We start from the raw sequence: 53,218 nt of genomic DNA on the forward strand, positions 1-53,218 counted from the left end.
GGTGCTCGACAAGCTCGGCAGCGACCGCCTCATTCTCGTGACCGCCCACCGCCGCGAAAACCTCGGCCAGCCGATGCGCAACATGTTCAAAGCGATCAAACGCATCGTCACCGAGCACGACGACGTCCAGGTGATCTACCCCGTCCACCTGAATCCCGTCGTCCGCGAGCTCGCCGATGAGATCCTGGGCGACGACAGTCGAATTCAGCTGATCGACCCACTCGGGGTGCAGGATTTTCATAACTTTGCCTCCCGGGCGCACATCATTCTCACCGACTCCGGCGGGGTACAGGAAGAAGCGCCTTCGCTCGGTGTCCCCGTCCTGGTGCTCCGCGATACGACCGAGCGGCCCGAAGGCATCGAGGCGGGTACACTGAAGCTGGCCGGCACCGAAGAAGAGAACATTTACAACGACGCGAAGCTCTTGTTGAACGACGACCGCGCCTACGAGGCGATGTCCAAAGCATCCAACCCTTACGGCGACGGCCGCGCTTCCGCCCGGATCATCGAAGCGATCCGCAGCTTCTACGGGTTCCGGGAAGATCGCCCGGCCCGCTTCACGATTGACGGACAACCTGAATAGCAAATCACCCGCGCGCCGGAGCCCAGCTCCGGCGCGTTTTCGATGTCAAAAACGCTACCTGTCGGAGAGGAAGAGCGTTGCCTGCGGGAGGGGGGGGGGGAAGCCGCGTGGCTCGTTCCGGCCGCGAAGCGTCCCGATCGAGAGGTGCAGGCGTCGCGTTGCGCGGCTGAAGTGGCTCAAAAGAAGCAAGGTGGCTCAAATATTCCGGCAGGCGACCCGCGGGCCGCCGCAGGCCGCCCGCTTCGCCAGCCGAACCGTCTCAAAAAAATTCAGAAGCGACCCGGTTTTCCCCGTGCGCTCCCCTCAGTCATCCCGGCTGCGCCTGCCGGAGAAGAACAGCGTTGCCTGCGGGAGGGGTAATGAAGCCGCGTGGCTCGTTCCAGCCGCAAAGCGTCCCGATCGTGAAGGGCAGGCGTCGCGTTGCGCAGCTGAAGTGGCTCAAAAGAAGCAAGGTGGCTCAAATATTCCGGCAGGCGACCCGCGGGCCGCCGCAGGCCGCCCGCTTCGTCAGCCGGACCGTCTCAAAAAACCTCAGAAGCGACCCGGTTTCTTCATGACTACCGCAGTGTTTCATAATCAGGCGAAAACAGCCCTCTCGCTTTTATAAAGCGAGAAGGCTGCGGATTTGAGATTATTTTGTGAAAGTATGATTTAAATCGATACCCACACCGCTCCATACATAACAATCATAGCTGTTTTCGACGAGGCGGACGTTATTACCATTGCGGATGAGTGTAAAAGAACACCCATATTCATCAGGAGCTGTTACAGCTCGGCTGCGGTCGTAGCTCTGAATGAAGGCACGTCGCTCGACGGACCCCACGTGGCGGTACGCTGCATGAGCCTGAAAGTAAAAAGAATCCTTTGTTTCCTGCGTGATATGGAGGTAGCCACCCAGCCAGGATGCAGCAGGTTCATAGTATCCTGCCCAGAGCGGCGCTTCTGTCACTAGCAGCTCGGTGCCATCGAGGGATACTGAAGCCTCACGGGTCTGCTGGTTCCATCCAACGGAAGCGCCGAGGCTCTCGCTGACAAAACGAAGAGGAACGAATGTTCGTCCATCAATCAGAACAGGCTGCTGGTCAAGCTGAAAACGAGCATTGTTTACGTAGGCAGTAGTCGAGCGTACGTTCAAACCGACGCGGGTGCTTCCCCGAATGATGCGGATGCTCTGTGTGCTGTGTTCATACTGTACGCTGGCATCAAGGCTCTCCATCACCTCCCGAAGTGGAATTAAAAAACGATTATTCTCCATCACAGCGGTATCAAGCTGAAGCTGGCGTGCTTCCGTTCTTTCAGCTGGTATGGAAATGACCAGCAGTAGAACAGACAATAGAAATAGTGCCGCCTGTCTCATCATGTGTTCTTCCTCCCTTTTCTAATTCTTTTGATGTGGTTCTTTCGTTTAATCTCACTTATCATATAAAACTTTTCCTGGAAAGTACATATAGAATTTCTTCGTAATACTTTCTTGGAAACAATAAAATCTCAGATTCCTGCATGACGCCTAAGCGGAACGAGCTGAACAATGACTGAAATTGTCGAACGAAATGGATGGGATTTTTTACAATAATTCAAGGAAAGTATGTATAATGATTAGGTATAATCAATGAATCAGCGAGAAAACGGGGGGAGATTCAATGAAAAAGCAGCATGTGCATCTAGTGGCCGAGGGGGAAGTGCTGGCCGAAGATATCTATGTACAGCAGCGTCTCATCTTAAAGCGGGAGGCGGTGCTGACGAAGCAGCTCCTGCGTAAACTCCGGCAGAGCGGGGTGCAGGAGGTAAAGGTGAAAGAGAAAGAAGACAAAACCGGCCGCAGGGACGGCCTGTTTATGGACTTTCTTCTCCGGGTCGGCGGAGAGCACCGATTCGGAACGGCGCTTCACTCGAAGAATCGGCTGAGTGCGGTAGAGCTGGAGCTTCTTCAGCAGCTGGAGAACGAACGGATCCACGCACTGCTGTTTCGATTGAAGAACCACCACGAGCGTGCCTACTACCATGCAATCGATACATTCGTGTTCGGCGCGCTGATGAGCGAAGACATGGACCAGAGAGACAAGGAGCCGTTCATGCTCGCCTGTCTGTTTCACGATGCCGGGACACTGCTCCTGCCTGAATCGCATCTGGAGAAAAAGATGCCGTACACGGCGGAAGAAAAAGAAACCACGCGGGGCGCCCTCAGCCGTGGCGGCGAACTGCTGGAACAGGAAAGGCTGCCAGGGGAGGCAGCCTCCCTCATCCATCGCTATCATCATGATGGGTGCCGGGACGATCCGCTGCTGCAGCGGATCGCCCTAGCCGATCAGTATTCGTCGATGACGATGAACCGGGAAGAACGCGAAGCCTTCCCGGCAGCAGAAGCTGTCTCGATGGTTTTCGCTCAGACGACCGGCATCACACAGGAGACGATGAAGCAGTTCTGCAGCATGCTCGGCATTTACCCGGTAAACAGCATCGTGCGTCTTACGGATGACAGGGAGCTCATCGTCCGCGAAGCCTACCACCGTATGCCGACGTCGCCGATTTTGACGGACCTGCTCAAAGGCGAGGACCTGCACCTGCCGTCAGACTGCTCCTTGAAAGTAGAAGAAGCGCTCTACATCCCAAAACGGGAGCGCAGCTGACGGCCGTGTCGCCGGGGAGGAAGGCTGGAAAACGGCACTTCCGGATGCGGTAGGAAGAGGACGTAACCTACAGTGGAAATCCCCCCTCGCCACAAAACAGCCTGCCGCTTCGAACGCTTGTGCGGCAGGAGCTGAACGCATCCGCTTCACAAAAAATTCATATTTAATTTTCTTCCGGATTTAACAGACATTTTTCACATAGTTATGTATAATAGGAAGCGTGTTCACAGGATGCCGTTCGAGCCTTCTGCAGAATACGTACATATAATCCCTGATGTGCGGAGGTTGTTTCCGCTTTCAGCGTGTTGACATGCCCAAAGGCGTGTTGTACGATGTTCAAGGGATTCTGGCAGGCTGCAGGTGAGGAGGCATCACCATGGGCAGGGATCCGAATCAGTCAAAGTACCGGCCGGTGATGAAAGCCTTTGCGCTCATGACCACCATTTCCTCTTATCTAATAGGGGCGGTGTTGTTTGGAGTGTTCGGAGGTATGTGGCTCGATCGATATTTTGACAGCAGCGGATTGTTTACAGCAGCAGGCGTGCTTCTCGGAGTGGGGATGGCGTTTTACGGCATCTACCGGGCGGTACAGTCTTTCATGGAGGAACAGGATGGATGAGGCCGTACAACTGGCCAGGCGGTATACAGTATACACACTGGTAATCATGTTCATTGTTTTACTGACGGGAGTTTTCCGGCAGGATTCGTTTTTTCTCGGTATGGCATTCGGAGCAGGGCTCAGCCTGTTGAATTTAGTCAGTACATACTTTCAGACGAAGCGGATCATCGCGTCGGGGAGAGACCGTAAATACCGATTCTCGTTCGGCACGGTCGGCCGTATGGTCACCGTGGTCGTGGGACTGCTGCTTGCACAGCAGTATCCAGAGTATTTTGATCTGATTGGATTGGTTATCGGCCTTGCCGTGACCTATCTTCTATTGATGATCGATCCCCTGTTCCGGCTCAAGCAGCTGCAGTAAGCCGGTTTGAATGCAGTAGAGAGAGAGGTGAAATCACGATTGGATACGCAATATCTTAAGGTGGATTTGTTTGGTGTCCCTTGGCTGACGTTTAACATTCCAAATGCGATCATGATTACTGTGGCCATGGCTATTGTCTTTTTCGTGTGCTTTTTTATGTCGCGGAAAATTCAGATGTACCCGTCAGGCGCGCAGAACGCGATGGAGTATCTCGTTCAGTTTATCAAAAACATTATCAGCAGTACGATGGACTGGGATCGGGGCAAGAACTTCCTGATGCTCGGTATTACCATCATTTTGTACGTTTTTGTCGCAAACATGCTCGGGGTTCCATTTGAGCTGGCAACAGCAGAAGAGCACTATGTATGGTGGAATTCACCAACATCCAACCCGGTGCTGACCATTTCTCTGGCTGCGTTCGTCATCATCCTGACGCATGTGTACGGGTTGAAGCTGAAAGGTCCGAAAGAGTACGGGAAGGATTACTTCCGTCCGGCCTTTTTCATGGCTCCCTTTAAAGTAGTCGAGGACTTTGCCAACACGCTGACACTCGGTATGCGACTTTATGCCAACGTCTACGCCAAAGAGGTCATCATGATGATGATCGTCGGGCTCGGCGCGGCAACCATTGGTTTCTGGACATTCGCGGCGTTTATTCCGCTTGTCGTGTTCCAGGCATTCAGTGTCTTCATCGGTACGCTGCAGGCGTTCATTTTCTGTATGCTGACGATGGTCTACATGTCTCACAAAGTGAACGAAGAGCACTAAGTATTTCTTGAATAATGGCCTCATCCGGGGCGTATTCAATATATTTCAATCAAGTTTAAACATTTAGAGGAGGATTTTCATTATGGGTCTAGTTGCTATTGCAGTAGGTATTGTAGCAGGTCTCGCAGCAATTGCGGGTGCATTCGGGGTTGCGATCGTTGTCGCTAACACACTTCAAGGTATTACTCGTCAGCCGGAGCTTCGTGGTCCGCTCCAGACAGTTATGTTCATCGGTATTCCACTAGTAGAGGCACTGCCAATCTTTGGTATCGTCATTGCCTTCCTGCTTCTCGGGAACATGTAACCGTAATAGCGTGTATAAATGGCGGAGAACCAGCATGACTCTTCGCCATTCCTTTTGTACTATGCAGAAAAAAGGAGGCGACCCCATTGTTTGATTTGTACGATATTGAATGGGTAAACGCGGCCTACCAGCTCCTGGCCTTTTTCGTTCTGCTTCTACTCCTGAAGAAATTTGCTTTTGGTCCAATCATGGACATGATGGAAAAGCGTGAGAACCACGTGGCCGAGCAGATCTCTTCTGCTGAGAAAAACCGGGAAGAAGCAGAGAAGTACTTGGAAGAACAGCGGGAAGCGATCCAGCAGGCACGCGTCGAAGCAAAGGAAATTGTGGAGAATTCAAAAAAGATGAGCGAACAGCAGGCAGCCGAGATCGTGCAGAACGCACGCGACGAGTCTGCCCGTATGAAAGAAACAGCCAAGCAGGATATCCAGAACGAAAAGGCACAGGCGATCTCTGCGCTTCGTGAGCAAGTTTCGACCCTTTCTGTGCTGGTGGCATCGAAAGTCATCGAGAAGGAACTGGATGAGCAGGATCAGGAGAAACTCATTGAGGACACGCTGAAAGAAGTAGGCGAGGATCTATGAGACGACATCCAGTAGGCTTCCGCTATGCTTCGGCCCTGTTCGAATCGGTGCAGGCCGGAGGAAAGCTGGACGAGACGCTCGATGACCTGAACATGGTGTCCCAGGCTGTACAGGAAACGAACCTTCTTGACGAAGTGTTCCAGCATCCTGATATGACGGATCGGCGTAAGAAAGAGATTCTTGACCAGGCCTTTCAGGGAAAAGTCAGTCAAATCACAGTCAACCTGCTCAAAGTACTGGTAGACAATAAGCGTGAGAGCATTTTCGAAGCGGTCAGAGAAAACTTCAAAGACCTTGTCTACGAAGCGAAAGGCATTGCAGAAGCAGAAGTGTACTCTGCCAAGCCGCTTACAGAACAGGAGAAAGCAGCCGTCAGCCAGGTATTCGCGAAGCGTTCCGGCCGGGCGGAGCTCCTGATCAACAATCAAGTCGACAAAGACGTGATCGGCGGACTCCGCGTCCGTATTGGAGATACCGTCTATGATGGCACGGTAGCAAACCACCTGGTACGCATTCATGAACGGATGAACCAGGGGACAAGCAGATAGGGGTGAACGATATGAGCATCAGAGCCGATGAGATCAGCTCGCTGCTGAAACAGCAGATTGAAGGCTATGAATCGGAAATGGAAGTCAGTGATGTCGGTACCGTCATCCGCGTAGGGGACGGGATTGCCGTAGCTCACGGTCTGGAGAATGTCATGGCCGGGGAGCTGCTCGAATTTTCAACAGGCGTCATGGGTATGGCGCAGAACCTGGAAGAAAACAGCGTTGGTATTATCATTCTCGGTGAATTCCGCCATATCCGGGAAGGCGACGAAGTCAAACGTACCGGACGCATCATGGAAGTACCGGTCGGAGAAGAACTTCTCGGACGCGTCGTCAACCCGCTCGGCGAGCCGCTCGACGGCCACGGACCGGTCAACACGACGAAAACCCGTCCGATCGAGAGCCCGGCACCAGGCGTCATGGACCGTAAATCGGTTCACGAACCGCTGCAGACCGGCGTGAAAGCGATCGACGCCCTGATCCCGATCGGCCGAGGTCAGCGTGAGCTGATCATCGGAGACCGTCAGACAGGGAAAACGTCCATCGCCATGGACACGATCATCAACCAGAAGAACGAAGACATGATTTGTATCTACGTCGCGATCGGTCAGAAGGAATCCACGGTGGCAGGCGTTGTGGAAACGCTCCGCCAGCACGGTGCCCTCGACTACACGATCGTCGTTACAGCAAGTGCGTCCCAGCCGGCGCCGCTTCTCTACCTGGCACCATATGCAGGCGTATCCATGGGTGAAGAGTTCATGTACAACGGCAAGCACGTCACGGTGATCTACGATGACCTGACGAAGCAGGCTTCTGCTTACCGTGAACTATCCCTCCTGCTCAAGCGTCCACCAGGCCGTGAAGCATTCCCAGGTGACGTCTTCTACCTGCACTCCCGTCTTCTCGAGCGTGCAGCGAAGCTGAGTGATGACAAAGGCGCAGGGTCTCTGACAGCGCTGCCGTTTATCGAAACGCAGGCAGGGGACATCGGGGCCTATATCCCGACGAACGTGATCTCGATCACGGACGGTCAGATCTTCCTGCAGTCCGATCTCTTCTTCTCCGGCGTCCGTCCGGCGGTCGATGCGGGTCTCTCCGTATCCCGAGTCGGTGGTTCCGCCCAGATAAAAGCGATGAAGAAGGTAGCCGGTACCCTCCGTCTCGACCTCGCCTCGTACCGTGAACTCGAAGCGTTCGCCCAGTTCGGGTCGGACCTCGACGCATCGACGAAGGCGAAGCTCGACCGCGGACAGCGAACGGTCGAAGTCCTCAAACAGGGCCTCAATCAGCCGCTCCCGGTGCAAAAGCAGGTATTCATTCTATTCGCGCTGACGCGAGGGTTCCTCGACGACGTGAAAGTAGAGGATGTTTCGCGCTTTGAATCAGAGCTGTTCACGTTCCTCGAGCATAACAAGAAAGACCTCCTCGATCAGATCCGCTCCACAGGCGTACTCGCCGACGAGTCGGACATGAACGGGGCTGTCGAAGAATTCAAGAAGTCGTTCCAGTCCAGCTGAGAATAAAGAAAGCGGGGGACACCCCCGCTTTACGGAGCAAAGGTGGTGAACACGTTGGCGAATCTCAAAGAGATTAAGACGCGGATAGGTTCCACGAAGAAAACAAAGCAGATTACAAAGGCAATGGAAATGGTCTCCGCTGCGAAGCTCAACCGCGCGCAGGACAAAACGGAAGCCTTTCAACCTTATAAAGATAAGATTCGTGAAGTAGTCGGCAGTATCGCCCAGGGATCGGAAGAAGTATCCCATCCGATGCTGCAGGACCGCAAAGAAATCCGCCGTACCGGCTATCTCGTCATTACATCCGACCGTGGCCTCTGCGGTGCGTATAACAGCGGTCTGCTCCGCGAAACGTACAATCTCATTCAAGAGCGCCACCAGTCCAGCGATGAGTATGGCATCGTCATCCTCGGGAAAGTCGGTCGTGACTTCTTCCAGAAGCGCGGCATGCCGATCATGCAGGAGATTACCGGCCTCGCCGATCAGCCCGAGTACAGCGAGATCAAAAACATCGCGGAAACGACGGTGCAGATGTTTACGGACGAAGTCTTCGATGAAGTGTATATTCATCACAACCACTTCGTCAGTGCCATGACCCAGCGCGTAACAGAAACCAAACTGCTGCCGCTGACAGCACTGGCTGCCGAAGCAGAAGCCGAAGCGGTATCCACGCCGGACTACATTTATGAACCCGATGCGGAAACCATTCTCGAGCGGCTCCTGCCGCACTATGCAGAGAGCCTGATTTTCGGTTCCCTGCTCGATGCCAAAGCGAGTGAGTTCGGAGCAAGAATGTCTGCGATGCGCTCTGCGACAGATAACGCAGATTCCCGCATTGATGATCTGACATTGAGTTACAACCGTGCCCGCCAGGCGGCAATCACACAGGAAATCAACGAAATTGTCGGCGGAGCCGCAGCCCAAGGCTAGAGCAATTGTGGAGGAGGAAAGACGATGAACAAAGGACGCGTCACACAGGTTACCGGTCCGGTCGTCGACGTACAGTTCGACCGCGGCCAGCTTCCTGAGATCTATAACGCCATCAAAATAGTCCAGCGTGCAGAAAAGCAGGGCGAAGTCGATATCGACCTTACGCTTGAAGTCGCGCTGCACCTCGGAGATGACACGGTCCGTACGGTTGCTATGTCGTCCACGGACGGTCTTGTCCGCGGATCAGACGTCATCGATACAGGCGGTCCGATTTCCGTGCCGGTCGGCGATGTCACGCTCAGCCGCGTATTCAACGTACTCGGCGAGACGATCGACCTGGACGAGGAAATCGACACAGCAGCGCCGAAGGATCCGATCCACCGGACAGCGCCGGCATACGACGAGCTGCAGACAACGACAGAGATCCTGGAAACAGGCATCAAAGTCGTCGACCTGCTGGCCCCGTATGTCAAAGGTGGTAAAATCGGTCTGTTCGGCGGTGCGGGTGTAGGAAAAACCGTACTGATCCAGGAACTGATCAACAACATCGCACAGGAGCACGGCGGTATTTCCGTGTTCGCCGGTGTCGGCGAGCGTACCCGGGAAGGGAACGACCTGTACTTTGAAATGAAGGACTCCGGAGTTATCGCGAAAACAGCGATGGTCTTCGGTCAGATGAACGAGCCGCCGGGAGCGCGTATGCGAGTGGCGCTGACAGGCCTCACCATGGCGGAGCACTTCCGTGATGAAAAAGGCGCCGACGTACTGCTCTTTATCGATAACATCTTCCGCTTCACCCAGGCGGGTATGGAAGTATCCGCCCTGCTCGGCCGTATGCCGTCCGCCGTTGGGTACCAGCCGACGCTTTCCACGGAAATGGGTCAGCTGCAGGAGCGGATCACTTCGACAAAGAAAGGTTCCGTTACATCGATCCAGGCAATCTACGTGCCGGCCGACGACTACACCGACCCGGCTCCGGCAACGACATTCGCCCACCTCGATGCGACAACGAACCTGGAGCGTAAGTTGTCCGAGATGGGTATCTACCCAGCCGTAGACCCGCTTGCATCCACGTCCCGTGCCCTGTCTCCGGAAATCGTCGGCGACGAGCACTACAACGTGGCACAGGAAGTCCAGCGTACGCTGCAGAAGTACAAAGAACTGCAGGACATCATTGCCATTCTCGGTATGGATGAGCTGTCCGAAGAAGACAAGCTGACGGTCAGCCGCGCGCGCCGCATTCAGTTCTTCCTGTCTCAGAACTTCCACGTTGCGGAACAGTTCACCGGGCAGAAAGGTTCTTATGTACCAGTAAAAGAAACGATCGACGGCTTCCGCCAGATCCTCGACGGCAAGTTCGACGACATTCCGGAAGATGCCTTCCGTCTCGTCGGCCGCATCGAAGAGGTCACGGACAAAGCTGAAGCCATGAAATAATCGCGATGCGGCCCGCTGCCGCAGACGCATCTGAGAAATGATTCTCCTTCCGGTACGCCCGGAAGGACGCATCCTTTCGATAAGGAGGGTGAACGGTGAGTACGTTGCAGGCAAACGTCGTCACGCCTGATGGTCAGGTGTTTGATGCCCAAGTGAACATGGTCAGCGTCCGTACCATTGACGGGGAGCTCGGGATTCTCCCGAATCACATCCCGCTCGTCACGCCGCTGGCAATCGGCGCAGCGCGTCTGAAACAGGACGGAGAAGTCAAGATGATCGCCCTCAGCGGCGGCTTCATGGAAGTCCGCTCCGACGAGGTCAACATTCTGGCCGAGTCCGCCGAGCTTCCGACCGACATCGACATTACCCGTGCCCGTGCAGCCAAAGAGCGCGCCGAGCGCCGCATGCAGGAGGCAAAACAGGAAAATGTCGACTTCCGCCGCGCGGAACTGGCACTCAAACGTGCCCTCAACCGCCTCGAGGTCGCCAAGCGCTGATACAAGACAAAGACTCCCCACCGGGAAACCGGCGGGGAGTCTTTTTTGGTCGAGGCTGGACGGGACGGTCCGGGCCTAGCTGGGCTGGCCGCCAAGTGTGGACAATTCGGCGGAATTGTGACCAAGCGACGGCCAAGTCTGGACAATTCAGCCGAATTGTGACCAAGCCGGCTCAAACTGTGGCCAAAGCAGATCCGAGCCGTAGAAAATCAGCTGACATCGAGAGCAGCCGCAGCCGGACCAAGCGTCCAAACCGAGAGATTCATGAGCCCTCCGCGCCTGCGGCTTGGTTTTGGTAGACCGAAAAGCAAGCGCAGCGCGCAGGAGTCATCCAGGGGTTGAAAGAAGAGGGTGGGTCGCCAAGTGTGGACAATTCGGCGGGATTGTGACCAAGCGGCGGCCAAGTGTGGACAATTCAGCCGAATTGTGATCAAGCCGGCTCAAACTGTGGCCAAAGCGGATCCGAGCCGCAGAAAATCAGCTGACATCGAGAGAAGCCGCAGCCGGACCAAGCGTCCAAACCGAGAGATTCATGAGCCCTCCGCGCCTGCGGCTTGGTTTTGGTAGACCGAAAAGCAAGCGCAGCGCGCAGGAGTCATCCAGGGGTTGAAAGAAGAGGGCCCGGCCCGGGCTGGCCTCCAGCCAAGTGTGGACAATTCAGCAAGATTGTGACCAAGCGGCGGCCAAGTCTGGACAATTCAGCCGAATTGTGACCAAGCCGGCTCAAACTGCGGCCAAAGCGAATCTCAAGCAACAGAAAACACCGCCTCCATAAGCTGAAGACGGTGTTCAGGACGTTAAAAGTTAAACCGATATACGTACGTACCCGCTTTTTTCACCAGGAAGGGAGCGGCCAGCCGGCGGGCTGCCCGTTGGTTTGTCAGCCTCATCCACCTTTGCAGCTGATCGCTTCGAAAAGGGAAAGGGTGAAGAAAGTGAAAATCCCGCAATGCCTCCACGTGGGCCTGCGCCTGTTTGATGCCACAGGAAGAACACTGCCACGTGCTGTAGCGTCGTCTCATGGAGAGGCGGCTGCAGGAGGTGCACCAGACGCCGACGAGAAAATCAGAAGGGGTCAGCTGAAATTTGTCCAGAATGCACCAGTGCGACGTGCTTTCCGTCAGCATTTTCTTCTGCAGACGCTGAAGGGCTTCGGTCTGCGGCGGGATCGACGCCGTCTCTTGAAGCCACTGCTTTACAATCGAAGACAGCATGATCGGCCGGCTCACGGGAAGCGGTGTCGCGTCTGCAGCCGTATCAAAATAGACAGAGCTGTGTGTGAAAAACACATGAGTGAGTATCGGATTCGTGTAGCCGCAGGTTTCCGCGTACGCACGCAGCTGGACTTCCTGCTGTCGCACCTGCTGAACAGGACAGGTGTAGCCATAGACTTCGCCGGAGCTCAGCTGCTTCATCTGACCCGTCTCAGGCATCAAATGCAGGGAGCCCCGCTGATGTTTGATTTCCAGAATAGCGGTAAATTGAGGATGGAGGAGAAGGGTATCCATCTGGAAGGAACTGCTGGTGATCGGGGAAGGGAGCTGAACCTGGTGGAGCAGCGTCACTTCGTCGGGGAGAAATTGATAGTAATAATCCATCCGCCGCTCACCGTAATCGCCGGAGCTCGTACGGTAAAGTTCCTGCTCCACAGCAGGACGGGCGGGATGCTCAGAGGGCAGCCGACGGACGGCAGCCTGCAGCTGAGATAAGTAAGGGGGTGTGAATCTCGGTCGAAGCAGCATAGATCACCTCATCATAGAAGAATATCCATAGTATACATACGAACATACGATCCTGCAAGCGTTTTATCAACTACTCCGCGCCTGCGGCTTGGTTTTGGTAGACCGAAAAGCAAGCGCAGCGCGCAGGACTCATCCAATGGGTTGAAAGAAGAAGACGGCCGCCAAGTGTGGACAATTCAGCGGGATTGTGACCAAGCGGCGGCCAAGTGTGGACAATTCAGTCGAATTGTGACCAAGCCGGCCGAAATTGCAGCCAAAGCGGATCCGACCCCAAAGCGGATCCGACCCCCAAAGAAATACACCCCCATCAAAAAACATCACCCGCATCCCCCAAACTTTTTTCCCGAATTACCCTCATCCATGCCTCGGTGCCATCGAAGAATATGACAACCACAATACAAAAATCTTCACCATCTTTTAGGACCAGCTCAAAAAATTTGGTACAAAGTGAAACCTTTCCAGCTGCATGGCGACAAATGCATAGAAAGGGAAATCATGCGGTGCACAGGCAGAAAGAAGCCCCGATCTCTGCGATGAGGGTCGCACGAACTGCCCAGGAGCAGTGCTTAAAAAGTACTTTTTCCGCAATGTTTGAAGAAAATAGGGAAAAAGACGATTATTTATTATGAAAAACGTGAATGAGACATGTAACAAGTTTGTTACAATTAGCAGAAGTGGAAAAAGTACGCCGAATTGGCATCAAAGGAAAAACAGGTCTTTCGTCGCACGGATTCCGCGTAATTTCTTCCGTTAGGCGGTAGCAATTCAAGCTGATTTTCGTTACTATTATGTTGGTGTGCTTTGTGCACAAGAAATCAGTGAAGCCGTTTCGGAGGGATTGCATGTTTGAGACGATCGGACAGGAAGCACTTTTTAACATCATGATCAGTCTGATGGTGCTCGTCATTGTCTGGTGGAGTCTCCAGTCATTCCGATTTGACGTGTTCGTCCGCGACCCGGACGGCATCAAAGCCAAAGCACTGATGGTTATAACAACAATTGCTTTAACGCAGCTTGTCACAGGATTTATTTTGAACTACATGGAATGGTCCGCAGCCCTGCGCTATTTGTTCTGAAACACGACAACTTGAGCATGTACATACATGCATCACAAGCTCAGTACAGCAGGCTGGACGTTCTGATTACATCAACTTAGTCAACCAACCACTACAATATGATCTATGCTCACTCAATAACAGCAGCAACACTACCAGTTGTGGAAGCAACAACATGGACACGGAGGGGAATCTATTGGAAAAAATTATTGTTAATGGAGGACGGACACTCGAAGGCAGTGTTCGAATCGATGGAGCTAAAAACGCAGTACTGCCGGTGATCGCAGCGTCGATACTCCCGACAAAGGGAATAAGCAACATTTACGATGTACCGGCACTCGCCGATGTGTACACGATTTCCGAAGTGCTGCGGAACCTGAACGCAGAGGTCGAATTTGATGGAAAAAACCATCTACGGGTCAACGCGCAGAAGGATCTCGGCATCGAGGCCCCATTTGAATATGTGCGCAAAATGCGCGCGTCTTTCCTCGTCATGGGACCTCTCCTGGCACGTGAAGGCCGCTCCCGCATTGCGCTTCCAGGCGGATGTGCGATCGGCTCCCGTCCGATTGACCAGCACCTGAAAGGCTTTGAAGCCATGGGTGCCGAAGTCGAAATCGGCAACGGATTTATCGAAGCCAAAGTGGACGGACGCCTCAAAGGCGGCAAAGTCTACCTCGACTTCCCAAGTGTCGGCGCAACCGAGAACATCATGATGGCCGCTTCCATGGCCGACGGCACGACCATCATCGAAAACGCAGCCGAAGAGCCGGAGATTGTCTGTCTCGCTACGTACCTCAACGCCATGGGCGCCAAAGTACGCGGCGCAGGTACCGGCACGATCCGCATCGACGGTGTCGAGGAGCTCACAGGCGCAGATCACACGATCATCCCGGACCGCGTCGAAGCAGGAACATTCATGGCAGCAGCAGCGATCACAGGCGGAAACGTCCTGATCGAAAACGTGCTGACCGAGCACCTCCGTCCTGTCATCGCGAAAATGACAGAGATGGGCGTTTCCATCCAAGAAGAAGGCACCGGCGTGCGCGTCATCGGCCCGGACAAGCTCAAAGGCACCGACATCAAAACGATGCCGCACCCAGGTTTCCCAACCGACATGCAGGCACAGATGATGGCCATGATGCTGCGGGCAGAAGGCAACAGCGTCGTCACCGAGACCGTCTTCGAAAACCGCTTCATGCACGTCGAAGAATTCCGCCGCATGAACGGCGACATCAAAATCGAAGGACGCACCGCCATCATCAACGGACCGGTCGACCTGCAGGGCGCAGAAGTCGCCTCCACCGACCTTCGTGCAGGAGCCGCCCTCGTGCTCACCGGCCTCGTCGCAGAAGGCCGCACTCGGGTTACTGAGCTCAAGCACATCGACCGCGGCTACGTCAATTTCACCGAGAAACTACTCGCGATCGGCGCTGACATCGAGCGCATCAACGAAGAAGAGGAAACGACCGTAGAAACAGCCACCACGCAGGGCGCGTATCAGGCTTAATTCTATTCTTATATTCTCTTATCCAGGGAGCTGTCCATCACGGGCAGCTCCTTTTACGTGTTGTTACAAAAGGTGTCCTCGCAACTATGGCTGCTGCAGTCCCGATCCAAAGGATGGGCCTTTGGTGAAGAACCCATCTGAAAGCTTCTTTCAACGATCCATCATTTCCCGGGAAATAAGCATCTGACTAACTGCATAGGAAAGGCAATGATGCTCCTAGCGTTTGTTTGTTGTTATCGGCGGATACTGATCAAACGATTCAAGTCGATCAGCCGCGCTATCTAGGGGGAAAAGGCGAGCAGAGCAGGACAGCTCGCCTGCTCCCATGGTGTGGCACGATTCGTGTGGCGAGTCGACGTGGTTTCGCTTCGAGTCGTCACGATTGGCCGTCGATCTGTCATGGTTCGAGCGCTTTGGCGAGCTTTTTGCTCAAGTCGACGTGCTTTTCCGCTGAGTCGACACGGTTTACGCGTCGAGGCGTCCAGGTTCCTGCCTCGAGTCGACCTGCTTTTCGTCCGACCGCTGGAGGGGAGCGATCACTCGGCAGACGTCTCCATAAATAAGCGAACGAGAACCTTCAATCAAGCCCAACCCGTAATAACCCAAGCCCTTCCCGCCTCGGCTGCCCCCGCCAGCCGATGAAAAGCCGGGCGGAGCAAGGCAGCTCAAATGCTCTTTAGGGGTGTGGCGTGGTTCATGTGCCAAGTCGACGTGCTTTTCGACCCAAGTCAACCGCCTTCACTACGACCAAGTTGCTCCGCTTCACTCTTCCATTCGACGAGCTTCCCCCCACCATCGGCGAACGGTGGAAGTGGCGGCTTGCTCGACCCCATGAGAATGTACTTCTCCGCTGGCAAACCGCAATAGAACCAGCGTGAGAACCAGCCGGTGGGCTTCCTTCTCATCAGCAGCTGCCCATTCGAAAATCACATTCCTTTTTTGTCTGCTTCTGTGATAGAATGTTAAGATGAGGATGATAGTGCAGGCGTAGAATAGGAACCCAGTACATAGACACAGATATCAGCCGATACAGGACATCAGGGAGGATCTAGCGCATGTTTGGACGAGATATAGGGATTGACTTAGGAACAGCGAACGTACTTATTCACGTGAAAGGCCGCGGGATTGTACTGAACGAACCAGCCGTGGTAGCGATGGACACACAGACGAGAAACGTACTCGCCGTCGGGGAGGAAGCGTTCCGCATGGTTGGACGAACACCGGGAAACATTGTCGTCATGCGCCCGCTCAAGGACGGCGTCATCGCCGACTTTGATACGACGGAAAAAATGCTCAAGCATTTTCTCGAAAAGATCCGCGTCAAAGGCTGGTTCATGAAGCCGCGCATTCTGATCTGCTGCCCGACGAACATTACGAGCGTCGAGCAGAAAGCAATCCGCGAAGCCGCGGAAAAAAGCGGCGCCAAGCAGGTGTATCTCGAAGAAGAGCCGAAAGTCGCCGCTGTCGGCGCCGGGCTCGACATCTTCCAGCCGACCGGAAACATGGTCGTGGACATCGGCGGCGGCACGACGGATGTGGCCGTGCTGTCGATGGGCGACATCGTCACGGCCGAGTCGATTAAAATCGCCGGGGACCGCTTTGATGCCGATATTCTCAGCAGCATCAAGAAGAAACATAAGCTGCTGATCGGGGAACGCACCGCCGAGCAGATCAAGTTCGAGATCGGCACCGTTTCGCCGAAGGGCAGCGACAAGTCCATGGAAATCCGCGGGCGCGACATGGTAAATGGCCTGCCGCGCACGATTGAAGTGCACGCCTCCGAAGTACAGGAAGCGATGCAGGAAGCCGTCCAGCACATCGTGCAGGCCGCACGCACCGTACTGGAGATCACGCCGCCGGAGCTGTCCGCGGACATCATTGACCGCGGCATCATCATCACCGGCGGGGGTGCGTACCTGCACGGGATCGACACGCTGCTGGCCGACGAGCTCAAAGTGCCGGTATTTATCGCAGAAGATCCGATGGACTGCGTTGCCAACGGAACCGGCATGATGCTCGAGAACCTGGACCGAATCCGCAAAGTAAAATAACGAGGAGGAACCACTCATGCTTCGAGGACTCTACAGCGCCGGTGCCGGTATGATGGCCCAGCAGCGCCAGCAGGAAATGCATACAAACAACCTGTCCAACGCCGAAACGCCGGGGTATAAAGCCGATCAGGGCTCTCTCCGGAAGTTTCCCAACATGATCGCTGCCGCGATGGGGACCCAGGCGGCTCCGAACGGCGCACCGAGAATCGGCGAACTGACGACCGGCGTCTACATGCAGGAGCGGACGCCGAACTTCCGTCAGGGCGACGTGCAGGAGACAGGCAACAACACCGATGTGGCCCTCTTCCAATCCGACGTGCCCGTTGATGAGGAGACCGGAGAGGAAGCGATGCTTGCTTTTAACGTTGCTGCCGAAGACGGAGAGATCCGCTACACGCGAAACGGGAATTTCACCATCGACCAGGACGGCTTTTTAACGACGGCCCAGGGTAATTACATCCTGGACACCGAAGGAGAGCCGGTGGAGCTCGACAACGACCAGATCCGGATCAGTCCGGAGGGAGAAGTGTTCGATGAGGATGAAACCTTGATCACCCAGCTGGACGTATCGGTTATTCCGGACCCGACGAATCTCGTCAAAGAAGGCGAAGGCCTCTTGAACTATGAGGGCGAGGCGGCGATCGCGTCGGCCGTCGGAGATGAGGACATCAGCTATCAGCTGCAGCAGGGATTTGTGGAGCGCTCCAACGTGGACGCGCAGCAGACGACGGCGCAGATGATGAACGCGATGAACACGTTTGAAATGAACCAGACGGTCCTGCAGGCATACGATCAGAATCTGGAACGGACCGTGAACGACATCGGCCGCATCCAGTAGGTGCATAGAGGGGAGAGAAGGCAATGAATCAGGCGGTTTTTAACTCGTCCGTAACGATGGGCCAGGCACAGCATAAGATGGATACGGTAAGCGATAACATGGCGAACCTCGACACCCACGGCTACAAACGCCGCGACACGTCGTTTGCCGATTTGATGTTCCAGCAGGTGAACAACCAGCGGGTCGGTCCGTATGAAGAAGGCCGTGAGACGCCGGAGGGCATTCGCCGCGGCAGTGGTGCCGGCGTGGCGCAGACGGCGATCCGTATGGAACAGGGGGCGCTTCAGGAAACCGGGCGCACATGGGATCTGGCACTCACGGAGCCGGACTATTTCTTTGAAGTGGCCGCCGGGGACGACGGATCCCGCCGGTTCACCCGGGACGGGGCTTTTTACTTGAGCCCGGATCCGGCAAATGAGGGCGTAAACTTCCTCGTAGACGGGAATGGGGAGAATGTGCTCAATGCAGACGGGGAGCCGGTGGAAGTCCCGGCTACCGCCGAAGACGGCATGATGCAGGTGAATGCGTTCGGGGAAGTGCTGCAGCTCGGTCCGGACGGCGAAGAGACCGTGGTGGAGCAGCTCAACACCGTGAACATCACGCGCCCGCAGCTGCTTGAATCGACGGGAGAGAACCTGCTGCAGTTCCCGGACCTGGCGGAGCTGGAGCTCGATGAAGCAGATGTCCTGGAAGAGACCGCCGGCGCCGAAGTAATTCAGCCGGAGGCGCTGGAGCAGTCCAACGTGGACATGGGCCAGCAGATGAGTGATATGATTGCAGCCCAGAGGCACTATCAGCTGAACGCCAGTGCACTAAACATGACCGACCAGATGCGCAGCATGATTGCGAACCTGCGCTGATCCGGATGGTCGTAGAGTTGAGGAGCAGAAGTTTCTATGAGTGATTACAACCATCGAGAAACAAAGGAAGAAGAGACACAGCAGGAAGAGGAACCGAAGCAGGAAGATACGGCTTCGGCACCGGACGAACAAGAGGAAATGAGCCGGACCGACAGAAAGAAGAAGAAGCGCATCCATCCGTTCTGGCGGCCGACGCGCCTGCTTCCGATCTGGCTCCGCATCGTGCTCGTCCTTGCCCTGATTGCTGCTGCGGCCCTTGCCGGAGCTGTCGTCGGCTACGCTATTCTCGGCGAAGGCGGCAGTCCCTCCGACGTACTCGAGCCCGAAACCTGGTATCATATCTACGACATCATCTACGACAATACCGAGCGGGGCCGTGATTAACAGCCACTGGGAGATGCGCTGCAGCAAGCAGCAGCGTCTCCTTTTGACGCAGCAGTCCGATAACGATCTACATACTAGGAGGAAACGCGATGCTTACCACCGAACAGATTCAGGCGATCATTCCGCACCGCTACCCATTCCTGCTCGTCGACCGCATCCTCGAAGTCGAAGAAGGGAAGCGGGCAGCTGGCATCAAAAATGTGTCCGCCAACGAAGACTACTTCAACGGACACTTCCCGGACTATCCGGTGATGCCGGGCGTGCTCATTATTGAAGCACTCGCCCAGGTCGGCGCCGTCGCCATCCTGAAAAAAGAGGAGAACCAGGGCCGCCTCGCCTTCTTTGCCGGCATCGACAAATGCCGCTTCAAAGGCCAGGTCCGTCCCGGCGATCAGCTCCACCTCGAAGTCGAGATGACCCGCCTGCGCGGCTCGATCGGCAAAGGCACCGCCACCGCCCGTGTCGACGGAGAAGTCGTCGCCGAAGCCGAGCTCATGTTTGCGCTCGGCGAGAAACAGTAACACGAATGGAATTAGGAAGAGAAAGGCAGGGCTCAATGATGAGGCCACGATATGGAATCTCTGCACTGTCTGCTTTTGTCCTGCTGAGCGCCTGCGCGGATAACGACGACCAGCAGAATGAACAAGCAGATAACCAGGAAAACACACAAGAGAATAACGAGGAAGATGTCGATGTTCAGGCACAGGAAGCAGCGGTGCAGGACTTGTATTTTTACATGGACGAAAGTGACGTGGATGCACTGTACACCCGCTCCCCCAACAGCGATGATCGACTTGGCGCCGAAGTGAAGCTGGATCCGGACAGTGATGAAGTGCTGGAGCTGGACGGTGGAATGCGTTTCCGCGGCAATACGGCGCGGGGACTAGAGAAAAAATCATTCAACGTGCGTTTTGAAGAGGACCAGCCTTTCCTTACGGATCACAACAGGATGAACCTGAACGGGATGTTTCGGGATCCGTCCATGATGAGGGAAAAAATATCCTGGGACATCTTCGAAGATGCCGGCATGGTCTCTCCAAGTGCAGAGTACTTTGATTTTTATCTCAATGATATTTATGAAGGGCTTTACGTCCATATTGACCGGATCGACATGAATCTGATGGAACGGTTCGACCGCAATCCGAACGGCACACTGGTGCGTGACCAGATTCGTGGGCGTGAAGGCGAACAGTTTAACGTCAATTCGACGTTCGGTTTCGATATGAGTCAGATCGATCAGGCGGATCAAGTAGATTTTCTGGAAGAAACCTTCAACTACCGCGGGGATCCGAACTGGGGCGAAGTCCGTGAATTCATCGATCTCGTACAGCGGACACCGGCAGGACCGGAGTTTGCACAAATGATGGAAGAAGAGACCGAGACGGAATCCTTCCTTACCTGGCTGGCCCTGCATATGATGGTCGGTGACATTGATGCCTTTGGCGATGACTACTGGCTCTATCTGGACCACGAAGATCCGGACGCCGGCTGGGAAATCATCCCGTGGGATAAAAACTTGTCTTTCGGTTCTCACACCCGCCAGGGCTATGGCGTGCTGAACGACTTTTTCGGCTATGAATATGAGATGGACCCTGCAGGATGGGACAACCAGCTCTTTGAGAAGCTGATGGAAACGGACGAGCTGCGTGATGACCTGGAAGAACGACTGGTAGAGCTCATGGAACAGTTCCCGCCATCCTATGTCGAGGAGCGAGCGTCGGAGTATCAGGAACAAATCGAGGAATCGGTTGAGACAAGGCCAGGCGAGGATGCCTTTGAGCGCCACCCGCAGAATCACTTCGGAGAGCTCGATGATTATGAGCTTCGTGCGGAGCAGGTGACGCAGTTCGTTCCGCTGCGCTACGAATACCTCCGCACCCAGCTTGGTCTGAATGAGGCTCAGCAGGAACAGGCGGCTCAAGCGGACGTGTCCGCCGGTGAAACTGTCTACCTTACCGACAGTGCCGGCTTCGTGATCGGCAGCTTTGAGGCAGATCAAGGCGAAGGGAGCCTCTCGGTCGAAACAGAAGACGCCGACATTCCAGGCATTCAGCAGGAATACAGGCTCACGGCTGACAACACCCTCAGCGGAGAACTGTCGCTCTTCTACAAAAACGATCTCGGCTGGCCGATTGAAGGAAACTGGTACGAAGAAGATGAAGCAGTCGGTTCGCAGGGAGAGCTTGTCCTCTTCCAGGATGGCAGCATGCTCGAGTCCGAAGTAAACCCGTACGTCAACCGTATACAGGGAGATGTAGAGCTCGACGGAACGTCGACCTTCACGATCACGTATCCGTAAATCAGAACGAACGGCAGCGTGCTGAGAAGAGCAGCTGGACAGAAGCGCCTCACTTCGATTGTGAGGCGTTTTTCTTATATGAGGAATATAGAAGCGAGAGAGTATGCTGAAGCGTGCTCAGCAGCCTTCTGCCTCTGTTGAGGGTGTTTGGTGATGTTGGGAAGAAACTCGAGGCCGGTCTTCTGCGTATGAGAGCGGCTTTCGATGCGGTTCTCTTCATGATAGACGGAGGGAGCTGCGGCGTCTTTCCTGCGAAAGCGGTTCTCATACAGATGTTGGGGTGAATAACTTTAAGCATGCTCCGATATGTCTCCAATGGCATGTATGATTTTCTCTCAGCAGAACAAATACAAAAACGAAACCTTTTCAGAAGTGAAAGGCGGCGATGCCAGAGGGACAAAGCGCCGTCCGAAAATCCTCCTCGCAACCTGAGGAATAGTGGAGGTTCGCGCCCGCCGGAAACGGATGAAAAATGTAGCAGAAATAAATCTTTTTCCCAACATTTATTTTAGGGCCGAAAAAGCCTGAAACACAAAAAGAACCCCTCCTAGGCACCATGCTTCGGAGGGGTTGCGTGCATCCCGCTCGTTTAGTAGAGCATCCGGGATGTGTTTAACGAGACTTTCATGTTGGCATTGCGTGCGCGTATTTCATCCATCAGCTCTTTGTCGGACACGTTGTCCTTCGTGCGGATGGTGAACTCAAGCAGGTACATCGTGCCCTGGTTGGTCGTCTCTACATTCGTCTGGTGGACCTGGTCGAGTTTGTTTTCGAAAATATCATCGAAAACCCCTTCAAAGTGCATGTTCTCCGGGACGGTGATCTTCAGCGTTTTCTCATCGGATCCCTGTTCCCCGTAGTTGATGACGTAAAGGAAATAAATAAGTACACATAACGACGCTGTAAAAATCACAGCCAGTAAGTAAAACCCGAGGCCGCTGGCAATGCCGGCAGCCATGCCGAAAAAGATAAACGCGATATCTTTCGGGTCGGCCATCGCGCTGCGGAAGCGGATGATCGAAAACGCTCCGACTAGACCGAAGGCAACGGCAATGTTGTTTCCAATGACAATCATGACAATCGATACGACGACACTCATAATAATGACTGTCTGGACAAAGGACTGGGAATAGCGGACGCCGTGATGCGTCCACTTATACACCTGCGTGATGACGATACTCAGGATGAAACTGAGGAAGATAGCCATGAAGGCTTCAACGACCGTGTAGTTCGTCGTGGCATTTCCCGCATCCAGAAAGCCGTCTAAAAACTGCTGCATCTCTTAAAACTCCTTCTGTCAAAATATGAACTGGACTACTGGGCGATACGGTGATCAAGACCTTGATCGCAGACATCGATACTCGTACAGAACTTCGAAACGCCCTGCTTGGAGAGGCGGAAGTCACTGAGCATCTCGGTAAGCCAGAGTGGAACACTGTTGTTGATTTTTACTTCCATAACCACAAGATCTTCATCCACGAAATGCGTCCCCTGCGGCCCGTTCTCGATGCGCAGGTCGCTGCGGCGGCACATGAGGTTGTAGTCGAACGTGACGCGCAGATCATCTTCGTAAATCCCGTGGAAAGCCTGACGATCATAGCTGACAACAACTTCCGGCTTCAAATCGTAGAGGCGGCGGAAATGATCCGCCTCCCGCATAATCTGCGGATTCGACACATCGATGCCGGGGCTCATGCCGTTATCCAGATACTGGTAGGCATGCGAAAGCGGAAGCTGCGTACGTCGTTTGTTTACCACGTTATTGAATTTCTGCTTTACCTCCAGAAAAGACGTACTGTTTAAATCGGCCTGGTCGTACACCCGCAGCCGCAGCTTCTGACGGAAGTTCAGCTTGTTGCGTGTTTCATAATAAATATCGCGGTCATCTGAATCGAAGTACAAACTTACAATGTTATAACGGCCGAAGCCATCTCCAAACTTATCATAACGCATATATGGCGTCAGCTGATCAGCCAGCTTTTTATAAACAGAATAGGGAATAAGGTACTTAATTTCTCTCCTGCTAAATATTTCCAATGCCATGCGGAAAGACCTCCTTTACAAGCATCCGTACAATCTTCAATTATATTTTTTCTTTGTAAAGAAATCAAGAAGAACGTAAATTTTTTGTATATTTACATGAATCTCCGCAACATTGCAAAATGAAGAAACCGGCCTTCCAGCTGTCGCCAAACACCCGTGAATCTGCTATAATGCTGTTGGCAGTTGAAGGAATAAAGGAGGAAGCGCCGAAGATGAAAAAGCGCAGACAATACACAAATTTAATCATAGCAGCAGTACTGATCGCCATTATGTGGGTCGTAGTGTTCACCTATGCCCCGCAGAGCGACGCCCTGCAGGATCCTATGCTCGAGAACGCCATCCGCGTGGAAGCGGGCGTAGGGCCGAACGAACCGCTTGGACCGCAGCAATATGAGAGCATCACCTCCCTGGATGCAGAGGGCTATGGGGTCGAGAATCTGCAGGGACTTACACAGATGCCGAACCTGGAAGAGCTGAACCTTCGGGATAATGACATAGAAGATATCTCTATTCTCGCCGAGCTGGACGGTCTGGTGGAGCTGGATTTAAGAGAAAACAACATCAGCGATATTTCGCCGTTGAGCGGACTGACAATGCTGCAGGATTTGAACCTGCGGGAGAATAACATCAACGACATCGAAGCGCTCAGCAGCCTCACGGAAATCCGCGACTTGAACATCCGCGACAATGACATTGATGATATCAGTCCGCTGGCTGAGATGCCGCTGCTCCGCGACTTGAATATACGAAACAACCGCATCGCGTCCATTGAACCGCTCGGCGGACTCGAAAACCTCGTGCAGCGCATTTACCTGGAAGGCAACCCGGTGAATGACTACAGTCCGATTGAACATTATTACTATGACATCCTCGACACGGACTTCCTGCTCGAAGAGGACGAAGCAGAAGCGGAAACAGAAGAAGACGCCGCCGAATAAGACAGCAAACATGCTGCAGCAACTCCGCCTCCTGTTCACACGGGAGGCTTTTTTTCGTGGGATCAAGAAGGGGATGGAGCGGCCAGACAGCGTCGCGCGAAAAGCATGCCGCCTTCTGTATAGGGACTCCAAAAAGTCGTCTGCCTTTTTCAAGAGTGGCATACGGTCGGTCAGATGCTGTGTTACGTTTTGACCGGTGTGGCTCAAACTGCAGAGCGGACCGTCCCAAAATGATCGCCGGGCGTCGTGTTTTGGGCGTTTACCGGCTCAATTACAAGCAGGTGGCTCCTTTTTTCTTGGGGGCGTCCTGCCTGCGCCTGCTACCCGCCCGCTTCAGGCAGGCGGGCGTCTCGTTTTTTTCGAGAAGCGACCCGCTTTCCTGTAAAGCCGCAGCTACTTCCACTCTCCATCACGAAGCGCGCTCTTCTTGACCAAGAGGGAGGTTACTCCTGTATCATGCATCCGATCTTCAAGCTTGCTCGACGTATAGAAAAAGCGCTCTTTCGTCAGCAGGCACGAATGGTTCACGCTTACGAAGAGCGGGACCTGTATCATGAGAAGCTCACGGCTTGGGGGTGGAGCGGAGGATCGCAACAACGGAGCAGACCTGCCGCGGCTGAGAGCGGATGTTTCATGAAGGAGGACTGACGCTCCGCGCAGGAGCCCCCTGCTCTTCGAAATCTTACAAGACCGCCAGTCACCGAAGCCCTTATGGTCCCCGACTGCATCGGCAGCCGGGGAAATGAACTGGATAGGGGGCAGATTCGTCAGAAAGCATCAGATCTCATGAAAGGAAGACGGCGGCGTCTCACGCTGTGCAGGGAAAAAGGCGCTCCACGCTTTTGCTTCTCCACGGACCATAATCGTCGTTCCGAAGCGAGGCTGGGACGAATGCTGTGGTTCACATAAAAAAACCGAACTATCTTTTGAAACTCTCATCAGAGCTTCATGATAGTTCGGTTCATTTGCTTTCGTCCTGTTTTTAGACTTCGTATGATTCAGGTGTGGAAGTCGAGGTGATCGCTTTGTACCAGCCGCGTCGTCGTAGACAGGTTAACTATTCACCGATCGGCGCGGCTCAGAGGTGTTCTCTTCGTCATCATGATAAGGAGATTCGTTGTGCTCCTTGAACGGCATCACACGAGGACCGGTTCCGACAAACATCCATGCGAAAGGAACGTATTTCATCATCAAGTGAGCACCGAGCCAGCAGATGGCCAGCACAGCGGCAAAGCTATACCCGAAAATGAACACCGCAACCGGAAGAGGAGCAGAAGGCAGCCAGAGTGCTTCTCCGATCATCAGGAGGAAAGGGTGATACAAGTAGATCCCGAAGGAGACAACACCGAGCTGGATCATCGGGTTGATGATTCTCCAGGAAAAATACTTGTAAATCAAGAAAGCGACTTTGAACAAGAGAATAGCAGAAGTCAACGTCTGCGCATTCCACATCAGCTCAAAAATGCGGGAGTCAATCGGCGCACCGAACAAGCGGTTCTGCTGCCAGATGTACACGTGGAACATCGTCGCAGCTCCCCAAATGGACCAGATGAGCGCCCAGCTGATTTTCGGCATCCAGCCACGGACATCCTGAGCCGTGAGCCAGCCACGGATTTTCGGGAAATAAATGCCGATATAGGCCCCGGTGAAGAAGTACGCCATGTAGCTCAGCGACCAGGATCCTTTAAACGGCACCTGGAAGTACCAGTTGTTAAGCAGAACAAACGCCCATTGAATCGCAAGGCCGATAATAACGAGGTACGGCGTCAGGAAACGATAGCGCTGGAACGCGTAAAGAAGAATCGGAAACAAAAGATAAAACTGAATACTGATAAACACAAAATACAAATGCGCGTGGGCGCTGCCCGTCAGGAGCTGGAACGAGAACGTCGAAAGAAATTCACTGAATGTCGGCCAGTCGTAGTAGACGTACTGCTTGAACCAGTAATACCCGAGCGAGACGAAAAAGTAAGGAACAAGAATATACATAAGTCGTCTCGAATAAAAACGCTTGATCATCCCGCTGTCGATCGGACGGTTATAGTAGTTATAAAAAATCACAAAGGCACTCAGCAGGATGAACGTCGGAGTACCGAACCGGAAGAGTGTGTTCAACGAGTTGTATAAGTCAAACGACGTGGAGCCGGCAGCGGTCTGGAACATGACGACAGCTGTACCAGTGGCATGCACCATGAGCACCGCCATGATCGCAAGTGCACGCATAATATAAATTTCATTAAGTTGGTTGCTTTTCATTGTTTGTCACCTTTTCCTTTTTCTTTGAGCTCATGCACCTCTCCTATCATAAAAGAGTCTTCCGCATCCTGCAATGAGCGTAGGTCATCATTTTTCTAAATTATTATGTGAAAGAGAGCACACGCGGTTTCCGCAACATTCCAGTTCTCGCCAGTGGCTCACCGCCGGATGGACGTAAACAACGGGCAGCACCTGCATCTGTCATGATAGTAGACGCTTTCCCCGTCCTGGAGGTTACGGAGGAAGAAGGTCCTGACGCGGAGGGGGGTAGCAGAAGCCGGCGCAGCTGCAGAACGAGCAGAGACCGGTCATTGCCCCCGCATACGTGAAAGGCTGCCGTCTGCTGGGTGACACAGCCGTGCCTCCGAGCGTCGGGGGATAGGAGCATCCGCGAGATCTAAATATACACTGCATCACGCCGGGCCCGGATCAATGAGGAGCGAACAGCGGAAGCGTAAACTGCTGTGTTGAAGTGGAGCAGCAGAAAGCGCGACGCTCTCATGAAAAAAGGGAGTCGCCCGCCCGCTGGAAGCGGGCGGATAGCGGCTGCAGGCGGGACGCATCGAGGAAATGTTGGGCCACCTGCCTGTATTTGAGCCAACGAGAGGACGAAACGCGCCGCTTGGCAGCCCGTTCGGGACGGTTCCGCTCTCCATTGGAGCCACCTCCCTACGCGCTCACACGGAAGAGCACCTTCCGCCTCCCCACTGCAGAGGCATGCGGCAAGTGATGCCTGCAAAGAAACATCCGCACAGAGGACTGTCAGCACGGACGAAGAAGCGGCGCGGCTCCAAAAACGGGCTGCCCCCTCCGCGCCACGGGAATGCCACCGGTACAGAAAAAACGCGCCGGAAGCAGATCCGCTTCCAGCGCGAGGGCGTTCTTTATTTTCCGTTACCACCAAGGGTGCCGTTCAGGTCGGGAACAGTTACGTCACAATGGTGCTGACATTACTCGTCCCAGTCATCTTCTTCCGGATCTTCTTCTTCCGGTACATCGTCCTCTTCGTCTTCATCCTCTTCTTCCGGCTCTTCAGCTGGATCCAGAGAAGTCAGAGAAACGCCTACCGGCAGTGCAGATCCGGCTGTGTGCATCATGGTGAAGGAGAGGTCTTTCGTCTCCCCTGCTTCCAGTTCCACTTCATGCAGGCGGACCGCCTCGGTAATCGGACGGAGCGATGGAGACAAATACACGTCCTCATCAAAACGGAAGGCGCCGGCATAGGAGCCGCCACGTCCCGTCATGTGGAGCTGGACGGTACGCGATTGATTCGTCGGATTCGCAAGCGGAACCGTCACATGATACTCCGCACCGTACTGGCCGCGGGTGCCGACCGCCTGCTCCGGATCATAACTGAATTCCTGAGCGAACGGATTCGGTGCAGAAGAACTGGTGAAGGAGTACATCACGTCGTCCTCATTCACGTCGAACGCCGGCGTTTCCGCCTGCAGTCCGTGATACGCATACGATCCACGGGAGTGACGGTGGACCGGGTGCGGATCGATGAGGTCACGGTCGGTATCAACAAGATCCAGGTCGAGGTCGTGCGACACGACCGTGCGCACGTCATAGTCGACTTCCGTACCATCTTCCAACGGAGAAACATCGAATTCAAACATGAATCCAAGCATGTTTCCGGCTTCGGCGGTCAGTCCGCCGATCTGAACGGATTCCCCAGGTTCCACTTCGCGTACCGGCTCGCGGGAAGGGCGGAGCGAGCCGTCCAGCGTCCGCCCGGCAAGCAGCATGCCGATGTCGGTGATCGGCCAGCCGCGGGAGCTGAAGCTGGACAAACCGCGGATATCTTCGACAAGGACCGGCTCGTCCGACGTGTTTGTTAAGACAGCGCCGAAGCGGAGGTCTTCATCCACCTGATTATGATGGTGACCGAAAATACGGTGGCTCTGCTCGTCGCTGAGGCCTTCTACTCCGTCATGCCAGAGGGTACCGCTGTCGCCATCGACCGTATCCTCATAGATCGACTCCGGACTGTTGCTGATCAGGAGTCTCGTATCGCCGTAGCTGTCCACATCCATCACTGTATTGGAGGATGGGAAGTCGAAGGACATCTTATCCAGCACGTTCAGGCCGGCAAGGGAGTTCCCTGTCGAAAAAGCAAGGTAGCGGGACTGTGACTGCCAGCGCTGTGAACCTTCGATCAGGCGGGCGAAGTCGCGGGCGCTGATCAACTGGCTGCCCTCATGCTCCACGAGCGGATACGTTTCCCCGTCGACCATAACGCCACCGCCGGTATAAACCGCATTATCCTCGACGAAATCAAAGAGAGGTTCATGATCGACATAGCGTTCACTGCCATCCAAATAGACGGTGTCGATATCCGGCACTTCAAATCGGTCGAACTCGACGAATGCATTCTCCACAGCGGTCAGTGACACGTCTGATTCGGACTGTTGACGCGTAATGTCTGCACGCTGCTCGGACTGATTCCAGCGGACCTGGTCTCCAAACGCCTCGCTGACAAAGCGGAGCGGCATCATCGTATGGCCGTCGATGATCTCCGGCGCCTGCAGCAGAGTGTGGGCGCTGCTGTTGACGTAGCCGGTTGTTGAGCCGATGCGCAGACGCAGTTCATTGCCGTCACGGACCGCAGAGGCTTCTCTGAGGTCGTTATTCCAGCGCATCGAGGCACCGAGCTTTTCGAAGACAGCCCGCATCGGCACCATCGTCGTGCCGCTGCGGTTCACTGGAGCAACGCTTGACTGCAGCTCTTCGTCGTCAATGAAGACGCGGACGCCATCCGGCTGGGATGGCGGCACTTCCGCATCTCCGTTCACCGAAATGTACACGGTGCGTGAGGACTGATCCCAGGCAATCTGGCTCCCCAGCGCTTCTGTTAAAAAGCGGAGCGGCATCATCGTGTGATTGTTTGTAATGGAGGGCGCCGTACGAAGCGTCTGCGCCTCTCCATTTAAGTATGCGCGTGTCGATCCGATTCCGAGCCGCACGTCCATTCCGTCTCTGGAAGCAGAAGCTTCACGCGCATCGTTGTCCCATCGAAGCGACGCTCCTAATGCTTCAAAAATGGCCCGCATCGGCACCATCGTCGTGCCATTTTCGATAAACGCCCGCACAGGGGCATCAAGTTCTTCTCCATCCACCATCACTGTGGCAAAATGCGATGAGGCTTCCGCCCGCTCCGCATGCATGACCGCAGAAGAAGCAAACATTATGACAGCCATTCCAGCAGCAACCATTGTTTTCCATCCTTTATTCATGTTCATGTCCTCCCCCAAAAAATATGTAGGCATATTGATAAATCTTCCATCTATCACCATATCATAATAGAGGGAAGGACTCGAGGGTCTAATGGTTACAGTTACATAACAATTCAATGTCAAAGAACGGAAAAACCTTGAGCTTTTCCCGCAGGTCCAAACAACAGCACTGCTGAAAAGGATTCGTTCATACAGAAGGAGCGATCATGACAGGGGACGTGAACATCTCCTTTTCAAGAGGGGGGAGGATGTGGCATACTAAGAAAGATGTCTATGAACAATCGTGAAAAAGAACCAACATATAAAAGGAGCGTTTTAGATGAAGAACCGCGGTATGCTGCTGTTAATCCCGGCATTGCTGCTTGTCCTTGGAGCAGGCTATCTATCCTGGGATTCGGTCAATGATCATAATGAACAAGTCCGGCAGCAGCAGGAAGAGGAACAGGCGGCCCAGGATGAAGCGGCCAATAATGACACAGGAGAAACAGAAGAAGACGCTGAAGGAGAACTCGGAGAAGAAGTCGAGGATCCTGATCAGCTGGGGGATTTGTCCGAAAACGAAGAGTTATTCGCCATCATGGATGACATCGAACGGGGAGATGAGAACCCGCAGATTGAGGATCACTATGAGACGGTTGTCATCGGCGGGGATCCGGAGGGTGTCTCCGCCGCGGTATCTGCAGCCCGAAACGGCACGGACGTCCTGTTCGTTGAAGAAAGAGACGGACTCGGCGGCCTCTATACGTACGGCATGCTCAACTACCTTGACATCGTATACGGTAAAGACGGCGAACACGCCATCGGTGGCATTTTTGAAGAATGGCATCACATGGTAGGGCGTCAGGATGCTTTTGATATTGATCTCGGAAAGGCGGCCTTTCTCTATCTGGTCGAGCAGGAGGATAACATTACATTGCTGTTGGAAACCGACGTCACAGACCTTGAGGTGGATGAAAGCAGCGCCCTCAGCGGGATAACCGTCAACAATGAACACGGCGAGCAGCAGGTGAGCGGTGATCGCTTCATCGATGCCACCCAGGATGCGGACATCGCGGCAGAAGCCGGAGCACCGTATTACATGGGCGCGGAAGACATGAATATTGAAGGGCGCCTCATGGCTGTCACGCTCATGATCCGTCTGTCTGATGTTGACTGGGAAGCAGTAGGGGAAGTAGCTGCCGATGACCGTTTTGGACCATCAGGCATCAATGATACCGTGGCCTGGGGTTTCACCGACATCCACACGATGTACGAGGCGCAGGAAGAAGATACCCGGCTCCGCGGCTTGAACGTGAACCGCGTCATGAACGAAGACGGGGAAGAAGAATTCTTCATTAATGCGCTGCAGCTCTTCGGCGTGGATGCAACAGATGAGGAGCAGGTAGAAGCAGCTGTCGACCGCGGACAGCGGGAGACTGACCATGTCGTGGAATTCCTTCGTGAGGAGTTCCCGGGATTTGAAGAAGCGGAGATCATTGATTATCCAGAGGAACTATACGTCCGGGAGTCCCGTCACGTGGAGTCAGAATACATGCTGCCGATGTCGGATGTGTGGACGAACGCCGATCATTGGGACAGCGTCGGCTACGGCGGGTATGAAGTCGATGTGCAGGCCACCAGCCTCGACGACTGGGGCTTCATCCTGAGCGCACCGGAACAGTATGCGATTCCGTTCCGTTCCCTTGTGCCGCAGGAAGTGGACAACCTCCTAGTCGCTAGTAAAGCAGCCGGCTTCACCTCCAACGCAGCGGGCAGCGCGCGGATCGTTCCGACAACGATGGCCGCAGCAGAAGGCGCCGGGGCGGCAGCTGCTGTGTCTCTGGAAGAGGAGATGACCTTCCGCGAGATGACGGAGAACGAAGAAGTAATCGAAGACATGCGCGAGCGGCTCTTGGATCAAGGCGCGTTCGTGGAGCCCTTCGATCTCGATTATCCGTACGAAGGAGAATATTACGACGAAGCGATCCAGTTTATGCTGAATTATGCGCTCGTCAGCGCAGGATATGACAACGACCTGTATGTCGACGAGGAACTGGCCGCAGAAAGCTTCATCAGCATCATGTACAATGGCTACGTCCGCTTCCATGGCGCGGAGAGCGAAGAAGCGGAGCACTGGTTCCCGCACCATAATACAGCCATCGAAGGCCTGGAAGGAAGCTTCACCGCAGAAGAACTAGCTTCCTACACGGCCCAGATGCTGCACGGACTGGACGGCGGAGCGGACAATGCCTGGGATGAACTCGTCCAGCAAGGCTATGTTGACGAGCACATCCACGAGGAGCTTGACGCGGACGATGTTATCAATGCAGGCGAAGGCTACTACATCATCGCCTCCATCCTGCAGGCGTCCAGCACCGACGACCTCGCCCAGCCACAATAATGAATCTAAACCGGACCGGGCCCAGCGCCCGGTCCGGTTATTGGTGGAGCTGGAGGAAGCCTTTCTTCCTGCATCCTTTTATTAAACAAAGCACATCGAACAATGTCACAGAAATACAGCACAATCTCAAACATTCTAAAAAGAAACACTGGCAGGTTTTACGCCTGCACCGGCGTGATATACATAGAGTAGAACGTCAAGATGAATCACGAAAGGAGGCACCAGCATGAAGCGAAAAGCACTCGTATCCGCCCTTTCTGCAATGTTCGCAGTCGGCGCTCTGGCTGCCTGCGGCGATGAGAACCTCGACAACAACCCGGCGGACGATCCAGTCGAATCCAACGATGAGATGAACGACGGCCTGAACGATCCAGCAGATGATATCAACAACGACGGCATGTAACGCCAGCGGAGCATCTCCGCGACACCCGATTTTAAAAAAGGAGCGTGAGCAAACATGAAGAAATCACTCATGACCGCACTGGGAAGCATGTTCCTCGTAGGCGCGCTAGCGGCCTGCGGCGATATGGAAGAGGACGAGATCAACAACGAGCCGATCAACGATCCGGTCGAAAACGAAACCGACGACAACATCGGCGGTGACGACCCGGATGTCTAAACCGCACGCAGCGCCTCTGCCCCCAACCCCCTGGGGCAGGGGCTTTTTTCATTCATTGGAGAGAGAGGGGCGGCGGAAACGGCGGCCGTGTGGCGAGCTTTCCGCTGCGGGCGTCGCGGTTCGTCCCATACCTCGACGTACCTCTCGCCTCCAGTGGCGAGCCGGTCTCGATGTGGCGAGCTTTTTCCCCGGGGCGACAGCCTTTCCCCTCGGGGCGTCGAGGTTCCACGGTGCAGTCGACCCCCTTTTAACGCGAGTCGACGAGCTTTCCGCCGGCGCCCGACCCGCGCCGGGAATCCACGCTGCACCAGATCCAGGCAGGCCCCTTCGATGCGGCTGCCTCCAGCGCCGGCGCGGCAACGAGCTCATGGAGTGGGTTACCAGCCGGCTGCCTCGGCAGCCGGAGGGCGAAGAAAAGGGAAGCCCCCGCCGTATGGCGAGCTTTCTGCTCGGGGCGTCACGGTTCGTTCCGTACCTCGACGTACCTCTCGGCTCCAGTGGCGAGGCGCTCCCCATGTGGCGAGCTTTTTCCCCGGGGCGACAACCTTTTGCCGCGAGTCGTCGAGGTTCCACGGTGCAGGCGACCCCCTTTGAACGCGAGTCGACGTGCTTTCCGCCGGCGCCCACCCCCGCGCCGGAAACCCACGCTGCATCAAATCCAGGCAGGCCCCTTCGATGCGGCTGCCTCGGCAGCCGGAGGGCGAAGAAAAGGGAAGCCCCCGCCGTATGGCGAGCTTTCCGCTCGGGGCGACGAGGTTTGCCCCGTACCTCGACATACCTCTCGCCTCCAGTGGCGAGGCGGTCCCCATGTGGCGAGCTTTTTCCCCGGGGCGACAACCTTTTGCCGCGAGTCGTCGAGGTTCCACGGTGCAGTCGACACCCTTTGAACGCGAGTCGACGTGCTTTCCGCCGGCGCCCACCCCCGCGCCGGAAACCCACGCTGCACCAGATCCAGGCAGGCCCCTTCGATGCGGCTGCCTTCAGCATCGCCAGTTTCCGAATACTGTAATTTTACACACTCGTCCCACGGCTTCACAAAACTTTGCCGCAGAGTATGGAAGACATTGCAAAACCTGCAGATGCCGTATCTATTCACGGATAGACGGGGTATGATGACTCTAGTCCCCAATAAAGAAGGGACACAATCTGAAGAATTCCCAGGAGGAATGTAACAATGAAGAAAAAAATCAGCCTATCCATCCTTTCGAGCGTGTTTGTTCTTGGAGCACTTGCTGCTTGCGGTGACGCAGAGAACAACGACCTCAATGACAACCTAAACAACGACCCAATTGAAAACGACGTGAACGACGATCCTGCGGACAACGACATGGACGATAACATGAACAACGACATGGACAACAACATGGACAATGACATGAATGACGACATGGACAATGACATGAATGACGACATGGATAACAACATGGATGACGACATGAACAACGACATGAATGACGACATGGACAATGACATGGACGACGACATGGATAACAACATGGACGATGACATGAACAACGACATGGACAACAACGAGTAACAACCAGCATCACCAAAGACAGGGACGTCCCACCACGCGTGGGGCGTCCCCTTCTTTTACCCAAAAAAGAACGTATGTTTCCTTAAAACCAACAACCTCCCATCAAAAGGCCCGGTTTCTCCGCCTCGGATCAAGGGAATAGGAACTTGTTGTAAAAAAGCATTCGGGATTTTCCATGAATCTGCGGTTATATTCAGATTTTTTAGATAATAAACAGCAAAAGAGGACTATTCCAGTAAAAATGTAGGGACAAAGGTCGCTGTGATTCTGATTCCGAAGCACCGATAATAACACATAGAGGTCAAAAATCTGGACGAGTCCTAAGGGAATTTAAAGGAGGCAATGGGAATGACGACAGCACCTGCACACGTAAGGACAGCCATTACCACAACGATCACTGCCGGGAGCGTCATATTCGCCGCCCCAACCGTCATCGAAGCATCGTTCGGGGATCAAACGCTCCGAAGCGGCATGCAGAACAGCAGCGTTTCCGCCCTCCAGGAAGAATTAAAAGAACGCGGCCACTACGACTACCGCGTCACCGGCGTATTCGGCCCACTGACCGAACAGGCCGTACGCAGCTTTCAGCAGAGCGAGAACCTGCAGGTCGACGGCATCGCCGGCCAGCAGACATTCGGCGCTCTCCGCACCGAAAGCGCCCCATCCACCCGCACCGGTGAAGCATCCGCGGACCGCGAAGCGATCGCAGAGCGCACCCTGCAGACGATCAGCACCGGACAAGTCCTGCGTCCCGGCACATCCGGCACCAGCGTCACCCGCCTGCAGACGGCCCTACATAAGTTAGGCTTCTACGATCACGAGCACGCCACCGGCAGCTACAACCAGGCAACCCAGCGCGCCGTCCGTAACTACCAGAACGCCCGCGGCCTCACCGTCGATGGCCTCGCCGGTCCGCAGACGCTCGGACGCCTCAACCAGGACATCAACGGATCCAACACCGCCGGCAGCGTCAGCAGTGGCAGCGGCACCTCGACAAACGACAGCGCCTCCAGCGGCGTCATCCGCCCATGGAACAGCGGCAGCCACGTCGAAGACCTCCAGCGGCGCCTGCGCGAACTCGGCTACTACGACGGCGGCATCAGCGGCCAGTACGGCCCCAAATCCCAGGCAGCCGTCCGCGCCTTCCAGCAGTCCGCCGGCATCACCGTCGACGGCCTCGCCGGACCACAGACCCGACGCGCCATGGAAAGCGCCTCTCCGAACAACGAAGTCGCTTCAGAAGACGAAAGCACATCCGGGTCAAATGGGAATGCATCCAGCGGCAGCGGCGGCGGGTCGTCCAGCAGTGCGCAGCTCACCGATGTGCTGCGCAGTGGTGCCAGCGGCTCTCAAGTGCGCCTGCTGCAGGAGAAGCTGCAAGAGCTGAACTACTACAGCGGATCCGTGAACGGGTCCTTTACGAGCGCGACCGAGACCGCTGTAAGAAACCTGCAGCGCCAGGCCGGCATCAGCGTCGACGGCGTCGCTGGTCCACAGACGTACCGCGCGCTCGCCTCCGCGGATCCTTACGACGACAGCCGTTCCGGCAGCGACAGCGCTTCTTCCGGAAACAGTAACAGCAGCGTCCTGCTGCAGCACGGCGTCCGCAGCGACGACGTCAAAGAACTGCAGGAACGGCTGCGCGCTGGCGGCTTCTTCAGCGGCAATGCGACCGGCTTCTTTGGGGATGTCACGAAACGCGCCGTGCAGGATTTCCAGCGCAAGTGGAACCTCGTCTCTGACGGCCTCGTCAACCAGGCCACGTGGGAGCAGCTCGAAGAAGTCTCCGACATTCACCAGGGCGAAGCGGTACCGGATAACACGAGCAGCGGCTCGTTCAACGTCATGAACCTGATCGCCGATGCGTCCGAGCACGTCGGGGTGCCTTACCTATGGGGAGGCACCACGCCGTCCGGCTTCGACTGCAGCGGCTTCATCCAGTACGTCTTCAAACAGAACGGCGTGAGCGTGCCGCGCACCGTAGCAGAGCAGCACCGCGTCACGACGAGTGTCTCCACGCCGCGGGCCGGCGACATCGTCTACTTTGAAACGTACCGCGCCGGACCGTCCCACAACGGGATCTACATCGGCAACGGCCAGTTCATCCACGCCGGCAGTTCCACCGGCATTACCGTCGCCAGCATGGACTCCTCCTACTGGAGCCAGCGCTACCTCGGCGCCGGCCGCGTCAACTAACAAAGACATTTCGGACGTCCTGCTCTGCGCAGCGGCGTCCTTTTTTATAGTAGCCTGTCAGGTGTGTATAACAGCAGGAACGACCTGACAGGACGACAAAGAAAAAGCAGCATGGCACCCTGGGACGGGGGTGCATGCTGCTTTTTCCTGCGCCGTGATACGTACGTACAACGGCAATATAAATGATAGGGGGGAGAGATGAAAGTGGTGGTTTCAACTCATATTTATTATGTACCACGTACGCCTCAACGTTAAACCTTATCCATTGAAAAATTTCCTGTATCCTGCATATTTTCTAAATTTATCTGCAAGGTTATCTTCCTCTATGGGAGAGGGCCTGCATAAGAAAAGCAGCCTCTCATCCTGGGACGGGGATGGAGAGACTGCCTTCATATTACCGCGGATCTATGTTCCGCAGAAATAGGGGGGAGAGATGAAAGTGGTGGTTTCAACTCTTATAAGTAGAATTACCACATGAAACCCAACCTTAAACATCCAATTTCGTAAATAGTTTCTCGTTTTTGCAGGGATGCCTCCATGCTGGATGATCAAGGAATCACGAATGAAGAAACAATGGCAAGATCGACCTTCGACCGCAAAGAAATAAAAAAACAACCATCAACCCTGGGACGGGGGTGATGGCTGCACCTTCGAACATCGTTCGTCGGTAAATAGGGGGGAGAGATGAAAGTGGTGGTTTCAACTCCTAGTTTTAGTAATTCCACGCAGCACCCGCTTTTAAACCGGAAATATGAAAAAAAAGTTCTGCAGTGGGAAGGCGCCTCCCGTTTTCTGTCTTGGATCTTAGGGGGAAGAGTCGAGGGGGTGACTGTTCCCTCTGCGGAAAAGCAGCGGCGCATCGACCATCGAAGGACCTCCGGGACCCGGTAGCTGGTAACAGATTGCATTCCTGTAAACAAAACTCTTTCTTTTTCCGCCGCTTATCCGTATAATAAGAGTAATTGGTTGAAAGCTCTACCGTCCTCCTTTTTTCGGTAGATATAGAAAATCATGTTAAAGTAAAGAGAAGCGTCCCTGCTGTTACAGCAGGGACGCTTCTCTTTTTCCTGGACATCCAGGGGTTCAGCGAGAAGCATCTTTTTCTGAAGTCGACAGCTTGACGCGGTATCTCATCCAAAGGAGCCTTCCCTGACCTCCTTCCATTTTTCTCCCACCACGAAAAGCCCCGTTCCGCGAAAAGTTTTTCTGAGTCTTCCATCACCTGATCCGATAACAAATCGAAAACAGATGTAATAATCTCGAAAAATCTATGATAAATTAGGATGCAGTGACAATCGGTGGGAGGCGTTCAGATAATTCGTTCTCCAAATATCTCTTTCATGCTCGTTGTATTACTCTTGTGTGACAAAAAACATGCCTCAGGACGCATAAGAATTGTAGAGATTCAATGATATACTGTAAATTGCATCGGCGGAAGCGGCGCGGCTGACGCAGCAATCTAACGCAGGACAATGGCGAAAAGTGGTGATTCCGTGACCAGGTGCATGGGAAGTCGGCGCGCACCAACATGCTCAACACGGGAAAACAGCGGTTTCGGTTGTCTGCTATTCAGCTTTCACCTATATCCTGACCGGCTGTGCCCAATGACCTGCAAATCATGTTCAGCCGGCAGCATGTAGATCGCAGCATACACGACGTGCAGAGCAAAGTGGTGGTTTTAACTGCACGACAAGATTAGCCGTATGCCGCTTTTACGCGATGTCCGGATACATATATATCCTACAAATAAATAGGGGGAAGGAAGTGCACGACAGATATGAAAACACTCACTCTACTGACGATGGCTCTCGCTATGTTGTTCTCACTATTTCTTGTTTCACCCGTTCAGGCAGGCACTTCATTTAACGATACGGATGCGGTTGAAGTGGAGCGGCTTGCTGCCGACGAAATCGTCAGAGGTATGGCGCCGGGACAATTTGCGCCGCAGTCCAATGTAACCAGAGGGGAAGCAGCAGCCATGATCCGCCGCAGCCTGGACATGAATGCCGGAGGCTCAGCCCCGTTTCCTGATACGAATGGACACTGGGCTGAAGGGGACATCGCCGTCATGGCAGCAGCCGGTATCATCGGCGGGCACGAAGACGGCCAGTTCCGTCCGGACGGAGAACTCCGCCGGGAAGAGATGGCAGCAATTCTGACGCGTTCGTTCAACTACGAAAGCCGTCAGAGCTCCTTTTTTACCGATGTGTCGCCAAGCCATTTTTTCTATAACAACATTACAACGCTCGGCCGCAGCGGGATCGCGAACGGGTACCCGGACGGATCATTTGGACCGGGAAGAAACATCAACCGTCTTGAATTTTCCTTGATGCTTGCCCGGACCCTGTATCCGGAATACGTACCGGAAGTGGATTCCGTCAGCCTGGAAGACAGCATCGGCACCGGTGTTGTCATCAACTCGGACACTCTGAACGTCCGGCCGGACCCATCGACCCAGTACAGCTCCATCGGGAGACTTTACCGCGGAGACGAAGTACAGATCCATGACCGTACCGGCAACTGGGCCCTCATCTCCAATGATTCCATCCGCGGGTACGTGTCGATGCATTACTTGAACATGTCGTTGAATCCAGGAGAAGGTGGAGGTCTCGAGGGACGAACCATCATGATCGACCCAGGTCATGGCGGCAGTGATCCAGGTGCAGTTGCTAATGGCGTCGTTGAAAAAGAAATCAACCTCGATGTCAGCCTGCGCCTCGAACAGAAATTGCAGGCAGCAGGAGCAGAAGTCCTGATGACCCGTCGAGGCGACTGGTTCCCTTCTCTGCAGGATCGAGTTCGACAGGCGAACAGTTCGAACGCCGATATTTTCATCAGCGTACATGCCAATGCTGCAGGTGCTACAGCAGCACGCGGGTCAGAAACGTTTTACAACACGACGTATTGGGCCGGTAACAGCCAGACACTGGCGGAAACGCTCCAGTCCCAGATGCTTGATAAGCTGAACACCGTCGACCGAGGCGTCAAGCGGGCGAACTTCTACGTTATTCGTAACACAAGAATCCCGTCCGCACTCATTGAGCTCGGATTCATGACCAATGCCCAGGAAGCAGCAAGAATGCGCACGGATGCTTTCCGTGAGGCGTCAGCAGAAGCATTGTATGAAGGTATTATCGACTATTACGACCGCCGCTCCTAATGCGTGGACCCGGCTGTACCCCGTCTTACACTCAGGTGTGAGGCGGGGTTTTTTGTAGTATAAAATTTTGGAGCACGTAGACCACAGCTTCGTGCGCTGCGAGAGAAGGAAGAAGAAACCTTTCTTCCCTCGAAAAGGATGAGGCGCACGCCGTACCGAGCAAAGGATGCTTTGTGGTTTTGGTCTCTCATTACGAGGCTTTCGTGGAGACGTCTTCTATCTATAGAAAACGAGCAACGTCCGACTCTGGCGCTGCGAGCAGCACCTGCTGTTGTGCTGTTATCCCACAGCGGTTGCCTCTCGGAGGAACAGCATGAGACTTTTTCATTTCTGTAGGATTTTTGGTGAAAACTTTTTCCTATCCGTACCTTTTTCCCGCTCATTCCGCTAGACTGGAGAGAAGAGAATTTGACCGACACCTTAGAAAGGAGCATCTATATGAAATACATCCTCTATTGTATCCTGCTGCTGCTCCTGAGCGCAGCCTCCCTTCCCTCCGACAGCCATACATACTTTCTTATTCTGGAAGAAGGAGAAGACCCAGATTTTGAAAAAGAAGAGATTGACCTGCAGTACCATCTCGAACACCTCGATATTGCTGTTGTCGACATGCCGGCATCCATCATCTCGGAAGTAGAAGCGAAAGATGTCGTAGATACGGTCGAACGCGATGAAATGGTCTTTCTAGACACGTCCGTAGATGAGGTGAGCACGTCTGCAAGCACGTCTTGGGCGTTGAATCAAATCAATCATCAGACTGCCGTGGATGCGGGGCTTACCGGAGACGGGGTCAGGGCAGCCGTCATGGACACCGGCATTTCGGATGCCCACCCGGATCTCCGCGTCGCGGGAGGGTACAATTTCTTTAATGATAACAACGACTGGGCTGACGATAATGGTCACGGGTCCCATGTGGCCGGGCTCCTCGCCGGCAGGTCACCAGATGCATCCGGCGTAGCCGGCGTGGCACCGGACGTTGATTTGTACGCGCTCAAAGTAATGGACGAGCGCGGGCGCGGCACGCAGTCCGTGATGGCACGGGCCATTGACTGGTCTCTCGAGGCTGACGTGGACATCCTGAATATGTCTGTCGGCGGCGTCAGCTCCAGTGCGATGCTGCAGCGGGCCGTAGAGCGGGCGGAGGCAGAAGGAATGCTGCTCGTGGCCGCAGCAGGCAACGGTGGGGAAGAACAGAACCAGACCACGACAATCGATTTCCCCGCCCGCTATGATGAAGTGATTGCCGTGGGAGCAGTCAATCGCCTGGACCAGCGCGCACCATTTTCCAGCTATGGACCGCAGCTGGAAGTTGCCGCTCCGGGGGTGGCATTGACGAGTGCGGACGCTGGGTCGAGCTATCAGACGAAAAGCGGGACTTCGATGGCCACCCCGTTCGTGAGCGGCATGCTCGCGCTGATGCAGGAGGCAGAGCCTTCGTTATCCAGCGGGGACATGCGCAGCCAGCTCCGGGATTGGGTGCAGCCGCTCGGACAGGCACAGCCGAACCGACAAACCGGCTATGGCAGGATTGAGTTTCCGGCGGAGATGACCGTTGAGCCAAGGCCGGCGCGCCCAGTCCGGCAGGTGCATGCGGAAGCAGGAGCGATCACCACTGACTATGCGGACATCAACGTAGAGTGGGAAGACCGCAGCCGAGCGTCTGCAGAGGTGACATACACGCTCCGCAGGAATGGTGACACCATCTACGAAGGAGAGGAGCTCTCTCATACGGATAGAGTGAATGAAGACGGGGATTATACGTACAGCGTGACGGTGGAAGAAGCGGCTTCTCCCCCCTCGGAGGCCGTCCAGTCGCGCGCGCTCCGCATCCGCCTCGCAGATCCTTACGCCTCTGTCTTGAGCCGGTTCAGTGACGTCAGCGAAGGAGCATGGTACCTGTCGAATATGGCCCCGCTCGTCGAAGAAGGGATTTTTGGAGGGTTTCCGGACGGCACCCTCCGCCCGTCCAATGAGGTGACGCGAGGCCAGGTCGTCACCTTGTTCGCCCGCGATCAAGGATGGAGCACGAGCGAGACGACGACCCGATTTGACGATGTGAGCCAATCCAACTTCGCAGCCGGCGCGATCGCGGAAGCATCCAGGCGGGGAGTGGTGAACGGGTATCCGGACGGTACGTTCCGCCCGTCCCAGCCTGTCAGCCGCGGGGAACTGACCGTGATGTTCCACAATGTCTACAACTTCTCCTCGACCACGGCACCGCCGGCGTTCTCCGATGTTCGAGAAGACCGGTTCTACTATGGCAGCTTGATCCGTCTAGCAGATGCAGGGGTTGTACAGGGATACCCGGACGGTACCTTCCGGCCTGGGAATCCGGTCACCCGCGCAGAATTCAGCGCGATGCTCCACAGGACCCGCTCCCGTTAACGAAGGGTAGTTGTTTTTCGTCACACAACTGGATGACGCAGCCATCTCTTTACGCCCATCAGCGGAGGAGTGGCTGCAAGATTGTTTCAAATTATATGGCGGAAAAATAGGCTGAAATGTAACAATTTGATAACAAAGGTGTAAATAATGAATGGAACGGTTTCTATATGGCAAAAGTGTGGTAGACTAAGAAAGGATAAAGTTTTCCCATGGCACCAGCAACAGCAAGTTTAACCCTTATTTCCTCACATGCATCTACCAATCATCCCACTTTTCTTTTCACCATTTACCATATTACAAGAAGTGACGGAAATCTATTGGAATTGTCGTACATTATGGTTGACAATACAATTTGAGGAAATTATACTTAAGTTTGCAGGTTACATTGGGCAGACTGGTTTCTACTGCAACTTTTGCAGGATGAAACAGAAAGTCTCGTACAATCTTGCATTGTACATACAAAAAAGGAGGAATTTTTTACATGGCTTATCAACCAAAGTCTTACCGCAAGTTTCTAGCAACTGGTGTCGCAACAGCACTGGTGGCAACAGCCGTAGCACCATCCGCAGCAGCAGACACGTCTTTCGATGACGTTCAGGAAGGTCAATATTACACGGACGCTGTCAACGACATGGCTGCAGCGCAGTTCATCCTCGGTATCGGTGACGGACAGTTCGGCGTAGACACTGAACTTCGTCGTGGCGACGCAGTACTCCTCTTCTCCCGAATCTTCAACTGGGACCTTACAGACGTAGAAGACCCAGGCTTTGAGGATCTCGACGAAGACGACTACTACTATGAAGCAGTAGCGAAAGCAGTTGAACTCGGCTTCATCAGCGGTCGTTCCGCTACTGAATTCGACGGACAAGCTTCTCTGAACCGTGGAGAAATGGCTGCGATCCTGACTCGCGTTCTGGACCTCAACACAGATGTTCCAGAATCCGACTTCGAAGACCGCGATGCATTCGGCGGCGAGTACGCTTCCAACATTGACGCACTTGTTGCAGCAGGTCTTACTGAAGGTGTCAGCGAAACACAGTACGGCACAAGCCTGAACGTAGAGCGTGAAGACTTCGCGACATTCCTCTACCGTGACGACAACGTAAACCAGATCGTTGAAAACCAGATTGCTGACCGTGCGCTGACAGTTGATGGAATCAACCAGACAAGCACAACTAGCTTCGAGGTAGAGCTGGACGGCCCAATTTCTTCTAACGAGTACTTCGAGCAGCTTCTTGAAGTAGGCGTAGAGCTGGAAGATGGTACAGAAATAACTCCAGAAGTTACTGGCATCTCTGTTTCTGAAGACCGCGAAACAGTCACTGTCGAGCACGAAAACAATGACCTTGATGGTCTCGTTGGTACGCTCACAGTTAACGGATTCACAGTAGACTTCAACTTCGATGTTGTTGGTGTTGAGAATGTTACAGCAGAAAACAACTTCAACGTAACTACGGTAGCTGCTGACATCACAGGCCCAGTAGAAGAAGACACTGAAGTAGAATTCGAAATCTTCGCGTTTGGTGACACTGATGAAGATGCAGCAGCATCTGAAACAGTTGAAATCGACGAAGCAGGCGAAGTATCTACTGAATTTGAATTCCTTCCAGCAGGAGATCACGTAGCTCGAGTTACAGCTGACGGCGCTTCTGAAGAAGTAGAATTCACAGTAGACTTCAACCTCCAGGTTACTTCTATCGACAACCTCGACCGTAACGGCGTGACAGTTGAATTCAACGAGCTCGACGAAGCAGTTGAAGATGCTACACTGACTGTTGTTAACAACGAAGGTGAAGAAGTAGAAGTTGAATCTCAGGATCTCGTTGAAGGCGAAACAGTTGCAACATTCGACTTCGAAGAGCGTCTTTCTGACGACCCAGAAGGCACTTGGACTGTAAACGGTGTTGAGCTTGACTTTGATCTTCAAGAACTGCTTGATGACTTGAACAGTGCTCAGGGAGAACTGAATATCTTCAGAGCGCTTCAAGCATTTGAAGATGCGTATGGTCTTGAGAACCTAAACTCTGACAACTCCCAGCAATATGCTGTCGCTCTGGGAGAGTTGGACGAGCCGCTATCTTCTTTCCAGGATGTTCAAGACTTCGTCAACGATGTAAATGAAGACGTTGAAGATGGTTCCACTACGGAAGAAGTATTGGAAGATCTTGAGGAAGCTCTTGAAGGTAGTGACTTAAATCTACTGAACTTCTTGAACTCTAACTTCGATAGAGTCAATGAAGATGAGCTTGATAGCTATCGAGAAGACCTCATTGAACTTCTAGACGAAGACAATGGCGATGATGACATCTCCCTTGACGATGTTCAAGGTGTCATTGATGACATCAACGTTAATGTTGCTGAAACTGCCGTCCGTGAAGCAGAAGCTAGCTTCGACCGTGATGATCTAGATGATGCAGCAGCTTTGCTCGAGTTTGTACCTGCTGACGATGAGGATGACGAAGATGACACTACACTCGCTGATCTAGAAGATCGCGTAGGTGCTCACGATCGCTTCCTGCGACTTGCTGAAGCAAATACAGACGCTCAATTCGAAAGTGCTTACAATTCTTATGTTTCTTTCATTGATGATGAAGATATCATTGGTGATGCACCATTCTACTCTGCTGCACGTTCGAACTATCGAGCTGAAATGGAATCACTAGTAGACGACAATGATCTAGAAGATGCAGATGAAGACGTCCTTAAAGACATTAATGCTGCAAGAATTGAAGCAGAAGTGATTCTAGAAGGTAATGCATCAGCGCAAGTAGAGGCTGTAGATCCACTAAGCGAATATGTTTCCTCTGATGATAACGGTGATGTTAATCCCGAGGATACTGACGAGATCTTAGAAGATCTTGAGAACTTTGCAGCTGTGACTGAACTTGATGCATCCGATATCGAAACAGATGATGATACTCTAGAAAACTATAGAGATCAAATCGCGGATAACGTTAATTTTGAAGAAGACATCAATGATGTAGTAGAAGATATTATTGGGCAAATTGAGGTTGTCAATTCTGGCCTAGATACTCAAGCTGCGATTGAAACTATTAATGAATCAACTTCCGCTTCTGATGTAAGAACGGCTCTTACATTCATCGCTCTAGAGCAAGAAGGTAGTGATGTAGCAGAACGATTTATCAATGATTACAATTCTCAAGCTCGTCTTGAAATTGCTCAAATCATTATTGATGATGAGTATCTGGGTGAAGATGATGAAGCAGAAGACTTCGATGATAGTGATGATGTTCTAGCAGCTCTTGAACAGGCTATGGATACTCATGACGATACTCTAAGCTCCTTCAATGGCGATGAGACCGATGGAAGTGGTCTTGATCTTAATAATGCCTCCACTACAGAGGTTCGCGAGGCTATTGTAGAATATGGCAACGATGCGTTTGATGATCTATCGGGTGCTGAACAAGTTGCTGTGGCCGAATGGGTCCTCAATAACGTAACTACGGTTGATGGTGACGAAGAAGATCCACGTAACTTCACGGAAGATCAACTAGATTCCTTCCTCGAAGCAGATGAGCTAATTGAAAATGCAATTGCTGAAGCATTGTAATTAAGAAAGTTTATGGACAAGTCAGGGATATACTCCCTGGCTTGTCTTATTTTTAGTATAAGAAAGGCTCTAAAATATGGCTCTAAAATATATGTTGGGGTAGGAAAACAATTCACACAAAAAGCACGCAGACCCTGCTATCTTTGATACTTGAGTTGTCGAGAAACAAGTTCAGGCGGCTCTATGTGCATAATTCACTCTACAACTAAACGGGTTAGAAAAAGCGATATGCATAAATCAGAAAGGCTGGAAGGAGAGCTGCACCTTCATATCGAATTGAAGCGGAAGCCCCATCGCTGTCCGGATTGTGATCAACGAACGAAGACCATCCATGATTACCGCCTGGAGAAGATTCAGCACCTGAAAATGTGGGAGCGGCCAACGGTGCTGTTCTACCGCCGCCGGCGGTACATTTGTGCCTGCGGGAAGCGATTTGCAGAGAAGTATAGCTTTGTGGAGAGATGCCAGGGACACAACATGAAATAGAATGAGGCGCTTAACTTGCATAGGATCCAGGGGTGTGACTTCATAGGCAGCGCGAAGCAATTCCTACAGAATCGTTGACCGCAATGAGAGTTGTCCAATATTATTTATCATGAAGTAGCATAACAACGTTGTTCACGTTCAAAGTCGTTTAGATACATAGCTGAAGGAAATAAACAAAATCCTAAATTCTATAGCTGTCCTATTAATCTTACCAATGACTTGGCGTTCAATTTCATCTAATGGTTGATTACTCACCCAGGAAGAACTATAGTTTAAGGAGGTGCATGATTAAGAGAACGTTAGGAGAATGGCAATGTATAAAGTTTCGGCAACAGAAGTAGACAGCAGCGTGAGAAAGGCAGTTCCAAGCTATTTAAATCGTGCTTCAGTAACTATAGGGATTGATGAAGAAAAACTTTTTTTAGAGCTGGATGCTAAATTGGCTAAGGAAGAAAAGAGGGAGCTGCCTGAAGCGAAAAATCTAGAACACATATTGGAGCATTCGAAACAACTGTTGCTCGAAGAGGATTATTTTAAAGAGATTAGTAATAGAATCCACTTACTGTTCTTTCTTTTAGATGTTGATGGGAAGCTTCAGAATGATTCTGAGCTTCTTCTGGATGGTGCAACCATCAGAAAGTTAAGAAAAGCGAAGAGGCTTCCAATAGCTGACAGAATGATACATGAGTATGGTATTGATCTCAGCGCGAAAGTAAAATCCTCTTCTGTCGTTACAATAGAAACTTTGAGAGAGGCAGCCAATTTCAAAGAGTTTATGGATCTGTATTTTGAGGCTTGTACGAATGAGTTTATCAATGCGGGTTCTGTTGTAAGGCACTCAGTCGGGCATGAATTGTATCAGAATATAGAATCCTATAACAGCATAGACCAACTTAATGAAGCCGCTCAAACAGGCATCTCTGAGTTGAATACTTCTGTTCTTGAATTCTCGAGTGCGGAAAACGTTGATCAAATGATGGAGCTCATGTATCGCTTTCATTTAAATTCCTTCACCGGGCAGATGTTTTCCATCCAGCAGCGTACTGCGGAGAAGCTTTTAAATGAAAACCTTCGGAATGAATCTTTTTCTGGATTTGTTAGACTAATGGAGAAGAAGATCGAAGAATCCAAACAACAATTGCTGATCGAAAATCAATTCTCCCGCCATGTGTTATCTTTAGTTCCGGTCAATGCACGTTCGGTGGCATTTCGAAGTGTAGCATGGGATGATGTGAATCAGGATGCGGAGTTTGTGGCTGTGAACCAAGGTGAAGAAGACATAACGAAATTTTCTACGATCCAGTTTGAACGTATGTCGACGTAAAAGTATCATCTGAATAGTAAGCTTCTGTTCATTTTCGTATCAACAAGCGTGCCGAGAATGGTCCCGTTATTGCAGCTTCCTACCTAAAGGGTGGGGAGCTCTTTTTCATAGGCGGATCGACTACTTTGTTGGAAATGACGCAGAAATCTATAAATAGAATTGACATTATTCTGAAAATAATATATTTTGGATTACGAAGGACTTTGGATGATTATTGAATATTTACCATCCTTCGTTCTGATTTTTAAATTCATAGGAGGGGTTGGATGCGGAAAAAGGGAACAAAACTATCAGCAGTGACGCTTGGCCTTTTACTGGTTTCTTCAGCAGCAGTGACACCGGCAGCGGCAGAGACGACTGGAGATGGCGAGAGAGTGACATCTCTTTCAGATCACACGGAAACACAGGAGCGGGACGGTCTGTCAGAGCTTCAAGAGATAACAGGTGCTGAAGCAGATGAGAAAGTGGACGTTATTATTGAATTAGAAGAATTGTCCGGAATTGAACGAGCTACTATGCAGCAGCAGTCCTACCAGGACTTAAGCGAAGAAGAACAACAAGCTTTCGAGAGAGAAATTGTATCTTCCCAAGAACTTGTCAAGCAGTCAGTAGCAGACGCAGGTCTGGACATTGAGTACATAGAGGAGTTTCAAACAGTGCTGAATGGCTTTAGTGCAGAAGTAACTCCAGAAGAAGCGGAACGTTTGGAGTCGCTGCTGGGTATTAAGAGAGTAAGTCCGGTACAGGAGTATGAGAGACCGGAAGTGACACCGGATACGAATTTCGGTTCTGAAATGGTTGAAGCACAGCAGGCCCGCGATGCTTACGGGTTTGATGGTGAAGGGATGGTTATCGGCGTTATCGACAGCGGAGCTGATCCGGAACATCAGGATTTCGTTCTTGATGAAGGCGTAGAAACGGCCATTACTGAGGAGGACGTAGAAGGCCACGATGGACCTGGTGCCTTTGCGACGGACAAAGTTCCATATGAATATAATTATATGGATCAAGACGAAGTGACAAGAGATATAATGGCAGATGCAAGTCATGGTATGCACGTAGCAGGGACAGCTGCTGCGAATGGAGACCCGGAGGAAGGTGGGATTCAAGGGGTAGCTCCGAACGCACAGATATTAAATTTAAAAGTGTTTGGTAATGACCCTGAATTACAGACGACGTCAAGTGATGTCTACATTCAAGCGATGGAAGATGCTGTAGAGCTTGGAGCAGATGTATTGAACCTCAGCCTCGGTTCTCCGGCAGGCTTCTCTTTACCAGAAAGTCCGGAGCAGGAGGCCGTGGAGAATGCGAAGGATAATGGATTGATTGTTTCTATCTCCGCAGGCAACTCGGACCGGATGGGGAGTGGTTATGCTGAACCGTTTGCAGCTAACCCGGAAACCGGGGTTGTAGGGGCTCCTTCGGTGTCCGAGAGTTCTATTTCCGTCGCCTCCAGTGAGAACACCCACATGCAGGTGGATCTGCTCCGCTATGAGGGAGAAGAAACAAATACACTTCCATACGGGTCTTATTCTGCTTACGACCCCCAGGACGTCCTTGATGGCGAATATGAACTTGTTTATGCCGGACTTGGCCAGGAAAGTGATTTTGAAGAACTGGATGAAGATGTCGAAGGCAAGATTGTTGTCACCATGCGTGGAGAAAACCCATTTACCGAGAAAACCTTGAACGCGCAAGACAGGGGTGCTGTCGGAAGTATCATCGTCAATAATGAACCGGGCTCCATTTCACTGGCGTCGGATCCTGAGATTGAAATTCCTCATCTAGGGATGTCCAATGAAGCAGGAATGGAACTCGTCGAGGAGATGCAAAACACATCCGTGACAGTCGATTTCTCCGAAGGAACCCAGACGGTAGAAAATCCTCAAATGAATGAGATGTCCGATTTCACGAGCTGGGGATTAACGCCGACCCTTGAATTCAAGCCGGAAATTACGGCTCCAGGAGGTCAGATTCTTTCTACGTTGGAAGAAGGGGAATACGGCGTGATGAGCGGAACTTCGATGGCTGCTCCACATGTAGCTGGTGGGAGTGCCTTGATGTTGGAACGTGTGGAAGAATTGTTTGATTTGAGTGGTTTCGAGAAAGCACAGAAAGCGGAGACCATGATGATGAATACCGCAGAGCCGAAGTTGGATTCTGCGGAGAACAATGAATGGGAAACATTCTATTCTCCACGAAGACAAGGTGCTGGGGAAATGAACCTTTACAGCGCTGGATCGACGCCGGTTACGGTAACGTATAGCGATACGAATAAAGGCACCGTTGCACTGAAGGAGTTTGAACAAACGACCAGCTTCGAACTGGACGTAAGAAACTTCAGCGAAGAAGAGGTAACGTATGATGTCGATACTGCCGTTCAATCCATGCAGGTGAATGGCAATCGTGTCTCTGATGACGCAGGACCTCTCGAAGGTGCTGAGGTCAACGTAGAGGGTGGAGAGGAAGAGCTTCACTTAGAGGCAGGGGAAGAAACGTCTGTTACCATTCATGTCGATACAACAGATGCGGAAGTCTATGATCAGGAGGCCGGCGCCTACGTTTCGGCAGTGGAGGCATTCGAGAATGGATACTTCGTAGACGGATTTGTCACTTTTGATGCGGTCAATGATGATGCTCCGCAGCTGTCCGTCCCTTTTTCAGGTTTTGATGGACCATGGGGAGATGCACCGCATGTGGATCCGGCAGCCCATGAAGAAGAAGCTTTTTACGATGGAATTCCTGAAGGAACAGGGCTGCTTCTTTTCGACGGATTTAACTTGCTGCCACTCGGACTAAATCCATTCACAGAGGAAGTGGACGAAGAAAATCTAGCATTTTCGCCGCAATCAGGCATGCTGCTTCCAGAGGTGTCCCTTCTACGAAATGTAGAGTCGTTGAATGTACACCTTTTGGATGAAGAAGGGAATCAAAAAAAGACGATCTTAGAAGAGGAGAATCTACCGAAGAGCTATTTTGACGGAGGTATGGTCCCTTCAACGTTGCTGGAAGAAGCATTGTGGACAGGAGAGATAGGAGGGAATCTGGTGGAAGATGGTGATTACATCATTCAATATGAAACCACTCTTCCTTTCGATGATACGGAAACTCAGACATACGATATCCCATTCGTCCTTGATACGACCCCTCCCGTGGTTTCGAATGTAGAAATAGAAAATGAAAACACGATTCTATGGGAAGAAGAGGCCAACGGGTCTGATGTTCTTGCTGCTCAGGTAATGATCAATGGGATAGAAGAAACGTTTATGGAAAGTGGAGTAGAGGAGTTCAGTCTTGATGAGAACCTGGAGGAAGGAGACCATGTTCAAGTTGCAGTAATTGATTATGCTGATAATGTAGGTGCTGCAGAACAAACATATGTAGACGGTGATCTCAGTCTCATCGTGGATTCTCCTCAGCCAAATACCATCACCAACGTTGATGAGAAAATTGTCGAAGGCCAAGTCTTTGCGGAAGACGGGCTGGATTCGCTTCAACTCAACGAAGAAGAGCTGGATGTTGAAGAGACGAACGAAGGCTGGTATTCCTTCGGTGAAAGTATCGCATTTGAGGAAGGCACTAAGGAGCTCACGTTCGAAGCAGTAGATAATGAAGGAGACCAATCAGAGGTGACCCGTTCGCTGCTGGTAGATCGCACAGCTCCAGAGATTGACTTAAGTGAAGCACCAGAAAATGTACCAAACGGCTCCAGCAGCGTAGAAGTTCCTGTGACGCTGACGGACAATAACGACGCGGTTGATTTATATGTCAACGGATCACAGGTGATCGAAGTGACGAGTGAGGACCTTTTTGCAGACAATGAACTGAATGAAACGGTCGAAGTGTCGCTTGATCTTGAAACAGGAAGCAATACCTTTGAGATGGAAGCTTTCGATGCAGCCGGCAACTCGACAGAAAAAACGTACGAAGTAACGAGAGCCGAAGCTCCAAGCGGCGGCAGCATTCCTGTTCCAAGTCCTCCAGTGGAAGAAGAGCAGGAGCAGGATGGAGAACATCTGAATCAAATTGAATCGCAGTTAGAAGAAGAAGGAGAGACAGTCGTTCTATCGGTGGAAGAGGAAACCGGAGAATTAAACCTTTCAGAGGAAGAACTGAAAAAAACGGCAGAGCAACAACGTCATCTAACAGTGGAAAGTGCTGATGCTTCTGTTACAATCCCTTCTAGTGTGGTAGAAGAGATGGCGGCAGCTGGAGAAGGCAGTATCCGCCTGAACATGAGTGAAACGGAAGAAGACAATGCTGTTTCTGAAGCCTTGGAAGTATCCGTTCAGGCAGGCGAAGAATCGATGGATGAGTTTAGTGATGCAGTCACCATCACCATGAATGTGAACGAGGAGGAGAGCGACCCTCGCACCATCGTCGGCTACCACATCGATGACGACGGCGAGCGCACGTTCAAAGGCGGAAATGCCGAGGACGGCACGCTGACGTTCACGACGGACCACTTCTCGACGTTCGTCGCCGTTGACAATGCGCGTACATTTGATGATGCAGTCGACCACTGGTCCGAAGACTACGTGACCGTGATGGCCGCGCGCGAAGTGATTGAAGGCATGGACGACGACAGTTTCCAGCCGGAAGGCGATGTCACCCGGGCGGAATTTGCCGCACTTGTGACCCGCTCCTTCGAGCTGGAAGCAGAAGAAGCTCCAACCTTTGATGACACTGACAGCGGCGCGTGGTATGCCGATTACGTCGCGGCTGCCGCAGAAGCAGGAGTGGTTGAGGGGGACGGAAACGAGTTCCGTCCGGACGACACGATCACCCGCGAAGAAATGGCGCTCATGCTCGTGCGTGCCTATGAGCTGGACGGCGAGATGCAGGAAGGAACGGCGACGTTCCTTGACCAGCGCGACATTAACGACTGGTCCGCCGAGGCTGTTTCAAAAGCAGCGCAGGCAGGCTGGATCGAAGGTCGGGACAACGACCGGTTCGATCCACAGGACACAGCGACCCGCGGCGAAGCCGCAGCGGTCTTCTACCGCACGATGGGAATCGAATAAACGCAGTACCGCGACCCGGGAGAGCCTCTGCTTTCCCGGGCCGTTTTTGTGACGTAAAGCAGGTGAAACGAGGAGTGAGCGTTGCTGCTTGTATGGCGGGCTTACTGTGGACAGTCGACGAGGTTGGGACCGTACCTCGACGTACCTCTCGCCTCGAGTGGCGGGGTTGCGTAAGCGTCAAAGAATACGTACGGAAAGCAGGCACTGGCGTGCCTGCCGCTCCAGGCGAACGCTTTCCGCAGGGCTTGTCTTCAACTACTTCTTCCCCTCTCCCGGGGAAGAAGGGATTTTCAGACGGCGCTGATCCTGTCGGAGTCGTCGCCTTCTGCTCGGGCACGCCAAAAAGCCGTATACCTTTCTCTTTTTCAAGAACGGCATACGGCCCATCGGCCGCTGGTGACGCTTATTCCAGCTTGAAGACAAAGGCTTCCTGCATGGCCGGCGCCCACGGCAGGTACTCCTTTAGAACATCGGGCTCCAGGGAGGGCAGGTTCGGCAGGGTTTCCAACAGGTAGCGCAGGTACGCATGGATATTCAGCCTGTTCGCCT

Annotated in this window: 37 protein-coding genes and 1 pseudogene (1 of these 38 cut by a window edge); 32 read left to right on the top strand and 6 right to left on the bottom strand. The window is 53.1% G+C overall.

Annotation, left to right across the window (positions count from 1 at the left end; all coding sequences use genetic code 11):
* A protein-coding gene (gene wecB, locus G477_RS0116540) for a non-hydrolyzing UDP-N-acetylglucosamine 2-epimerase (RefSeq protein ID WP_035212298.1) crosses the window boundary here: on the top strand, nucleotides 1-583 show its 3' portion. Its footprint begins 554 nt before the window's first position; 583 of the gene's 1,137 nt are visible here — the last part of the coding sequence; the start codon falls outside the window, past its left edge; its stop codon occupies nucleotides 581-583.
* A gap of 631 nt (nucleotides 584-1,214) precedes the next feature.
* On the opposite strand, the gene G477_RS0116555 is transcribed toward wecB, so the two are convergent.
* On the bottom strand, nucleotides 1,215-1,943 hold the full coding sequence (locus G477_RS0116555) for a copper amine oxidase N-terminal domain-containing protein (RefSeq protein WP_026698867.1): 729 nt from the start codon (nucleotides 1,941-1,943) through the stop codon (nucleotides 1,215-1,217).
* 280 nt (nucleotides 1,944-2,223) lie between these two features.
* Between G477_RS0116555 and G477_RS0116560 the strand changes: the two genes are divergently transcribed.
* The 11 genes from G477_RS0116560 (at nucleotide 2,224) to G477_RS0116610 (ending at nucleotide 10,775) form a co-directional block, all read left to right on the top strand.
* Entirely contained in the window at nucleotides 2,224-3,210 is a 987-nt protein-coding gene (locus G477_RS0116560; protein WP_026698868.1) for an HD-GYP domain-containing protein, read from the top strand.
* Between the two features lie 376 nt (nucleotides 3,211-3,586).
* On the top strand, nucleotides 3,587-3,829 hold the full coding sequence (locus G477_RS0116565) for an AtpZ/AtpI family protein (protein WP_026698869.1): 243 nt from the start codon (nucleotides 3,587-3,589) through the stop codon (nucleotides 3,827-3,829).
* Nucleotides 3,822-4,190 (top strand): ATP synthase subunit I, encoded by a 369-nt coding sequence (locus G477_RS0116570; RefSeq protein WP_026698870.1) that lies wholly within the window; start codon nucleotides 3,822-3,824, stop codon nucleotides 4,188-4,190. Before G477_RS0116565 ends, G477_RS0116570 begins: the two co-directional genes overlap by 8 nt.
* A 39-nt stretch (nucleotides 4,191-4,229) precedes the next feature.
* Nucleotides 4,230-4,958, top strand: a complete 729-nt coding sequence (gene atpB, locus G477_RS0116575) for a F0F1 ATP synthase subunit A (RefSeq protein WP_084406308.1) — start codon at nucleotides 4,230-4,232, stop codon at nucleotides 4,956-4,958.
* A gap of 82 nt (nucleotides 4,959-5,040) precedes the next feature.
* Nucleotides 5,041-5,262 carry a F0F1 ATP synthase subunit C gene (atpE, locus tag G477_RS0116580; RefSeq protein ID WP_026698872.1) on the top strand — a complete coding sequence of 74 codons (222 nt, stop codon included), beginning with the start codon at nucleotides 5,041-5,043 and terminating at the stop codon, nucleotides 5,260-5,262.
* Nucleotides 5,263-5,348: 86 nt separating this feature from the next.
* A complete protein-coding gene (gene atpF / locus G477_RS0116585; protein ID WP_084406309.1) occupies nucleotides 5,349-5,846 on the top strand; it encodes a F0F1 ATP synthase subunit B in 498 nt (165 codons plus the stop codon).
* On the top strand, nucleotides 5,843-6,394 hold the full coding sequence (locus tag G477_RS0116590) for a F0F1 ATP synthase subunit delta (protein WP_026698874.1): 552 nt from the start codon (nucleotides 5,843-5,845) through the stop codon (nucleotides 6,392-6,394). The genes atpF and G477_RS0116590 overlap by 4 nt, the downstream gene beginning before the upstream one ends.
* Before the next feature lie 11 nt (nucleotides 6,395-6,405).
* The gene (gene atpA / locus G477_RS0116595; protein WP_026698875.1) at nucleotides 6,406-7,911 is read left to right on the top strand and encodes a F0F1 ATP synthase subunit alpha; all 1,506 of its coding nucleotides are present in this window, start codon (nucleotides 6,406-6,408) and stop codon (nucleotides 7,909-7,911) included.
* A gap of 54 nt (nucleotides 7,912-7,965) precedes the next feature.
* Nucleotides 7,966-8,841 carry an ATP synthase F1 subunit gamma gene (atpG, locus tag G477_RS0116600; protein WP_026698876.1) on the top strand — a complete coding sequence of 292 codons (876 nt, stop codon included), beginning with the start codon at nucleotides 7,966-7,968 and terminating at the stop codon, nucleotides 8,839-8,841.
* 24 nt (nucleotides 8,842-8,865) lie between these two features.
* The gene (atpD, locus tag G477_RS0116605) at nucleotides 8,866-10,278 is read left to right on the top strand and encodes a F0F1 ATP synthase subunit beta (RefSeq protein WP_026698877.1); all 1,413 of its coding nucleotides are present in this window, start codon (nucleotides 8,866-8,868) and stop codon (nucleotides 10,276-10,278) included.
* A gap of 95 nt (nucleotides 10,279-10,373) precedes the next feature.
* Entirely contained in the window at nucleotides 10,374-10,775 is a 402-nt protein-coding gene (locus G477_RS0116610) for a F0F1 ATP synthase subunit epsilon (RefSeq protein WP_026698878.1), read from the top strand.
* Nucleotides 10,776-11,572: 797 nt separating this feature from the next.
* Here the strand turns inward: G477_RS0116610 and G477_RS0116615 are convergent.
* Nucleotides 11,573-12,517 carry a nuclease-related domain-containing protein gene (locus tag G477_RS0116615; protein ID WP_026698879.1) on the bottom strand — a complete coding sequence of 315 codons (945 nt, stop codon included), beginning with the start codon at nucleotides 12,515-12,517 and terminating at the stop codon, nucleotides 11,573-11,575.
* Between the two features lie 842 nt (nucleotides 12,518-13,359).
* On the opposite strand from G477_RS0116615, the gene G477_RS0116620 reads away from it, so the two are divergent.
* The 8 genes from G477_RS0116620 to G477_RS0116655 all read left to right on the top strand — a co-directional run bounded on the left by G477_RS0116620 (nucleotide 13,360) and on the right by G477_RS0116655 (nucleotide 21,514).
* Entirely contained in the window at nucleotides 13,360-13,593 is a 234-nt protein-coding gene (locus tag G477_RS0116620; protein WP_026698880.1) for a DUF1146 domain-containing protein, read from the top strand.
* 175 nt (nucleotides 13,594-13,768) lie between these two features.
* Nucleotides 13,769-15,082, top strand: a complete 1,314-nt coding sequence (gene murA, locus G477_RS0116625) for a UDP-N-acetylglucosamine 1-carboxyvinyltransferase (RefSeq protein WP_026698881.1) — start codon at nucleotides 13,769-13,771, stop codon at nucleotides 15,080-15,082.
* A 1,055-nt stretch (nucleotides 15,083-16,137) separates the two neighbouring features.
* On the top strand, nucleotides 16,138-17,133 hold the full coding sequence (mreB, locus tag G477_RS0116630; RefSeq protein ID WP_026698882.1) for a rod shape-determining protein: 996 nt from the start codon (nucleotides 16,138-16,140) through the stop codon (nucleotides 17,131-17,133).
* Between the two features lie 16 nt (nucleotides 17,134-17,149).
* A complete protein-coding gene (locus G477_RS0116635; protein ID WP_026698883.1) occupies nucleotides 17,150-17,971 on the top strand; it encodes a flagellar hook-basal body protein in 822 nt (273 codons plus the stop codon).
* 23 nt (nucleotides 17,972-17,994) lie between these two features.
* Nucleotides 17,995-18,831, top strand: a complete 837-nt coding sequence (locus tag G477_RS0116640) for a flagellar hook-basal body protein (protein ID WP_026698884.1) — start codon at nucleotides 17,995-17,997, stop codon at nucleotides 18,829-18,831.
* Nucleotides 18,832-18,867: 36 nt separating this feature from the next.
* Entirely contained in the window at nucleotides 18,868-19,215 is a 348-nt protein-coding gene (locus G477_RS0116645; protein WP_026698885.1) for a DNA-directed RNA polymerase subunit beta, read from the top strand.
* 89 nt (nucleotides 19,216-19,304) lie between these two features.
* Nucleotides 19,305-19,736 carry a 3-hydroxyacyl-ACP dehydratase FabZ gene (fabZ, locus tag G477_RS0116650; protein WP_026698886.1) on the top strand — a complete coding sequence of 144 codons (432 nt, stop codon included), beginning with the start codon at nucleotides 19,305-19,307 and terminating at the stop codon, nucleotides 19,734-19,736.
* A gap of 38 nt (nucleotides 19,737-19,774) precedes the next feature.
* On the top strand, nucleotides 19,775-21,514 hold the full coding sequence (locus G477_RS0116655; RefSeq protein WP_170203902.1) for a CotH kinase family protein: 1,740 nt from the start codon (nucleotides 19,775-19,777) through the stop codon (nucleotides 21,512-21,514).
* 589 nt (nucleotides 21,515-22,103) lie between these two features.
* Here the strand turns inward: G477_RS0116655 and G477_RS0116670 are convergent.
* Both G477_RS0116670 and G477_RS0116675 read right to left on the bottom strand, forming a co-directional pair.
* The gene (locus G477_RS0116670; protein ID WP_051288148.1) at nucleotides 22,104-22,793 is read right to left on the bottom strand and encodes a DUF4956 domain-containing protein; all 690 of its coding nucleotides are present in this window, start codon (nucleotides 22,791-22,793) and stop codon (nucleotides 22,104-22,106) included.
* A 35-nt stretch (nucleotides 22,794-22,828) separates the two neighbouring features.
* Nucleotides 22,829-23,557: a polyphosphate polymerase domain-containing protein gene (locus tag G477_RS0116675; protein WP_026698889.1), complete on the bottom strand. Its 729-nt coding sequence runs from the start codon at nucleotides 23,555-23,557 to the stop codon at nucleotides 22,829-22,831.
* Between the two features lie 212 nt (nucleotides 23,558-23,769).
* Here G477_RS0116675 and G477_RS20685 point away from each other — a divergent pair, with 212 nt between their 5' ends.
* Nucleotides 23,770-24,495 carry a leucine-rich repeat domain-containing protein gene (locus tag G477_RS20685; RefSeq protein ID WP_051288150.1) on the top strand — a complete coding sequence of 242 codons (726 nt, stop codon included), beginning with the start codon at nucleotides 23,770-23,772 and terminating at the stop codon, nucleotides 24,493-24,495.
* A gap of 1,053 nt (nucleotides 24,496-25,548) precedes the next feature.
* On the opposite strand, the gene G477_RS20050 is transcribed toward G477_RS20685, so the two are convergent.
* Complete coding sequence (locus G477_RS20050) at nucleotides 25,549-26,751, bottom strand: acyltransferase (RefSeq protein ID WP_051288152.1); 1,203 nt, start codon at nucleotides 26,749-26,751, stop codon at nucleotides 25,549-25,551.
* Between the two features lie 950 nt (nucleotides 26,752-27,701).
* On the bottom strand, nucleotides 27,702-29,987 hold the full coding sequence (locus G477_RS0116695) for a stalk domain-containing protein (RefSeq protein ID WP_026698891.1): 2,286 nt from the start codon (nucleotides 29,985-29,987) through the stop codon (nucleotides 27,702-27,704).
* 319 nt (nucleotides 29,988-30,306) lie between these two features.
* Between G477_RS0116695 and G477_RS20055 the strand changes: the two genes are divergently transcribed.
* The 11 genes and pseudogenes from G477_RS20055 to G477_RS20075 all read left to right on the top strand — a co-directional run bounded on the left by G477_RS20055 (nucleotide 30,307) and on the right by G477_RS20075 (nucleotide 52,669).
* The gene (locus G477_RS20055; protein WP_051288154.1) at nucleotides 30,307-32,367 is read left to right on the top strand and encodes an FAD-dependent oxidoreductase; all 2,061 of its coding nucleotides are present in this window, start codon (nucleotides 30,307-30,309) and stop codon (nucleotides 32,365-32,367) included.
* Nucleotides 32,368-32,593: 226 nt separating this feature from the next.
* Nucleotides 32,594-32,770, top strand: coding sequence for a hypothetical protein (locus G477_RS21425; RefSeq protein WP_170203904.1), 177 nt, complete (start codon nucleotides 32,594-32,596; stop codon nucleotides 32,768-32,770).
* A gap of 54 nt (nucleotides 32,771-32,824) precedes the next feature.
* Nucleotides 32,825-32,986 carry a hypothetical protein gene (locus G477_RS21300; RefSeq protein ID WP_156897385.1) on the top strand — a complete coding sequence of 54 codons (162 nt, stop codon included), beginning with the start codon at nucleotides 32,825-32,827 and terminating at the stop codon, nucleotides 32,984-32,986.
* Nucleotides 32,987-34,160: 1,174 nt separating this feature from the next.
* Entirely contained in the window at nucleotides 34,161-34,523 is a 363-nt protein-coding gene (locus tag G477_RS0116720) for a hypothetical protein (protein WP_026698893.1), read from the top strand.
* 348 nt (nucleotides 34,524-34,871) lie between these two features.
* On the top strand, nucleotides 34,872-36,719 hold the full coding sequence (locus G477_RS20060) for a C40 family peptidase (RefSeq protein WP_051288156.1): 1,848 nt from the start codon (nucleotides 34,872-34,874) through the stop codon (nucleotides 36,717-36,719).
* A gap of 1,777 nt (nucleotides 36,720-38,496) precedes the next feature.
* Nucleotides 38,497-39,879 (top strand): N-acetylmuramoyl-L-alanine amidase, encoded by a 1,383-nt coding sequence (locus G477_RS20690; RefSeq protein WP_026698895.1) that lies wholly within the window; start codon nucleotides 38,497-38,499, stop codon nucleotides 39,877-39,879.
* Nucleotides 39,880-40,317: 438 nt separating this feature from the next.
* Nucleotides 40,318-42,264: a S8 family peptidase gene (locus tag G477_RS20695; protein WP_051288158.1), complete on the top strand. Its 1,947-nt coding sequence runs from the start codon at nucleotides 40,318-40,320 to the stop codon at nucleotides 42,262-42,264.
* A 481-nt stretch (nucleotides 42,265-42,745) separates the two neighbouring features.
* Nucleotides 42,746-45,835 (top strand): S-layer homology domain-containing protein, encoded by a 3,090-nt coding sequence (locus G477_RS0116740; RefSeq protein WP_026698896.1) that lies wholly within the window; start codon nucleotides 42,746-42,748, stop codon nucleotides 45,833-45,835.
* A 273-nt stretch (nucleotides 45,836-46,108) separates the two neighbouring features.
* Nucleotides 46,109-46,304: pseudogene (locus G477_RS21730) on the top strand (transposase family protein); the annotation flags it as partial.
* A gap of 330 nt (nucleotides 46,305-46,634) precedes the next feature.
* The gene (locus G477_RS0116750; protein WP_026698898.1) at nucleotides 46,635-47,645 is read left to right on the top strand and encodes a hypothetical protein; all 1,011 of its coding nucleotides are present in this window, start codon (nucleotides 46,635-46,637) and stop codon (nucleotides 47,643-47,645) included.
* 266 nt (nucleotides 47,646-47,911) lie between these two features.
* A complete protein-coding gene (locus tag G477_RS20075) occupies nucleotides 47,912-52,669 on the top strand; it encodes a S8 family serine peptidase (protein WP_051288160.1) in 4,758 nt (1,585 codons plus the stop codon).
* Nucleotides 52,670-53,218: the final 549 nt, after the last annotated feature.

Origin of the sequence: Alkalicoccus chagannorensis DSM 18086, from assembly GCF_000429725.1 — a bacterium.
Classification (GTDB): Bacteria; Bacillota; Bacilli; order Bacillales; family Salisediminibacteriaceae; genus Alkalicoccus; species Alkalicoccus chagannorensis.

What these genes read in the sequence shown, in the direction of transcription:
- G477_RS0116655 (WP_170203902.1), top strand. Translation starts at nt 19,775, where the DNA reads ATGAGGCCACGATATGGAATCTCTGCACTGTCTGCTTTTGTCCTGCTG.
- G477_RS20690 (WP_026698895.1), top strand. Translation starts at nt 38,497, where the DNA reads ATGAAAACACTCACTCTACTGACGATGGCTCTCGCTATGTTGTTCTCA.
- G477_RS0116620 (WP_026698880.1), top strand. Translation starts at nt 13,360, where the DNA reads ATGTTTGAGACGATCGGACAGGAAGCACTTTTTAACATCATGATCAGT.
- G477_RS20055 (WP_051288154.1), top strand. Translation starts at nt 30,307, where the DNA reads ATGAAGAACCGCGGTATGCTGCTGTTAATCCCGGCATTGCTGCTTGTC.
- mreB (WP_026698882.1), top strand. Translation starts at nt 16,138, where the DNA reads ATGTTTGGACGAGATATAGGGATTGACTTAGGAACAGCGAACGTACTT.
- atpE (WP_026698872.1), top strand. Translation starts at nt 5,041, where the DNA reads ATGGGTCTAGTTGCTATTGCAGTAGGTATTGTAGCAGGTCTCGCAGCA.
- atpD (WP_026698877.1), top strand. Translation starts at nt 8,866, where the DNA reads ATGAACAAAGGACGCGTCACACAGGTTACCGGTCCGGTCGTCGACGTA.
- G477_RS20060 (WP_051288156.1), top strand. Translation starts at nt 34,872, where the DNA reads ATGACGACAGCACCTGCACACGTAAGGACAGCCATTACCACAACGATC.
- G477_RS20050 (WP_051288152.1), bottom strand. Translation starts at nt 26,751, where the DNA reads ATGAAAAGCAACCAACTTAATGAAATTTATATTATGCGTGCACTTGCG.
- G477_RS0116555 (WP_026698867.1), bottom strand. Translation starts at nt 1,943, where the DNA reads ATGATGAGACAGGCGGCACTATTTCTATTGTCTGTTCTACTGCTGGTC.
- atpA (WP_026698875.1), top strand. Translation starts at nt 6,406, where the DNA reads ATGAGCATCAGAGCCGATGAGATCAGCTCGCTGCTGAAACAGCAGATT.
- G477_RS20685 (WP_051288150.1), top strand. Translation starts at nt 23,770, where the DNA reads ATGAAAAAGCGCAGACAATACACAAATTTAATCATAGCAGCAGTACTG.
- G477_RS0116640 (WP_026698884.1), top strand. Translation starts at nt 17,995, where the DNA reads ATGAATCAGGCGGTTTTTAACTCGTCCGTAACGATGGGCCAGGCACAG.
- G477_RS0116695 (WP_026698891.1), bottom strand. Translation starts at nt 29,987, where the DNA reads ATGAATAAAGGATGGAAAACAATGGTTGCTGCTGGAATGGCTGTCATA.
- G477_RS0116675 (WP_026698889.1), bottom strand. Translation starts at nt 23,557, where the DNA reads ATGGCATTGGAAATATTTAGCAGGAGAGAAATTAAGTACCTTATTCCC.
- G477_RS0116670 (WP_051288148.1), bottom strand. Translation starts at nt 22,793, where the DNA reads ATGCAGCAGTTTTTAGACGGCTTTCTGGATGCGGGAAATGCCACGACG.
- G477_RS20075 (WP_051288160.1), top strand. Translation starts at nt 47,912, where the DNA reads ATGCGGAAAAAGGGAACAAAACTATCAGCAGTGACGCTTGGCCTTTTA.
- G477_RS0116720 (WP_026698893.1), top strand. Translation starts at nt 34,161, where the DNA reads ATGAAGAAAAAAATCAGCCTATCCATCCTTTCGAGCGTGTTTGTTCTT.
- G477_RS0116635 (WP_026698883.1), top strand. Translation starts at nt 17,150, where the DNA reads ATGCTTCGAGGACTCTACAGCGCCGGTGCCGGTATGATGGCCCAGCAG.
- G477_RS0116645 (WP_026698885.1), top strand. Translation starts at nt 18,868, where the DNA reads ATGAGTGATTACAACCATCGAGAAACAAAGGAAGAAGAGACACAGCAG.
- G477_RS0116560 (WP_026698868.1), top strand. Translation starts at nt 2,224, where the DNA reads ATGAAAAAGCAGCATGTGCATCTAGTGGCCGAGGGGGAAGTGCTGGCC.
- G477_RS0116570 (WP_026698870.1), top strand. Translation starts at nt 3,822, where the DNA reads ATGGATGAGGCCGTACAACTGGCCAGGCGGTATACAGTATACACACTG.
- G477_RS0116740 (WP_026698896.1), top strand. Translation starts at nt 42,746, where the DNA reads ATGGCTTATCAACCAAAGTCTTACCGCAAGTTTCTAGCAACTGGTGTC.
- G477_RS0116615 (WP_026698879.1), bottom strand. Translation starts at nt 12,517, where the DNA reads ATGCTGCTTCGACCGAGATTCACACCCCCTTACTTATCTCAGCTGCAG.
- G477_RS20695 (WP_051288158.1), top strand. Translation starts at nt 40,318, where the DNA reads ATGAAATACATCCTCTATTGTATCCTGCTGCTGCTCCTGAGCGCAGCC.
- G477_RS0116590 (WP_026698874.1), top strand. Translation starts at nt 5,843, where the DNA reads ATGAGACGACATCCAGTAGGCTTCCGCTATGCTTCGGCCCTGTTCGAA.
- G477_RS21300 (WP_156897385.1), top strand. Translation starts at nt 32,825, where the DNA reads ATGAAGAAATCACTCATGACCGCACTGGGAAGCATGTTCCTCGTAGGC.
- G477_RS0116565 (WP_026698869.1), top strand. Translation starts at nt 3,587, where the DNA reads ATGGGCAGGGATCCGAATCAGTCAAAGTACCGGCCGGTGATGAAAGCC.
- fabZ (WP_026698886.1), top strand. Translation starts at nt 19,305, where the DNA reads ATGCTTACCACCGAACAGATTCAGGCGATCATTCCGCACCGCTACCCA.
- G477_RS21425 (WP_170203904.1), top strand. Translation starts at nt 32,594, where the DNA reads ATGAAGCGAAAAGCACTCGTATCCGCCCTTTCTGCAATGTTCGCAGTC.
- G477_RS0116750 (WP_026698898.1), top strand. Translation starts at nt 46,635, where the DNA reads ATGTATAAAGTTTCGGCAACAGAAGTAGACAGCAGCGTGAGAAAGGCA.